Genomic DNA, 57,671 nt, shown 5'->3' with positions numbered 1-57,671 from the left:
AACTTAAGGGATGGAATGCTTTCTGCGGGAGAAACTTTGATTTCTCCGATTTTTAGAAGAAATAAATAAAAACTTCGAAGAGTAGATAATTTTCTATTGATACTCCTTTTTGAAATATTATTTTCACTTAGTTCAACAATAAAATTTCTGATGACTTTTTTATCGGCTTTGGAAATATCTTCGGAACCTTCTGTTTTGAGGTAGAAATGAGAAAAATCGTCAAGGTCTTTTTTGTAGCTTGTAACGGTATGAGGCGAATACCTCTTTTCGAACTGTACGTATTCTATATATTTATCCAGCATCATGTAAGGTATAAAAACAAAAATTCACCTCTCAAATATACGAATATTTAAGAAGTGAATTATATGTGGTTAAGAAAAATCTTAAGCCTGTTCTTCCTTACTAAGGCCTCTTTGTTTGTAAGCGGCTTTCAGTCTAGATTGTCTTAAAGTTACAGAAGGCTTAATAAACGCTTGTCTAGATCTCAATTGACGAACTGTACCCGTTTTATCAAATTTTCTTTTATATTTTTTTAATGCTCTGTCGATGGATTCCCCATCTTTTACTGGAATTATTAACATATTTTACATCTCATTTTGGATTGCAAAGTTAGCATTTTTTCATTAATTCACAAATTATATTCTTTAAAAATATTTTCACCGATATTATTTTAACTCAATTGATTATTTAAACAGTATTATTTAATTGTTTTTAGTATAAAATGTTTACAATTTTAACTTAATTATCAAATTAATTTAAAATATAACCGAAATCTATTAAAATAAATTTATTTCAATAGATTTGTAATTATTAAAACTCTAAAAACCAGACTGCTATGAAACCTCAGGAAAAGAACACTCCTTTCATCCTTACTCCTTTCTTACTTATAAACCCCCACACCTCTACTACCCAAACCATTCATTCATAAGGGAATAACAATTTGTTAAAAAACTTTTTTTCTATAAATACTTCTTTCACTATGACAAGAAAACTACTCCTCTTCTTTTTATTCATTTTTTATATATCCCTTTCTGCACAGGAAGATTGTAGCTCGGCTATAACGGTGTGCGGAAACTCTAATATCAATTACACCCCTTCCGGAATTGGAAATATCAACGAAGATGTGGGAGGATGCTTATCCGGTGAACATCATTCCGTCTGGTACAAATTTACCATTGCAACAAGCGGTACACTTACTTTTAATCTTGTTCCTACAGGGCCTGTGGATTATGACTGGGCCATTTACGGACCCAATGCAACCTGCAACAACCTGGGATCACCCATCCGGTGTAACGCATCCGGCGACCTTACCAGCACAGGAATGAATATGACCAACAACAACACAACATCAGCGGGCGGAAACACTGATCCTTACTGCCGGTATATGGATGTTGTGGCGGGGCAGACTTACTATCTCTATCTGGATAACTGGTCTACAACGGTGTATACTTTTAACCTGACATGGGGAGGAACAGCGACGTTTGTTTCCCCTTTCAATAATTCTACAGCAGCCCCGAATCCGTTTATTCCACCGGGAACACCAGGCCCAAATGCCAACTCTCCACGGGAAATCGGAATTTGTGGCACCACTGCTCTTTTCAACTTCAGTACTTTATCGGCCAGCATATTAAATGGAAATCCGAATTTTACGGTAACCTATTTTAACAGCGCTAATAACGCAGCCACAGGAACCAACCCTATCATGGCACCGGTTACTGTAAATACTACGACTACCTATTATTATAACATTAATTATCACGATCCGAACAGCACAACCGGCACTATCAATGCGTGTAAACAAACGAATGCTATTGTTTTCAGAAATAAAAGCTTAACCGCAGCTATCACGCCTTCATCTACGGTTTTATGTGCGGGAGGAAATATTACCCTAACCTCAAATAATGCTACCGGGAATACATGGTCTACAGGAGCCACCACGCCAACGGTTACCATAACAGCTCCCGGAACCTATACTTTAACGAGTACGAACGGGATCTGTACAAGCAGTCCTGCCTCTGTTACTATTACCCAGGACACAGATCCTGGCGCAGACATAACCGGAAATCTGGTACTCTGCGAATCCACAGCCACGCAGCTTACGGCTTCTTCAAACGGAACCGGAAATACCTATTCTTGGTCTACGGGTGCAACAGGGAATACCATTTCAGTTTCGGCACCCGGAATTTACACGGTGACGGTAAAAACACCGGCCAATTGCCAGTACACAAAATCTGTAACGGTGACGCAAGGGACTGTTCCGGTTGTTCAAAATTCAAGTTTAAGTCAATGTTCCAATTCAACGACTGCCGTTTTTGATCTTACCTCAGCGCAGACCAACATCAGCACCACCGCCAATGTCAGTTTTGATTATTATGTCAATCAGGCGGACGCTCTTGCCGGAAACACCAATACCATTGCAACTCCGACAGCTTACAGTTCGGGAAATACTACCATATATGTACGTGTAAAATCGGGAACTTGTTTTAAAGTCGCTCAATTACACTTAAACATCACTCAATCTATCACTCCAGCCATTACAACGTCTTCTACAACGATCTGCCATGGCGGAAATGTTACTTTAACATCGAGTATTACAACGGGAAATACATGGTCAAATGGCGCAACAACACCGTCGATCACCATCACTTCTCCCGGAATGTACACTTTAACCAACACAAGCGGAACCTGCACAAGCACTCCAGCCACTGTCACGATCGCCCAGGAAAGCAATCCAAATGTAGACGTTACCGGAAATTTATTGCTTTGCGAATCAACGAGTACTCAGCTTACCGCTTCTTCAAACGGAACCGGAAATATATACACATGGTCTACGGGTGCAACTGGAAATACCGTTTCAGTTACGGCACCGGGAACGTATACCGTCACGGTAAAAACACCGGCGAATTGCGAATACACAAAATCTGTAACCGTAACACAAGGTGTTGTTCCGACTGTTCAGAATTCGAGTTTAAGTCAATGCTCTAACTCGGCAACGGCTGTTTTTGATCTTACCTTATCACAGCAGAACATCAGTACAACAGCATCGGTAAGTTTTGCTTATTATGTTAATCAGGCAGATGCTCTCGCAGGAAATCCGAACACGATTGCGAATCCCACAACTTACGCATCAGGGAACGCGACGATCTATGTCCGTGTACAATCTTCAACATGTTTTAAAGTTGCCCAATTACAGCTTTCCATCACACAATTTCCTGTACCGACTATTACTGCATCATCTACAGCGATCTGCTATGGAGGAAGCGTTACTTTAACCTCAAGCAATGCCACAGGAAATACATGGTCGACAGGTGCAACGACGCCATCCATCACGATTACCAGTCCGGGAATTTATACTTTAACCGGATCGAACGGAATATGTGCCAGCACACCGGCGTCTGTGACTATTTCATCGGAAAACAATCCCAACGTTACCATCACGGGAAATCTGACTTTCTGCCAGGGATCTTCAACAGCACTCAACGCATCTGCTCAGGGAACAGGGAATACATTTGTTTGGTCAAATGGTGTAAACGGAGCTACGAATACTATAAATACACCAGGAACTTACACCGTTACGATAACCACACCCGCCGGCTGCGTCTATCAAAAATCTGCGACAGTGGTTATGGATGCGGCGATTATTGTCAATATTGCTTCTCCGGCCCAGATCACTTGTCCCAATCCACAGGTTACCTTAAATGCTACTGCTTCGGTTTACCAACCGGGTTCTACATTTGCATGGACCACCAGCAACGGAGGCGTTATTGTTTCGGGAGCGAATACTTTAACACCAACAGTCAACAACGGTGGAACTTATACTCTTACGATCACCAGCGCAACGCCTTTAGGATGTACCAATCAGGCCTCTGTAACCGTCATAAAAAATACCACTCCGCCTGCCATAAGTATTTCTGCACCTAAATTGACGATCTGCCTGGGAGAATCAGTAACATTAACAGCAACAGGCGTTGCTACCTATACATGGACAGGACTTTCCGGCACCGGAAATACACAAATAGTGTCACCAACCACAACTACAACTTATACGGTAACAGGAACCGGAGCTAATGGATGTACAGCACAAACACCAACCACCATAACGATTAAAGTAGTTCCTGAAATCGTTTCCACATTACATGATATTGAGATCTGTAAAGGCGATAAATCCATACTGGACGCGGGAACAGGCCCCAACTATACCTATCTTTGGAGCACCGGTGCAACAACACGTACTATCAATGTAGAATTGGCAGGAACTTATTCTGTAACGATAAGCAACGGTGTTTGTTCAAAAACATTTACGGCTACCGTAAAATACATTGTTACTCCTGAAATCCTGACTATCGTATATAAAGATCCTACTTTAACTATCAATATAAAGAACAGTGGAAATCTTCCTGCGGAATATTCCATTGACGGAGGAGTGACCTGGCAGTCTTCGAATGTATTTACCCATGTTCTAAGGAATACCCAGTATTCTATCAAAGTAAGAAACAGAGGCGCATTATGTGAAACGAACGCCACTTATTACACCTTCTTTATGTCGAATGTAATCACTCCCAACAGCGACGGTAAAAATGATGTCATTAATTTCACTGAAATCAGCAAGTATGGAAATTTCGAGGGAAGCATTTTTGACAAGTATGGAAAGGTGGTTTTCAAAATCAGTACAAAAACTCCCATCTGGGATGGAAGGTACCTGGACAGACCTCTCCCTTCCGACACCTATTGGTATAGATTATTCTGGGAAGACAAGATCACTAAAAAACCGGTAGAAATCTCGGGATGGGTTCTTTTAAAAAACAGAGATTAATCAATCTTCACCAGCCGGCAGTACTTATTGCCGGCTGGTTTTATGTATAATTCCTTTAAAAACTGAGTTTATTTCAAAAGCAATGCATGACATTAAGCGTATGTAAACAAAAATCTCTATCTTTGCATTCACTTTATTCATGGGGTTGACTGGTTTCGACAGCAAGATCAATGGGTAAGTAAGCATGCAGAGAACCGTAGCGCGATCTCTTAAATCCCTTGCTACACAACTTTAACTGGCAACGAAGAGTTCGCTCTTGCAGCTTAATCCGAATAAAGTAAGATTCAAGCGCTTTCCTGAAGATAGTAAGGAAGCAAGATATCTCACAAATGCTCCGTTCTACGGCGTTTGATCCTGAGATATAGGAATGTAGAAATAAGGTTTCAGATGCTTCGGCTGAAACTCGAAAACTTTAGAAGATAAGCTGGAAGTTGGGTGTCTGCCCTCTGCCTTCAGTCGAAAACCAATGGTAGAATAAGCATGTAGAAATCTTATGTATTGCTTGTTTGGACGAGGGTTCGAATCCCTCCAACTCCACTTAAATCCCTGTAAATAAAACATTTACAGGGATTTTTATTTAACATCTCTCCATTCAGCACTGATCCGGTGTTGAATATATTCTTCAGAAGGTAAATCTCAAAAATCCTCCGTATCCTGAACTCTGATTAATTAACAGTCCCAAGCAATGTTTATCCACAGTATCATGCAATCATCAAGAGCTTCATTATTAATCAATACTGGTAGTTTCTGCTAAAAAAAATCCATTATTATCTTTTTATTATGTTTATTGCCTAGATTTAATTAATTTTAAGGGTCATTGTGTCTTAAATTAAAAACCTTCTACTTTTTAATAACATCGAAACTAAATATTATAAAATATGAGAATTAAACAATTATCTTATTTGGGGATATTTATCCTATCCATATCCTTTGGAAAAGCACAGGATTTTTTTACCCCAATCAATGAGAGATCTATTAAAGCTGATCCGAAAAACAGAACGGTACAACCCGAAAAGTCCCAGACTTATGCATTAGATGTAGCTGGAATGAAAAGCTACTTTAATTCAGTGCCTGAACTGAAAGATACTGATCTTAAAGACAAAGCACCTATCATCCTGCTCCCGATGCCTGACGGAACTAAAGCAAAATTTAGAATCTGGAAATCTTCAGTAATGGCTCCTGAATTGGCTCAGAAGTTCCCTCAATTGGTTACCTTCACGGGACAAGGAGTAGATGATCAATACGCTACTATTAAGTTGGATTTTACAGAATTAGGGTTTCATGCCCAAATAAAGTCTGTCATAACGGGTGATACTTATATTGATCCTTATGCAAAAAATAATGTTAATAATTATATTATTTACAAGAAAAGCGATTTGATTGACAAAACCCCAAGGATTTGTGGAACAAAAGACGAAGACAGCCAATCAGAAAAAAAAAATGCACAAAAAACAGTAACTCCAAGCGTAGGAACTCAAATTAGAGTTTTCAGATTTGCAGTAGCCTGTACCGGAGAATATGCACAAGCTGCAACGGGATTAGCTTCACCTACTGTTGCACAAACGCTGTCGGCCATTGTGACTTCTGTAAACAGAGTAAACGGGGTATACGAACAGGAAGTAGCTGTAAGATTGATATTAGTTCCAACTGAAACCAATGTGATCTTTACAAATCCTGCTACCGATCCTTTTAATGGTAATGATGATGCGTATACATTAATTGATGAAAGTCAAGCTCAGATTGACGCATTGATAGGAAGCGAGAATTACGATATAGGCCATACTTTCAGTACCGGAGGTGGTGGATTAGCCGGATTGGGAGTTATCTGCAGTAACGGCGACAAAGGAAGCGGAATTACCGGTTCACCTAACCCTGTTGGAGATCCTTATGATATAGATTATGTTGCTCACGAAGTGGGACATCAGTTTGGAGGTCCTCATACATTCAATTCAACAACGGGAAGTTGTGGAGGAGGCAATCGTAATGCAGCCACAGCTGTAGAACCCGGAAGCGGAATCACTATTATGGCTTATGCCGGTATCTGTGGCTCCACCAATAATCTGGCTCCAAACAGTATTCCTACCTTCCACACCCGCTCATTCCAGTCGATCACAACAACAGTTCAGTCAACTACCTGCCAGGTGACAACTCCAGTTGCCAATACAGCCCCGGTTGTTAATGCAGGAAATAACTATACCATCCCTAAAGGGACTCCATTTAAATTAACAGGCTCTGCAACCGATGCTGAAAATAATCCACTTACCTATTCCTGGGAACAAAACGATGTAGGACTAGCAAGTAACTGGAATGCTCCATCAGGAAATGCTGCTATATTCAGATCATTTGTCCCGGTAACTGCTCCCTACAGATATTTCCCAAAACTTTCAGATGTCATTAACAACACGACAACCAGAGGAGAGATCTTACCTTCATATGGCAGAACTATGGAGTTCAGATTAACAGTAAGAGATAATAACGCAGGCTGCGCAGGGGTTGCCAATGATGATGCAATCGTTACAGTTGACGGAAATTCCGGACCATTTACAGTTACAGCGCCCACTACAGCCGTAAACTGGGCAGGTAATTCTACTCAGACTCTTACATGGAATGTAGCCAATACAACTGCAGCTCCCGTGAATTGCGCCAATGTAAGCATTTTCCTTTCTACAGACGGAGGCCTTACTTATCCTACCACTATCCTGGCATCTACGCCAAATGACGGCTCAGAGACTATTACAATTCCTAATATAGCTACTACACAAGCCAGAATTATGGTTGCAGGACAAGGTAATGTCTTTTACAATATTAACCCTATTAATTTCACAATCAACCGGGTATTGGCTGTGAGTGAAGTAGCCGGAGATAAAGACGTTTTCGTGGTTTATCCTAATCCTAGTAAAGAACTTCTGAATATTAAATTTACCAATTCAAATGAGAACTACGATATCATCGTGTATGATACAAGTGGGAAATTAGTATTCAGTAAGCTGAATAATAAATTAGACGCAGGTAAAGTTGGAACCTTCAACTTAAGCCAGTTAATTACTGGAGATTATCTGGTTAAAATTAAAACCAAAACTATGGATAAAACCATTAAATGGGTAAAAGAATAAGCTTATTTAAGAATCTACAAATTTGATAAAAAAGGTTGTTTTCATTGGAAAGCAACCTTTTTCATTTATACCATTAAGTACAATAAATATTTCCCCCATAATACATTAAAAAAAACTACAAAATCACACAAAAGAAGTATTTCATATTAGAAATAAGCATGGTAAATTTGATCATCTAAAAAATACACCATCATGAAATCACCCTTATTCCCGATTGAGATTATCTCGATCTATAAAAATAAACTTGGAGATCTTCTTCCTTTACCGATGAGAATGGCCAAGTGTACAGCTGATACCTATACTGCATTAATCAACATTTCTATCGAACTTAAAGCAAAAGGCGGAAAACTGATCCTCAGCGACCTGTTCAGAAGTTATGAAATGCAGGCACAATCCCACAACGATTACATATCCGGAAAAAAGAGCGCTTTCAGTCCTGCTCCGGGCGGAAGCTTCCATGAAGCGGGAAGGGCTTTTGATCTGGATTTAAGCTCCATTAAAGTTTCATTATCTGATTTCTGGAAAATCGCCAAAAAACATGGTGTTGTACCCATCATCGATGAACCTAAAAAAAGCATCTCCGAAGCGTGGCATTTTGAATGCAGAGGAAGCCATCAGGTCGTCTATGATTATTACAACGCAAAAAAAGGCAAAAATTTCAAACCATACAAAGCAGCGGCAGCAAGTGCTATTCTTTCTATTGGAGTACATGTGGATTTCTTTGGAGACAATCAAAAACAGGCGATGATACAGGCTAATCTTATCAGACTTGGGAAAGAAATCGGCAACCTCGATGGCCAGATTGGAAAGAATACCAAAAAAGCGCTCGGTGAATTGGGATTAATTTACACAACTCATAATCTGGACGACATTTTATCTGAAACCGAAGATCTCGTTCAGGAAAAATTCACGAACGAATACAGGACTCCTATCATACTATAAAACAGTACTTTAAAATCATATTAACGAAAAATTATTTTAGTTTTTTGCCCGCCCTTATCACACTAAGAGTCTGCTGAGTAATTCCCAGATAAGATGCTATATGTCCCAGAGAAGCCCTCAAAATAAGGTCTGGAGAATCCCTCATCAGTTTCTGATACCTGTATTCAGCAGACTGAAACTGAATATCATACAAACGGTCATTCAATAGTTTAATATGATAAGCCATATTGTTACGCATGAAATAATTCAGTTTTGGAACATTATCCAGAAATGGTTCCAGTAAGCTGTAATTTGCCATTCTTATTTTACTTCTTTCCAACAGTTCACAATCACAATGATCTTCCTTATTAAGAAATATATTTTCCACCGACAGAAAAAACACCTTTTCCTTATAAAAAAAGTCGGTAATATCTTTACCGTCCTTGTGATAAAAAGAACGGGCCAATCCCTCTTCTATAAAGAAAACATCTTTTGAACGGCTTCCATTGGAACATAACATATGGTTTTTAGGCAGCTCTTTATAGGCGAATAAATTATCCAGTGCTGTGACGGCCTCTGGCATCAGGCCTATTTCATTCTGAAGGTACAATCGTAATTTCATGTCAAGTTTTATGATCCGAAAAATGTACTATCCCAGTGACAAGCAATTTTCAGAGATTTTTTTAAAATGATTAAAATTCAACCTAATCTAAGCCTTACCGGGATCATCGTAAGGTCTTCAAAAGGGTTATTTTTATACCATCATTAGCCAAACAATATTCATTAAATCAAAAAAAATCAGGTTTTCTTTCAATAGAATTCCAGAGACTTTTTTATCCAGCCAGATGTATACCCTACAAAATTAGTAGAACTTTAAATTTCACCTTATCAGGATTTTCACAAATCATTACCATATTATGATCACATCCTATTTCCACCACTTGATAAAATGCCTGAAACAGCATATTTTAAAGGATTTTTAAAATCAAAAACTATATGATGGATTTTAAGATAGATGAAATTTTTATAGAGTTTTACTATTTATATTTGACTACCGAAAAGATCTTATTATTTTATCCGAAGCCACATTTCAAAGTAAGATATAAGGTCTTTCACTTTCAATAAACTCCTTTTTTGAATAAGAAAGTATAGAATCCTGGCAATAAAAAATAATGGAAAGCACAATTTCATATACAGTACAATTGTGGGAGCTTTTTAAAAGTCTCCCAACAATTGTTTTTGCTTTACTTTTTTTCAGTACTCCTGATTGTAAGTCTTATTCACCGAATACGACCAGTCAACATTTCCTCCTATTTAATCATAAACCTGAAAACGGTAAAAATATATACTCCAGTTTTAATCACACCTCTACAACTCGCTGTCTGAAAGCCGTATTTCCGAAATCCGGACTTCAAACAGTCTTAAAGAAAAGTATATTTTCAGATTTTTCAAAAAGAGTCATTTTGCTGTGTTACTTTGCGAAAAAGATCGAAGTTCTTTCTACCCAGAGACAACTTTCTGAAAATAGATTTTCCGTTTCTTATTTTTCACGCCCGCCACCTGGCCTTTAGTTATTTTTTTTTCACAATTATCAATATTTCCGATTAGGAGCTGTACACCATAGCTTCAGGCAGCTTATTTCCTGTTCACAATAAAAAACAAATATGAAAAAAATGTATTATGTTCTTCTCTTTTCATCAGGGTTGAGTACTTATGCCCAAGTAGGCATTTCCAACAATCCGGCCGATCAGCAGCCTCATCCCAATGCAATACTCGATGTAAAATCAACCACTCCCGCCAAAGCGGTCATGCTTCCAACAGTTACACAGATAGGAAATGCAGCAGACCCCGACGGAGATGAAGCTTTTAAAGGAGCCATTATCTACAATAAAGGCAATGGCTCCATCTATGAACATGACGGGACAAACTGGCGAAGTGTTTATCAATACACCGCAGAGCTCCAACCTCAGTATCTGGCTCATTTTTCAAGACCTTCTGACCTGAATTTATCCTGCTCATCAGGTATTCTTCCTCCTTACGGATGTTCAGCAGATGGAATCATTCCACTCACCGGCACAGGTCCATCAGATTTCATAGGGAATTTAATTAAATTATCCATCGCATCGAATATCGTTACAGTCAATGAAGCCGGTACCTACAGAATCACCTATCGCTCTTACGCAGTTTTTCAGGGGCTCAATACAGATTTGATCCAGCTTCGACTTCAGAAAGCAAATTCTGCAGCACCCAATAATTTCACCACTATCGATTATAAAGAATTTACGGATACCAATGACGGATTAGACTATAATCCGGTGTTTAATGGTTCCATCGTATTACAGGCAAGCGCCGGCGATAAATTCCGACTCCAGGGTTATATGGAATCTGGTTTGTCTCCGATTATTACTTCTTCTACTGTTTTCCAAAATAGAAGCACATACGGAACGGGTGAGTTTATTTTTGAAAAAGTCATTCTATAATCGATATAAAAAGATAAAATGAAAACTAAAAAACTCGTTTACAGTCTGATTTTCACCATCATATTCGGAATCAGGGCAACTTCACAGATAATGATTTCCAATACTCCGGGAATCTTTAACCCGCATCCTAATGCTTTACTGGATATAAAGGATTCTAAAAAGGGCACTATTTTTACAAAAGCAGACAATATCAGCAGTTTTCCTTTGTACAACAACCTTGAGGAGGATTTTTTCGGTGATCTGCCATCATTGGAAGGCGCTATTATTTACAACAAAGAAGACAAACAGTACTACAAATATGACGGAACTGTCTGGATCCCGGCACTTCAGCTTGGTGCATTCTATAATCCTTTTGAAACCCGCCAAAAAGCAAATACCTCAGAACAATGGTCATGTATTGGTTTACCCGGACTTAACACTTGCAGCCTGGGCCAATTATTCGGAACCAATAACAGAAAAATTATTCCTTTATCTACTACTACTAACCGTTCTCAATTGCTGGTTAACAATTTAAATCTGGCAACAGGAGCCGACTACGTTACAATCCCTACCGCTGGGCTCTATCATGTTTCAGGGGTTGTAGGATTTAGCGGAACCAGTGTTTTAGGTTTAGGAGATAATGTTTCTTATTGGGTGAATCTGGACGTGAGCTATGATAATGGTAGCACCTGGAATACTTTAGCCCTTAGCCAAACCCTTCAGTATGGTGGTCTTTTTATAGATGTAGGTCAGGCCGGTGATAAAAGTGCCAGTGTTTCTGCAACAGTTACTTTACCGGCTAATGCAAGAATAAGGCTAGCCGCATCGGTTTCCACAGAGGCAGTAGTATCTGTGTATTCAAGCTCTACAGGTCATAAAGACACTTTTATCAATATCAAAAAATTAAAATAATCCTTCATTCCGAAACAATGAAAAAATATTTATCATTATTCAGCATAATCACCTGTACTCTTATCAACGCACAGATCATCATAGGAGGAAGCAAGCTTTCTAATCCTTACACCCAACTGGAGCTTCAAAATACGGATGGAAAAAAGGTATTAATACTTCCGGCAGCAGACAACAATACTTCTTTGCCTCAATATAATACATCCCAAACGGACGGATATAATGACGATCCTACCATGGAAGGAATGCTTATGTATGATAAAAAAGCCCAGCTCACCAAAGTTTATGATGGCTCTTCGTGGAACCAAGCTTTCATCCCTGAACATACGGCAACCACATGGACTCGTGCCAGAATAGAATCTGCTTCAGCAGCCTGTCTTTCTATTTTGTGCAGCTCCAACAACCTGCCGCTTTCTATTCCGGCTAATGATCCTCAGTTTGCAGATCATTTATCGATCCGGCATTCGGCAGACACTTTTCGTATGCGCCAGAAAGGAATTTACAGAATCAATTTCAACACTTTATTCAGAGGAATCAACGTAGGATTTACCGGAACTAAAATCAATATTGCCATATTGGTGAATGGGGAACAAAAAGCGTACATGTCTGCTAATGCAGCATTTATAAGCCTGGACAGCTATGCCGTTTCTGCAGATACGGTATTGTTTCTGGATGTGAATAATAATGTAAATTTCAGAATATCCATCGACAACAGTGCGTTCTCAATATCAAGCTATACGTTCGGAGGAACAGCGGAAAGCAACGTAAGCTTTGAAAAAATACTGTAGTTATCAATCCCGGAAATATTATTAACAAGTCTAACCTTTAAAAATAAAGTTCCTGCAGAATAAAACCTGTCATTACATTTAATAGAAATCTGTAGACCTTCAATACTCGTTTATTGAAGGTTTTTATTTTATATGGATAACCTGCTCGGTGGCAACCCATACTGTTTTTTAAAAGCAAATGAAAAATGGGAAAGATCTTCAAAGCCCAGATCCAGATAAATATCCGTCGCCTTTTTTCCTTTTTCCAAAAGGTAGCGGGCTTCCTGCAGTCTTTTTTCGAGCAGCCATTTTCTTGGCGCAGTTCCGAATATTTTTTCAAAATCCCGTTTAAAGGTTGCGAGACTTCTTCCTGTCAGATAAGCAAACCGGTCCAGCTTTACATTAAAATGATAGTTCTTCTGCATAAAACCTTCGAGATCTATTTTATGCGGATCAGAAATATCATACAGAATATTTTTTAATGACGGATCATGTCCAAATAAAAGGAACAAAGCTTCTTTCTGTTTCAACAGAGCCAGCTCGGGAGATTTGTTTTCCAACAGATCCTGGTACTGAAGCAAAGATTCCATAAAGTATTTCAAATGTTTTACTTCTGAAACATCAGTAAAAGCGGACGTTTTTGATCTTTCCGGGAGTACAAAATGTTCTTCCAAGCTCATTTCCTTCAGCAGTTCATCGTCAAACCTAATCGATAATGATTTAAATCCTACTTCTTCGCCCGGCTTTTTCAGAAATTTCAACAATTGATTTTTCCGGACAAGATAGACGTCTCCACTCCGGAATATTTTCCGGTGAACGCCATCATTAAGTTCCATTTCTCCTGAAATCACCATCGACAAAGCATTATAGGAAACGAACTGTTCCCCTTCACGAAAAACGGCGAAGTAGCAGGAATAATTGATGTAATCGATATTTTCGGACATTTCTTTTCGTAATTAAAGTCAAGCCAAAAAACTCTGACTTGACTGTTCAATATAATATTTTAACCTGAGTTTGGGATAAAAAGTTAAGATTAAAAGGTTGGAAGATGGAAGCTGGATGATGGAAGTTACTATTGGGCAGTAAGCACTTAACAATTCCTTTTAAATTTATTGAAATAGTTTTAAAAAGATGAATAAAAACAATCTGTATTTCTATCTTTGGACTTCAACAACTTCCCTCTTCAAGCTTCTGACTTCCTTACATCATAATAAAAACTGAAATATCTTCCCGAAATCAGGTATTTTTTAATGATGATTTACACCAAAATTGATTTCGGTTCCAAATATTCTTCCAGACCAAATGCTCCGAATTCCCTACCAATTCCCGATTGTTTGAATCCTCCGAACGGTGCCAGCGGATCGTGTTTAAAACCATTCACACAAACTCTTCCCGCTTCAATCTGAGAAGCTACCCTGATGGCACGACTCTCATCCGAAGAAGTCACATAAGCAGCCAATCCATAAGGAGTATCATTCGCAATTGCAATAGCTTCTTCTTCATTTTCATAAGCGATGATCGAAAGTACGGGTCCAAAAATTTCTTCCTGAGCAATACGCATATCATTTCTGACATTGGTAAAAATAGTGGCCTTAACAAAATTTCCATCTTCAAGACCTTCCGGTTTTCCGATACCACCCGCTAACAAATCTGCCCCTTCTTCCAGACCTAACTGAATATAACTTTGTACGCGTTCATACTGTTTTTCAGAAACCATCGGACCTACATTTGTATTTTCATTGGTAGGATTTCCTACGACAACCTGAAGCGCTGTTTCTTTCGCAATTTTATTAACTTCTTCCAGTCTCGACTGAGGAACCAGTAAACGGGTCGGTGCAATACAGGCCTGTCCGCTATTCATATAAGCTCCAAAGACAGCCTGGGGAATTGCCTGCGTAAAATCAGCATCATCTAAAATAATATTGGGCGATTTCCCACCAAGTTCCAGGGTTACTCTTTTCATACTGTCTACAGCGCCTTTAGCAATCATTTTTCCTGTTTGGGTAGAACCGGTAAAAGAGATTTTAGCGATATCAGGATGGCTAACAATTTCATTTCCCACGACATTTCCCAATCCGTTTACGACATTGAAAATTCCTTTTGGTAAACCTGCTTCATGAAAACATTCTACAATGATTTGGGTCTGAAGTGCGCTCATTTCACTGGGCTTTACAACGACTGTACAACCTGCAGCAACTGCTGTGGCGAATTTACTGCATATAAAACCGTTGCTGGAATTCCATGGGGTAATAATGCCGACTACTCCAATGGGAGTCATCTGTACAAGGGTTTTCCCTGCTTTCCTTTCAAATTCAAAATCACGGAGGGTTTCAATCATGTGTTCAAAAGCTCCTACCATATTTTGGAAGCCTGCCGTGCAGAACTGTCGCGTTCCGCCGTACTCCAGGATCATGGTTTCGATAAGTTCTTCTTCACGATTTTCTACAGCCTTCTTTAAGTTCTTAAGAATTTCAATACGCTCTTCAATAGTCGTTTTTGAAAATGTTTTAAAAGCTTCTTTCGCTGCTGCAATAGCTTTTTGAGTATCGGTTTCATCTCCTAAAACTACTTCCCCTATTTTTTCATGGTTGGACGGATTAATCAGATCGAATACTTCTGTTCCGTGTAATATGGCAAATTCACCGTTGATGTAAGCTTGTTCTATACGTTTCATATTGTTTATTTTAATTTTACAGGACAAAGTTCTTACAATTACGAAGGAAGTACTTTGTCCCATGGCTCAATTCAACTTTGCTAAAAAGCTCACAAAACCTATAAAATTGAACGTCTGTTTCTCCGATGAAAATTTAAAATGATCTTTTAATACTCAAATTTCACAAAAAAGAAATTAGTTTTTAATCCGCATCAGCTGATCCTTTTTCAGGCTGAAATATATTCGATCAGCCTTCTGCTACAAACCATTTACGCACTTTCTTTACCTTCCCCGACCATCCATTTTACTTATGATTTGCATAGTAAACATAAATACCTGAAAACGAAAACACTAAAACTTCTCACTATAAAATAAGTATAGTCTACCCACAAAAAAGACTAAAAAAATGTTTTATCGTGAAGAATTTTATATATTTGCACCATCTAACAATTAAAAAAATAATTTACTATGTCAGACATTGCATCAAGAGTAAAAGCTATCATCGCTGATAAGCTTGACGTTGAAGAAACAGAAGTAACTCCTGAAGCTAGCTTCACTAACGATTTAGGAGCTGATTCATTGGATACAGTTGAGTTAATCATGGAATTTGAAAAAGAATTCAACATTCAAATCCCTGATGATCAGGCTGAAAAAATTACTACTGTAGGTCACGCTATCGCTTACATCGAAGAAGTAGTAAATAAATAATATTCTTCAACAAAAAGAAAATTTTAAAAGTTTATGGAATTAAAAAGAGTAGTTGTAACCGGTTTTGGCGCAATAACACCGATTGGAAATAATGCAAAAGAATACTGGGAAAATCTTCTTAAAGGTGAGAGCGGTGCTGCTCCGATTACTCTTTTTGATGCCACAAACTTTAAAACTAAGTTCGCTTGCGAAGTAAAAGGTTTCGATCCGCTGCAGCATTTCGATAAGAAAGAAGCAAAGAAAATGGACCGAAATACTCAGCTTGGGCTAGTAGCCGCAAGAGAAGCGGTAGCACACTCCAGAATTATGGAAGACAATGTTGATAAAAACAGAGTCGGTGTAATTTGGGGTTCCGGTATCGGAGGTTTAGAGACTTTCGAAACTGAGGTTTTAGGATGGGCGAATACGGAAATCCCAAGATTCAACCCTTTCTTTATTCCTAAAATGATCGCGGATATCACTCCTGGACACATTTCAATTGAGTACGGTTTTCACGGGCCGAATTATACTACGGTATCAGCCTGTGCATCTTCAGCCAATGCCTTAATTGATTCCAAGATGATTATCCAGCTAGGAAAAGCAGACGTTATTGTGTGCGGAGGCTCTGAAGCAGCCGTTACAGCAAGTGGTGTCGGTGGATTTAATGCGATGATGGCACTTTCTACAAGAAATGATGACCCTACCACTGCTTCAAGACCTTTTGATAAAGACAGAGATGGCTTTGTTTTAGGTGAAGGTGCAGGAACGATCATTCTTGAAGAATATGAGCACGCGGTAAAACGTGGTGCTACCATTTATGCAGAATTGCTAGGTGGCGGTATGAGTGCAGATGCACACCATATGACTGCCCCACATCCTGAAGGCTTAGGCGCTTATCTGGTAATGAAAAACTGTTTGGAAGACGCAGGCTTAACTGCTGATGAAGTAGACCATATCAACATGCATGGTACCTCTACTCCATTAGGAGATATTGCAGAATCCAACGCAATTTCGAAATTATTAGGCGAGCACGCTTTTGATATTCAGATCAATTCTACAAAATCAATGACCGGTCACCTTCTGGGTGCAGCTGGAGTTATTGAAGCTATCGCTGCATTAGGAACTATTATTCATGGTATCGTTCCGCCTACCATCAACCATTTTACTGATGATGAAAACATTGACAGCAGACTGAATTTCACATTCATTAATGCTGTGAAGAAAGATGTAAAAGTAGCCATGAGCAATACTTTTGGATTTGGCGGGCACAACGCTTGCGTTCTATTTAAGAAAATCTAAATTCAATGAATGGAGTTACAGAAATACTTTTCTAAATTCCTTCTCAGACAAAGAAAAAGAAAATTAACGGAGAGAGACTATTTCCTCAGTACCGAGCTGAAAAAAATGCTGGGCGCCGAGGTTCAGAATATAGCTCTTTACCGGGAAGCTTTTTCTTTAAAAAGTTCTTCTAAAAATCAAGACAGTAATTACGAACGACTTGAATTTTTGGGAGATTCTGTTTTGGGTACAATTATTTCCTGTCATCTGTTCCAGACTTATCCTCAGGCCAACGAAGGATATCTCACACAGATGAAATCTAAAATTGTTAATAGGAAGAATCTTAATAAATTAGGTGAAGACCTGAAGCTTATCGATCTCTTGCAGAAGCAGGGATCCGCAGCCTTGGGCGAAAATATCTCCGGAAATTTATTTGAGGCACTTATTGGTGCCATTTATCTGGACTTCCAGTATGACGCCTGTAAAAGGATCATTCTGGAAAGATTACTGACGCCTTCTGAAATTAATAAGCTTGAAAATAAAATTGTAAGCTACAAAGGCCTTCTGCTTGAATGGAGCCAGAAGAAAAAAGTAAATATAAAATACGAAACCTGCGAAGAAGTTCAGGCTAACAAAGCAATCGTCTTCAGGTGTCATGTCTGGCTGGGAGAAGAAAAAATCGCCAATGCGACGGAAACTTCCAAAAAGAAGGCAGAAGAAAAGGCAGCGCAGAGAGCATTTTATATTTTAAACAAAAAAGAAAACATACTTGGAAATCCAAAAACTTTATGATCTAGACGATATAGAATTTGAAGATATTGCCATAGGATTGGTAAGATTAGCAAAAGATGTACCTGCTCATGAGTTTTTCTACAAGATTAATCAAATCAACGGCCTCGCTTTTTCCCGAAAAAAAGATGTGATCATTCACGGGGCTTATTACGACTACTTTTTTCCAAGATTTGAAGCTTACCATAAGTTTACGAAAACGTGTTTTACGTTCATTTCAAACCGGTCTTCGGAAAGTAAGCAAAAAAAACTGCAGACCGAGCTCTTCACAGAAGAAGAAAACATTAAATTTTTATTAAATAATCAGGTAGATGTGGAATATATTCTGCATACATCGGAACAAATTCCTGATTTTTCCGTAATTTTGCTCCCGGAAAATCTTGTATTTCCGATACAAGACTATACACTGAGTTCTGAAGAGGAACTTTATCAAATTATCCAATATTATGAATAAGTATTTAAAGAAGACAAAAATTATTGCAACACTAGGGCCTGCTTCATCATCGAAGGAGGTAATGTTAGGACTAATGAAAGCGGGTGTTGATATTTTCAGAATAAATTTTTCACATGCAGACTACGACTTAGTTCGAAATAATATTGAAATTATCAGAGAGCTTAATCAGGAATATGGCTATTCTATAGGGATCTTAGGAGACCTTCAGGGCCCGAAACTGAGAGTGGGCGTTGTAAAAGAAGGTTCCTACCTGAACCCTGGTGATATCCTTACCTTTACGAATGAGAAAATAGAGGGAGATTCTACTAAGGTTTACATGACCTACCAGCAGTTTCCTCAGGACGTAAAAGTTGGGGAGAAAATCCTTATTGATGACGGAAAACTGATGTTGGAAGTTATTGAAACCAACGAAATAGATACGGTAAAAGCAAAGACCATTCAAGGGGGACCTCTAAGTTCCAAGAAAGGGGTGAACCTGCCAAATACCAATGTATCTCTTCCTGCTCTTACGGAAAAAGACATTCAGGATGCCAATTTCATGCTTGACATGGAGGTTGACTGGATTGCACTTTCTTTTGTACGTCATGCTCAGGATATCATTGACCTGAAAAAATTGATTGACAGCCATCCGAACGGAAAATTCAAAACGCCGATCATTGCTAAGATTGAAAAGCCGGAAGGCGTTAAAAATATTGACGAAATTCTATTGGAATGTGACGGACTGATGGTTGCCCGTGGTGACCTTGGTGTGGAAGTTCCGATGGAAGAAGTTCCTGCTATCCAGAAAACTTTGGTAGAGAAGGCAAGATTCTATTCAAAGCCGGTGATTATCGCTACACAGATGATGGAAACTATGATCAACAGTCTTACGCCTACCAGAGCGGAAGTAAATGACGTTGCCAACTCTGTATTGGATGGTGCTGATGCCGTAATGCTTTCAGGAGAAACTTCTGTAGGAAGATATCCGATTCAGGTCGTTGAAAACATGACGAAAATTGTAAAGAATATCGAGACCACTCATTTTTACCAACATAAAAATGAGCCTATGGAAAAAGATTACAACTGCATCGACGAAAGATTTATCACGAACAGAGTATGTCTTGCAGCTGTAAGAATTGCTAAAACTACTAACGTTTCTGCAATCGTTACATTGACGCACTCAGGATATACAGCATTCCAGCTTGCCGCTCACAGACCGAATTCTCAGATCATTGTATACAGTGGAAACAGAAGAGTGATCACCATGTTGAACCTTCTTTGGGGCGTTCATGCTTACTACTATGACATGAAAAAGTCTACGGATGAGACGATCATTCAGGTGAATATGCTGACTCACAACCATGGGTATATCGAAAGCGGAGATTTTGTAATCAACATCAATGCTACTCCATCTTACGAAGGCGGAAAAACGAATACACTTAGGCTGACAACAGTTTAAGCAATAAGCAATAAGCAATAAGCAATAAGCAATAAGCAAAATTACTTTTTGACCAGCATACAAAAAATCCCGAAAATATCTATTTCCGGGATTTTTTATATTGATAACCGTAAACTTACATTATACTTTGTACATTTTACTTTTTACAATTATACTTTTTACATTGTACATTATCACTAGTTCCCCACGATCGTTCTTGCCGTCACAAACTCTTTTAAAGCCAATAAAGACAACTCCGTTCCATATCCCGAACCTTTGCTTCCACCGAATGGAAAACGCGGATCTGAGCTCGTCATTCTATTGATATTGACCGTTCCTGATTCCAGGTTTTCAATAAAAAATAACTGACGGTCTGTTTTCTTCGTCCAAACGGAATTTGAAAGTCCAAAAGGAATATCATTCGCCATTTGCAAAGCCTGTTCATCACTTTTAGCAATCATGATCATTCCCAGAGGGCCAAAAAGTTCTTCCTTTAAAATAGGATTTCCTTCCTGAACACGAATTAAACCGGGTTTAAATTCATTTTCAGAAATTCTTTCCAAAGGAATAATAATTTCAGCACCGTTTTCCAGTGCGCGGTTGAACTGAGCTTCCAACTCATCAGCGAGGTCCGGTCTTGCCATTCCCGCTAATTTAGTTTCCTTATTTAAAGGATCTCCCACTTCATACGTTTTATATTCTTCAATGAATTTCGGTAAAAATTCACCTTCAATTTTTTCATCAATAATAAATCTTTTAGCGGCAGTACAGGTTTGTCCGCAATTTTGAAGTCTGGATTTCACTCCTGCTTTTGCTGCTGCATCTAAATCTGCATCATCGAAAATAATGAAAGCATCACTTCCACCTAATTCCAATAAAGATTTTTTAATATTTAAACCGGCAATAGAAGCTACTTCTCCACCCGCTTTTCCGCTACCTGTAAGACTTACTCCTTTTACAGCATCGTGTTCAAGAATTTCTTTTACAGCCTGATGCCCCACTTCCAGATTCTGGAAAACACCTTCCGGAAAACCTGCCTCCAAAAGAACTTCTACAATAGCATTTCCACTTCCGAAACAGATGGAAGCATGTTTCAGAACTACGGTATTTCCAGCCAAAATTGCTGGTGTAGCGAATCTCAGTACCTGCCAGAAAGGAAAATTCCACGGCATTACTCCTAAAATCACACCTTTCGGAACATAATGAACTTCAGAATAAGAAAATTCAGATTCAACTTTTTCGGGTTTTAAAATATTTTCAGCATCTGCATAATAATTCATCATTAATGCACATTTTTCAACCTCAGCAATCGACTCTGAAATAGGTTTATTCATTTCTGTCGTGATGATCCTGCCAAATTTCTCCGAATTATTCTTTAAAATTTCTGCCGCTTTTGCGATCAGCTTCTGCTTTTCTTCAAACGGTACTTTTCTCCATTCTGAAAATGTCTTATCTGCTTTAATAAGCTTATTTTCAATTAACTGTTCCATAATCTAATTTCTGTTTTAAATTCAAAAATGAATTTTTTAATGCCTTTATTCTAAAAAGCACCGTGAAAGTAACAAATTTTGTTCCTTAAAGGCTAAATAAAGGAATGATTTTCTCTATCGAAATAATATAACCTTCTGTATATTTTGAAAGTAATTTTAAATATCTGATAACTAGCAGTATCTTTTTGTTTTACTTTTTTAAATGAAATGCCTTTCTTTTACCTTGTGATTATTAAACGCAAAGAAAGACAAAATTGATTCTGATTTCTTTACACTAAGATAAACAAGAGCGTTTCACTTATTTCCGAAATACGAGAATTCAAAATGCTCTATGGGTTTATAATTTCTATCTAGATCATAAACCATTCATTCACAAGACACGCAGCAAGCCTCGCCGTTCTTTCCTGAATATCAAGGGAAGGATTGACTTCTGCTGCATCCAGTGCTATGAGTTTTTTGCTTTTTAAAATATGCCTGTACAAATGCATAAAAGGCGTATCTGCAAAGATACCATTATATGCGGAAGCGGAAACCCCTGGAGCGATTGATGCATTGAAAACATCCATACAGATGGTAAGATAAATAAAATCTACACTTTCCGTAAGTTCATCGATGCGCTGATAAATCGAAGGAAGATTCTCAAAAAAGAGTTCGTCTGCAAGGATGTATTTCATTCCGTACTGATGGGCTGTATCAAAGAGTTTCAGGGTATTTGAATTTCTCTGAATTCCGATATGCAGTGAGTTGATCTGTCCTTCCTGTGCGATCTGCCAGAATCCGGTTCCTGAGCTTGGTCCGACTCCTTCTTCAGGCTGTCTGTTGTCAAAATGAGCATCGATATTAATTATCCCTATTTTCTGTTCCGGAAAAGCTGTTTTTACGCCTAAATAATGGGCATACGTTACTTCATGACCGCCACCTAAAACAATTGATTTTCCACCTTTCAGCAATACTTTGGATACATTTTTAGCAAGGCTGTTCTGGGTGCTTTCGAGATCGCCATCTTCACAGGTTACATTTCCGAAATCCAAAAGAGAAAAATCAGGACGGATCACCGGGAAATTAGACATATTTTTCCGGATCACATCCGGAGCATCTTTTGCCCCCTGACGTCCTTTATTTCTTCTTACTCCTTCGTCTACCGCAAAACCATGCAGGACAAAATCATCTGCAGCAATATGGTCGTAATTATGTTCTTCTTTAACTCTCTGAAATATTCTGTGGAAAAGAAGTTCTTCTCCGTCTAATCTGCCTTGCCAAGTGTCCTGAAACATAGAATTTAAATTAAATTTTTAATGACATCGTTTTATCCGGTAAATCTAAATAATATTGTTTACATATTAAAACGCACCTGTATTCAATTTCAACGGTGTTCCATGACATCCGTCATTCCAAAAAATGTGCTTTTTCAGGTTATTCTTTCCCCTGATTGGCATTACTGCTGATGAACATTTCATTGCGCTCTTCCGAAACAATTTCCAGGAACCGCTCATAATGCTTGAGGACATCAGAAATGAGTTCATTCTTTGTAAAATACTGAACGTCATAGCCTTCTCTTCCATCTCCAAAATAGGATCTTGGATAGTGGGTTTTCTTATCATCCAGATCGGGAAGATTTTCTTCATTGATCATGTATTCGGAAACGGTTTTCACCTTATTTTCAACGCCATAGATAAAATTATTGACGACTCCCTGGTGGATTTCTATTTCTGTTCTGACAGGATTTTCGTAATGGTTTATTTGCGCTTCAATTCCATTAGCTGCAAATTCTTGCTGCAGATCTGTAAAGGCTTCTTTTGTTTTAACCTGAATAAAATGATCTACTGACGAATTATCTTTAAAGGAGACAATATTTTTTAAACGCTCTTTCCAAAATTCTCCTGACCAGGGAACGGTTGAAGCAGAAAAATTAGTATCATAATATTTCTGGTCAATGATCAGTCCCTTCATCAGACTTACTATAAATAAAAGGACAATGATTGAAAAGGGCAATGCCGTAATTAAAGTCATGCTTTGGAGTGCTTTTAATCCTCCAGCATTTAACAGTAAAAGGGAAAGCACGGCGAGTAAAATACCCCAGAATACGATCTGCCATTTCGGAGATTTAGTGGAATTTTTAGTAGCGATGCTGTTCATGACAAATATTCCCGAATCGGCGGAGGTCACAAAGAAAATAATAATGATGGCAATAACAAAAAATCCGGTCAGGGTTGACAAAGGCATATATTCTAAAAACCGGAACATCAATGCATCAGGATCGGACGCCAGCTGACTTAGTTTTCCATTAGCTACATTTAAATCGAACCAGATGGCACTGTTTCCAAATACAGACATCCAGATAAAATTGAACAATGTAGGGAGAACTAAAACTGCGAGAATAAATTCCCTGATGGTACGTCCTTTTGAAATTCGTGCGATAAACAATCCTACATAAGGCGACCATGAAATCCACCACGCCCAGTATAAAATAGTCCAGTCATAAAACCATGGCAATGCATTTTTCTCGTAAACATGGGTATTGAAAGTAAGATTGAAAAAATTATTGATATAGTTTCCCAATCCATCCGTAAAACTTCCTATCAGATAGACCGTCGGTCCTAATATCAGGACAAAAAGTAAGAGTACAATGACACTCATTACATTAATGTTGCTTAAAATTTTCACCCCTTTATCTACTCCGCTAATCGCTGAAAAAACAGAAAGAGCAATAAGACTGATCACAATAATCACCTGATTGGTAAAACTGTTTTCTGCGGTGATATGAAGTATATTTAATCCTGAACTGATCTGCACTACTCCAAATCCTAAAGTCGTGGTCAATCCGAAGAAAGTACAGCATAGTGCAAATACATCAATGGCATTTCCCCATTTACCATTAATTTTATCTTTCAGCAATGGATAAAAACAGCTTCGTAAGGAAAGCGGCAGTCTGTAACGATAAGCAAAGTATGATAAAGAAAGTCCTACGACTCCATAAATAGCCCAGGCATGAACTCCCCAGTGAAAAAACGTATATAATTGTGCCTGCTTGGCTCTGCTTACGTAATGATTATCGGCAAAAACTTCGGAAGAATAGTGCTGCATAGGTTCTGCTACACTAAAATAAATCAGCCCGATTCCCATTCCTGCGGCAAACAGCATTGAAATCCAGGAAAAAAAGGAGTATTCCGGCTTACTGTCGTTGGCTCCCAACTTTATATTCGCATATTTACTGAAGAGCAGGTAAACCAAGAAGACCACAAACAAAGTGACCGCCCAGACATACACCCAATTCAGATTAACAAATATAAACTGCTTAATCCCGTTTAAAATATTTTCCGTGGGTTTAGGATAAAGAGCCGAAAGAAAACATGTTCCGATAATAAAAATGAGACTTGGAATAGTAACACCTTTGTTGAAAGTAGACTTTAGATTTTTAAATTTCATCACCTTTATTTTTTCGTATTTTAATATTGACAGACACCTGGCATAGCCCTGGCTGAAGTACTCAAAGAATAATATGACTGCTTTATTTTCCTTATCAAGGAGTGTACTTAAGAACTATAGAAAGTTACTGTTTTCTTCAAAGATTGAACAGTAACGGGGGCACAATATAAGGAAACTTATATAAAAAAATAAAAATCAAGGCTGGGATTCGGTCTCATTCGCCTGTCCCAGCCCACATAAAATCTGCTTTAATTGACGTTATAGTGTTCAAAACTTTGCCAGTATTTATCTTTATAAATTTCGAGTGAAATTTTATACTGAGGGTTGTCTTTTATGATCTGGTCAAAGACTTTTGAGGGTTGTCTGAAGTCTTTGCTGGCAAAATAAATACTTTTACAGCTGTCTGCCGTTTCTCTCCCGATGTACAGATGGCCATTGTCAGGAGTCAGAACTTCTGCTGCATAATCTTCGATGATGTTCATCGTATTGTAATCTTTTTCTTCCGGGAAACCATCATTCCTGTTTCCGTCGTAAGAAATCTTCAGCACCGAGATCCATGGATACGAAGCTTTTGCATTGTATTTCAGTAAAGAAGCATTCACAGTAGCCATAAGCGGCATCCCGTTTTCCAAAGTGGCTTCAAGAAGGGAAAACTGATCTTCACCTTCCAACATCTTCATATCTTTATACTTTTCCGTGAACTCCCTTTCTCTCCAGAGAAGAAATTCTTTTAACTTTTCTATCGGAATAAGTTCCTGTTCAGCTTCATTTTTACCAATTACACTGAAAGTATCAATCTGAGTGGCGAAATTCAATTCACCTAAGAAATTATCCAGGAAAATACAGATTCCTGTTGTGGCTGAACCTCTGTTTTCCTCATTCAGATCATTATAGACGAATGCCAAATCTATCTCATCCGGATATCCGTCTATTTCATTGGAGTAAAAGAAGATATTATCTTTTGTGAACTCGCAGTCATTCATCCGGATTCCTACGTTTTCAATATCTGTTTCTGGCTTAAGGGAAGTTATTTTCCAGCGTTCCATCTTTGGAGCAGCGGCAACAAGTTCCTCCGCAAAAATCATTTTTTTAATCTCGCCTTCTACCGTAATGATAAGCTCTGCCGTTTGGTCATCAGACATTCCCGAGAGGAAATAATACCCCTCATGTATTTTGGAAAGCTCCGGAGCCATAACATCAAAAAACTGTCCTTCAATATGTTCTCTGTTTTTAACCACTTCAAAAAATGTTTTCTCTTTGGTCAAAAACCAATCCCAAAACTCTTTATAGGTTCTGGTTTCTTTTTCCGGCTGTTTTTTACCCAGAATCTTATCAAAAATCCCCATACTCTAATGAATTTGAGTTCCACCGATATACACATGCTCTGCATTCAGACTTCCCTGATTGTACAGAACGTTCTGGAAATTATCGGTTTTAAAAGTTACAAAATCTGCCTTTTTACCGGTTTCCAGCTTTCCTATGTCTTCAAGACCTAATGCATAGGCAGCACGGAAAGTCATTCCGGCCAATACCTCAGCGGTCGTTAATTTTTCAAATGTGGCTAAAATGGAAGCCTGGGTAATTAAATTTCCCATCGGTGCAGAACCCGGATTCCAGTCACTGGCGATGGCTACAATCGCTCCGGCATCCAGTAATTTTCTGGCTGGAGTAAACTTTTCGCCTAATCCTAAGCTTGCTCCCGGAAGTGCTGTAGCCACAGTATCTGATTGTGCTAAAAACTCAATATCTTCGTCAATAGTTGCTTCCAGATGGTCTGCAGACTTCGCTCCTACTTCCACGGCAATTCTTGAACTTCCCGGTGTAAACTGGTCTGCATGAACGGTAATATCAAAACCTAAATCTTTAGTTTTAAGAAGAAAATCTTTACTTTCTTCCGGCTGGAACGCAGATTTTTCGATAAAGATATCTACACGCTGAGCCAATCCTTCTTCTTTTACTTTGGGTAAAATTTCGGTAAGGATGTAGTTGAGATATTCTGTATTGCTTCCTTCAAAATCTCTTGGCTTCAGGTGTGCGGAAAGACACGTAGGAACCAATTTAGCTTTCGTCTGATCCTGTGCTTTCTTTATAATTCTAAGCATTTTCAGCTCGTTTTCCACGTCTAATCCATAACCGCTTTTTATTTCAATCGTCGTAATTCCCAATGATAAAAGAAACGCGATCCTTTCTAATAAAGTTCTAAGCAGTTCTTCTTCTGAGGCATTTCTTGTATGCTGTACGGAACTCCAGATTCCACCGCCACTTTCTGCAATTTCAAGATAGGTTTTCCCTGCATTACGCATCGCGAAATCATTGGCCCGGTTTCCTCCAAAACAGATATGGGTATGGGCATCTACAAACCCGGGAAGAACAATCTGCTCTCCTTCAATGGTTTCAATCTCTACATTCTGATTTTCAGATTTCAATGCCTCGAAGTTTCCGATTTTCTGAATTTTGCCGTCATTCACTACAATTCCTCCGTCCGTAATAACTTGTAATTGTTCATCAGATAATTTCCCTCTCAGTGGAAGGTCTGCTAAGGTTACAATCTGTTTAAAGGGTCCTATTAATTTCATTGATAAAGTTTAGGTTAAGGTTAAGGCTAAGGTTGAGTTTAGATTAAGTTAAGACTGATTATTATTTTTGAGATAGTTCGTAATTTTATTTAAATCGAATATCACTTCATCAATCAATTTTTGTATTTCTAAACAATCGTTTTCTGAAAAATATTTTACTCTGTTTCCGTATATCAGGTGGCTTTTCGTTTCAAATGCTGACCCTCTGGAAATATCGTAGAATCTGCTTTTATCATTGGCACTTCTTCTCCCAAAACCTTCAGCAATATTGGCAGGAATACTTTGCGCAGATCTTCTCAGTTGCGAAGTGAGTGCATAATCTTCCTTTTTAGGTAAGTCAGCAGATATAAGGAAACACCGCTCGGCAATATCCATTGCTTTTTGCCAAACCGGCATTTCGGTAAAATCTTTTATCAAATCGTCATTTATAATTTTTCCTCTCAAAAATACTTAAAATATATTAATCCTCTAAATCCAAGTTAGCCTTTACCTCAGCCTCTATCTCAGCCTTTTTTCTATCCCTGAAATTTCTCAGTCTAAACCTTAACCTTAGTCTAAATTTGTTATCTTTGAGGTAAATGAAATGAATTAATGCCAGATTTTTTACATCCAGATAAGGAAAACTACTCGCATGAAGAGCTTATGCAGGAGGAGCAGATCCGTCCCCAGAGTTTTAAGGACTTTGCGGGGCAGAGAAAAACTTTGGAAAACCTTGAAGTTTTTGTAAGTGCTGCCAAAAGACGTGGTGGTGCCCTTGATCATGTTCTTTTGCATGGTCCGCCGGGTCTGGGTAAAACCACTTTAGCCAATATTATCGCGAATGAACTTGGTGTAGGTTGTAAGATCACTTCCGGTCCTGTTCTTGACAAACCGGGAAGTTTAGCCGGCTTACTGACGAATCTGGAGGAAAATGACGTTCTTTTTATTGATGAGATCCACCGTCTGTCTCCTATCGTAGAGGAATATCTGTATTCTGCCATGGAGGATTATAAAATAGATATTATGCTCGAAAGCGGACCTAATGCAAGAAGTGTTCAAATCGGGCTGAATCCTTTTACTCTGGTGGGAGCTACCACAAGAAGCGGAATGCTAACAAAGCCGATGCTGGCCAGATTCGGTATTCAAAGCAGACTTGAATATTATTCTGTTGAGCTTTTATCGATGATCATTCAGAGAAGTTCGAGGGTTTTAGGCATTAAAATTTATGAAGATGCAGCCATAGAAATTGCAAGAAGAAGCCGTGGAACGCCGAGAATCGCGAATGCTTTGTTAAGAAGAGTCCGTGATTTTGCTGAGATCAAAGGGAACGGAGAAATTGAAATCAACATTACAAAATATGCATTGAATTCTCTTAACGTGGATGAATTCGGTTTAGATGAAATGGATAATAAAATCATGCGTGTCATGATTGAAAATTTCAAAGGAAAACCGGTAGGAATTTCCGCGCTGGCGACTTCAATTGCTGAAAATCCTGAAACGCTGGAAGAGGTTTATGAGCCGTTTCTGATTCAGGAAGGATTCATTATCAGAACGCCAAGAGGAAGAGAAGTAACTGACAAAGCTTATCAGCATTTAAACATAACCAGACCAAGAAGTCCCGGAGAATTATTTTAATAACATATGTTTATTCCCAAATTATACAGAAGCGAAGATCATGATCTGATGAAAGAAATCATCAGGGAAAATGCCTTTGCCTTACTTATTTCTTCGGTTGAAAAAATAAGGGCGACTCATGCTATGATGATGCTCAATGAAGATGATCCTGAGAATATGTATGTGGAAACTCATATTTCCAGAGCCAATCCTCAGGCAAAGACCATAAAGGACGGAGATGAAGTGCTGTGTGATTTCCTGGGAGCTCATGCCTATATTTCGAGCAGCTGGTATGATCATATCAATGTTTCGACATGGAATTATGAAGCGGTGCAGATTCATGGAAAAGTGCAACTCATGAATAACGAAGAACTGTATAGTCATCTGGAAAAATTAACTTCCAAATATGAAAATTTCCAGAAATGTCCGATGATGGTAAAAGATATGGGACGCGAATTTGTGGAAAAGGAAATGAAAGGTGCTTTCGGAATGAAAATATTTCCGACAGAAATATCCATCAAGCAGAAACTTTCTCAGAACAGAAAGGATCATGATTTTCAAAATATCATTTCGGAACTGGAAAATTCGGATGAGAACGGAAGGAAGATCGCTGAAAAGATGAAATTAATAAAGAAATAATAATCAAAATATATATGAAGCTATATCCAATACAATGTGGAAAATTTAAACTGGATGGCGGTGCCATGTTTGGAGTCGTCCCAAAGAGTTTGTGGGAAAAAACGAATCCTGCAGACGAAAAAAACCTGATTGAACTGGGAACAAGATCCCTGCTTATAGAAGACGGCAAGAAACTGATCCTTGTGGACTGTGGTCTCGGCAATAAACAAGATGATAAATTCTTCGGGCATTATTCGCTTTGGGGAGATGACAATCTTGATAAAAATTTAAAGAAATTCGGTTTCATAAGAGAAGATATTACGGATGTATTCTTTACGCACCTTCACTTTGACCATTGTGGTGGCGCTATCGAATGGAATGACGACAGAACCGGTTACAGACCGGCTTTTAAAAACGCACAGTTCTGGACTAATGAAAACCACTGGAAATGGGCTACAGAACCGAATCCAAGAGAAAAAGCAAGTTTCCTGAAGGAAAATATTCTTCCGATCCAGGAAAGCGGACAGTTGAACTTCCTGCCTCTTCCTACAACAGGAAATTACGGTTTTGCTCCTGATCTGAAAATGGATGTAATCTTTGTAGACGGACACACGGAAAAACAAATGCTTCCGGTGATCCAGTACCAGGAAAAAACGATTGTTTTCGCAGCAGACCTTATTCCTACTGCAGGACACATCAACCAGGTCTATGTGATGGGATACGATACAAGACCTCTTCTTACCGTGGAAGAGAAAGGGAAATTCCTGAAACAGTGCGTAGATAATGAATATTTACTGTTCTTTGAGCACGATGCCCATAATGAACTAGCCAGTCTTAAGATGACTGAAAAGGGAGTAAGATTGGACGAAATTCACAGTTTTAATGATGTTTTTGGATATTAATTTTTGATTATGGAAGAATTACATTCAGAGACCCAGAAAGCAGAACCGGAACCGTCACCCAAGATCATCGGGCTTACCGGTGGTATAGGTTCAGGAAAGACGACCGTAGCCCATTTCATTGAAGAGTTTGGATTCCCGGTTTATTATTCCGATGACAGAGCAAAAATGATCGTGAATGAAAGTGAAGACTTAAAGATCAGGATCAAAGAACTCCTTGGTGAGGAAGCTTATGACGCCAACGGCCTTTATGACAGAAAATTTGTCGCAGAAAAGGTTTTCAACAACAAGGAACAGCTGCACGAATTAAATGAAATCATACACCCTGCTGTAAAGATCGATTTTGAAGAATGGCTGAAAATACAGACGAAATATCTAGTCTTTAAAGAAACAGCATTGTTGTTTGAATTAAAGCTGAACAGACAGTGTTATAAGTCTCTTCTGGTGACTGCCGAAGATAATATCAGAGCAAAAAGAGTAATGGACAGAGACGGAAAAACCTACCGGGAAGTAGAATCCGTCATGGAAAAACAGATGTCTGAAAAGGATAAAATCAAACTGGCAGACTGCATTATTCACAACAATACCAATCTGGAGGATCTTAAGGAACAGACCGAACGGATCATCTTCAGTATTGAATAAAAGAAACCTCGTTAGAATAGCTCTAGCGAGGTTTTTTTATTTCCGGGGTTGACACGGAAAATGCATTTTATCAATATTCTTTTTGTCCTTTTGTCTTGAAACAAAAGAACGAAAAGTTCAAGACTGGAACCTTTCGCTAAAAATTAAAAATTAATCCTAAAATTCAATATTTCCCACCTTATTACCCATTATTCATTACCTGTTGCCCATCAAAAAAGCCCCCATTTCTGAGGGCTTCCTGTATTTAAAATTTACATATTATTCTTTGATGAATTTCTTCTGTACGGATTTACCGTTGTCTTCGATATCTATCACATAAACTCCGTTGATCAGTTTACTTACATTGATCTGGTTGTTTAGTAAGATCCCTTCAGCAATGATCTGCGCGGCTGCATTGTAGATCTTATATTTCGCTTTTTTGCTGATATTCTTCACATACAATACTGAGCTTACCGGGTTAGGATAAATCATAATATCCGTCTGGTTTACCGGATTCGCTACTGCAGGTTTAGAGATTCTTACTGAGTAATCTTCTACTTCCCCATTCGCAAATCTCATACAGTTTACCGGAACTCCATCTCTCATTAAAGCGATTCTCATCACTACATATTTATACGTTGTCATGCTTACAAAGGCATCAGCAGGTACGCTGAATGTTCCTGTAACAGGACTTGTAGTATTCGGAGGTGATGTGAATACTCTTTCATCGATATCAAAATATCCGTTTCTGTTGAAATCTATCCAAACGGCAATTCCTTCATCATGATTCGTTCCGTTCCATTTTTTCTCAATCGTGATCTGATTTCCTGTAGATCCCTGAACCATCTCTATAAATGTGGCAGGTACTCCGGTGTAATCTGTATAGTTTGAAGGTCCTGAAGCGTTTTCCATTTTAGGTCTTCCGTTCGGTGTTACCGTAACTTTGGCTATATGTTCATTCACAGAATTCTGAGAAGACATTTGACAATAGATCACGGTAGGTGTCGTGAAATAATACGGAGGAGTATAAGTTCCTGGTGTACCGTTACAGATATTGACTACCTGCATTTCGTATTTGGTATCTTCCAGCAATCCTGTTATCGTGTGAGCGTTAGTTGCTACCGGAATATTAGTCCAGCTCGGAATACCCACTTTTCTATATCTCAGGATATACGTAGCTCCCGGGAATCCATCCCATATCACTTCAGCTGTCGTAGGGGTAATCTGATTAATGGTTAATCCCGGAGGAGGCAATTCACATGTTCTCAGTGTAGTAAACACTACAGGATTTGAATATGGATTAGGTGTGCTTTCTCCCGTACACTGATTGGCTACCTGTACTTCATATTTCGTATACGGATCTAAACTATTTAATGCATAAGTATTACTAGGTGGAGCTGGCAGGTTAACGAGATTCCATACCGTTGCACCAACTTTTCTCCATCTCATCACATAGGTAGAACCTGTAACCAATGGGGTCCATGTAACCAACGCAGAGTTAGTCGTGATATTGGTCACTGAAACACTAGGAGGCGTAGGATCACATTTTGTATTAAATGCTCTGATCGGCGTAAAGGTACCTGTTGAAGTTCCACAGTTTGCAGCAATTTGTACTTCATAGGTCGTAAAAGGAACCAGGTTGGTCAACGTATATGGAACAGCGGTAACATATACTGATGTCCATGCAGTAGTTCCTAATATTCTGTATTGAAGCAGATAAGTAAGGTTATTCGTTGCAGCTGTCCAGTTAATAACAGCTGAATTATGAGTTACTGCTGTAAACGTAGGATTGGTTGGTGTATCTGTACTGCATGGTTTTAGCTTTACTACGTAGTCTTCCACTTCCCCGTTTACTGCATTCTGACACATTATAGGAGCACTTGAACGTTTCAATACGACTCTCATTGTTGTGGTCAGCGGTCCGTTATAAGCTCCGGCAGGAACCCCGAAATTAGCTGTAACAGGAGTTATAGTACTTGCTGCTGAGTTCAGGATCTGTTCTGATGTTTCAAAAACTCCGTTTCTGTTAAAGTCGATCCAGGCACTCACTGCATCACTGGCGGTTGCTGCTGTCCATCCTTTTGCCACAGAGATTTTATTACCAACAGAACCTATTTCCAAGGTAATAAGGGTAGCCGGTGTATTATAGCTCGTGTAGTTATTTTGTACAGAAGTATTATTCATTACTGCAAGCGCAGGATTTATGGAGGTCACGGTTACATTTGAAATGTGGTCGTTCGTTCCGGTGCCTGTCATAGGACAATACGTAATAGGCGGCGTTGTAAATTGTGTAGAAGGTGAAAAAGCACCCTGGCTACCATTACATTTTGTCGCCACCTGTACTTCATATTGAGTTTGTTCTGTTAAGTTCAGAATTGTATAGGTATTTCCTGGAGCCGGTACAGGATCTACGGTTGTCCAAACGGTAGTTCCCACTTTTCTGTATCGCAATACATACGTTGCACCTGTTGTTGCCAGCCATGAAACATCAGCTGTAACAGGAGTAAGGTTGGTCATGGTAATATTGGTTGGCGGAGCCGTAGTACAACCAGCTTGATCTATTAGTTTTACTGCATAATCCTCCACTTCACCATTGGTAAAGTTACCACATGCGGCAGGATTAGCAGAATCTCTAAGGACAACACGCATACGGGTTGTAAGCGGTCCTAAATAAGCTGCAGCAGGTACTGGAAATGTTGCAGTGACCGGAGTTGTTGTATTATTCGCCGCATTTAAAACCCTTTCAATGGTCTCAAAAGTACCGTTCTTATTAAAATCTATCCAGACACTTACTGCTTTGCTTGATATCGCAGCCGGCCATGATTTGGAAATTGAAACACTATTATTGGCTGATCCGCGAACCAGTGTTATCAGTTTTGTAATGTCAGATGAATAATCTGTATAATTAGCTGCTGCTGAATTATTACTCATCGTATATGAGTTCGTAGCACCAACTGTGACATTGGAAATATATCCATTATCCGTATTGGTAGAGGCTGCAGCACAGTACAGGGTTACAAAAATTGAAACCGGTGAAAAGGCTCCCTGTATTCCTGCACACACATTGGCGATCTGGAATTCATAATGGGTTCCCGCTGTAAGAGCGGAAAGGGTCACTGTATTGGTAATAGGCGCAGGAGTAACTGTTGTCCAGGCTGTAGTTCCTGCAACACGATATTGGAAAACATAGGTTGCATTAAATGATGCATTCCAGGTCACTGTCGCCTGCGTCTGTGTAATCGCTGAAACTACAATTCCTCCCGGTGCTGCAGTAGTACAGATAGGAAGCGTTTCAATGGTCGCAGTTCCTATCGCGTAGAATACATTATTGATGGCGCTCACCCTGATTTTGGCGGTACCTCCTACTGTTAAAGGAAAGGCACTAAAATCCAAAGCCTGAGTTCCGTCATTCGGTGTTGACGCAGCTACGACATTCCACGTAACTCCGTTATCTGTTGTAAAATCTATTTTTACATTGGGAGCATTGTAAGGAGCCGCGTTGGTATTCACAACATCCCAGGTAACAGTCGTAGGTCCGTTGTTATATATTACTGTTGGGTTTACTTTAAAAGGACCATTATTGCCTACAATAATAGTCTGTGTTGCTGATTGCGTCTGCTGCTGATTGGCAGCCGGATTATTATCTCTTGCAGTAACCGTAAACTTGGTGGTTCTTGCCACTGTAGATACAGCTTCCCAAAGATTATTGGCATTATTTAAAACACCTGCAAGCACTGAAGAAAATCTCGGGAAATAACGGGTAGGACTTACTGTTGGAGCAACAGATCTAAAAGACGGACCATTCGGTGTATCTCCTAAGTTAGCATTATTGATCACTACATTGGCAATATCTACCTCCTCCCAGTTAAAAGTCATAGGATCATTCTCAGCATCTGTAGCAGAGGCTGTAAGAACAAACGCTGTTCCTTTTGGAATATTATAGGTAGGAAGCGCCGCGATTACCGGAGGTGTATTGGTAATCACTGTTTCTATATCACATGTTTTACTGATCAGATTCGCCTGAATCTGGGTGATATTGGTAATATTAAAATAAGGATCTGAATGTGGCTGTACATCAGTAGTGGGTCCGGTAATCCCGGCATAGCCCATAATACTTGATCCTGAGCCCGGCTCTACACTGGTGGAAGAACCTAACTGAGGAGCAGAATATGAAAAGCTGTGAACGCCCCCCAACTGGTGACCTATTTCATGAGCTACATAGTCAATGTCAAAATTATCTCCGACAGGAGGGCCGCCGCCAGGAGATGTCCATCCTGATCCTTTATCATTAGCCGTAGGCGTTAAATTATCCCTGCATATACATCCGATACATCCAGCGTTTCCACCGGCTCCCGGAGGAGAAAATAGATGTCCTACATCATAGTTTGCATTCCCTACCCCAGCTGTAATTACATTCTGCACCTGAGAGTTCCAGCCAGCAATACCATTGACAGTTCCTCCTTCAGTTGCTGAATAAGGATCTGTATCAGGATTGGTATAAATTAAATTTGGATAATTCTGTAAATTCATATGGAGTGCAAAATCTTTTTCATAGACTCCATTGATTCTTGTGATCGTGGCATTCATCGCAGCCAGTGCTCCGGCCACGGTACCTCCATGGTATTGCGTATATTCTCCGCATACTGAAAGGGCAAGTCTTAAAGTTCTGTACTTCTTGTCTGAGTTTTTTGCAAAGTCGGCAGGCTGATTAAAAAAAGCTTTCCCCTGCTGGCGAAGCTCATCAATATCATGTCTCGCGCCTTCAGTTTCTTCTGACGAACATACAAATCCTTTTTTGTCTTTTCCTGTTTTCTGATGAACCCTGTAGATTGTCTTTGCCGGATTGGCAGGTTCTATAAATTCATAATTTCCATCCTGAATGATCATGGATTGAAAATCATTAGGTGCTAAACTGAACCTCAAATATCTGGAGGGGTCATCCATCCCTACTCCAACATAAGAGCCTAGCTGATACTGATCTGCAAGTTCTTTTGCTACAACCGGAAAGCTGTAGACTGCAAATTTTTCAATCTTCCCATTCATGGTCGGGAGAGATATGATTACTGGTTTTGCATTTTTACCAGTTTCCTCTGCTTTGGCAAGCTGTAATTTCAGCTGTGAAATGTCCAAAGAGAAATAGCTGTCTGATTTTGAGCCATCATTAGCTCCTTTTCCATTATATACTGCAGGTGCCCATTGTGCATGGATCATTGCAAACAAACAAAGGAAAAAGAAAGAAATAGAAATTTTCCTCATAACTTTTTCAATATTTTGTAATAATCTGACAAATCTAGCATATTTTTTAATAAAAAAAAATACATACCATTAATTTATTGACAAATGAATAATAAAGCATCAAAAAGATTAAAAAAATAACTATAAAACTTTAATTATAAGTAAAAAATTCAACTGTTATTGAATTATTAATTAAAAAACTTTTAATCCGGTTCGAAGGAACCTTATAAAAATAAAAAAAAGCCCTCATTTCTGAGGGCTTCCTATATTTGAAATTTACATATTATTCTTTAATAAATTTCTTTTGAACTGTTATACCGTTGTCTTCGATATCAATCACATAAATTCCGTTGATCAGTTTGCTTACATTGATCTGGTTGTTTAGTAAGATACCGTCACCGATAACCTGTCCTGCAGAATTGTAGATCTTATATTTCGCTTTTTTGCTGATATTCTTCACATACAATACTGAGCTTACCGGGTTAGGGTAAATCAGGATTTCAGTCTGGTTCACAGAGTTTGGTATTCCCGGTTTAGAGATTCTTACTGAGTAATCCTCTACTTCCCCGTTGGCAAAATTAGCACAGTTCACCGGAACTCCGTCTCTCATCATTGCTACTCTCATGACAACATACTTATAGTTTGTCATACTGATATAAGCATCTACCGGTACACTGAATGTTCCTGTCACAGGACTTGTCGTGTTCGGAGGTGATGTGAATACTCTTTCGTCAAGATCGAAATATCCGTTTCTGTTGAAATCAATCCATACAGCGATCCCTTCATCATGATTCGTTCCGTTCCATTTTTTCTCAATCGTGATCTGATTCCCTGTAGATCCCTGAACCATTTCTATAAATGTTGCAGGTACTCCTGTGTAGTTGGTATAGCTTGATGGTCCTGAAGCGTTTTCCATTTTAGGTCTTCCGTTCGGTACCACTGTAACTTTAGCGATATGCTCGTTCACAGAATTTTGAGCACCCATCTGGCAATAAATTACTGTAGGTGTCGTGAAATAGTATGGAGGCGTAGGTGTACCCGGCGTACCGTTACAAATATTCATTACCTGCATTTCATATTTCGTTTCTTCCAATAATCCTGTAATGGTATAAGTATTCGTGATAAGAGGAACATTCGTCCAGCTAGGAATACCTACTTTTCTATATCTCAGTACATACGTTGCACCAGGGAAACCATCCCATGTCACTTCAGCCGATGTAGGAGTAAGCTGTAAAATTGTTAATCCCGGAGGAGGAAGCTCACATGTTCTTTCCGTAGTAAATACTTTCGGATTTGAGTACGGGTTAAGAGTAAGTTCTCCAACACACTTGTTAGCCACTCTTACTTCATATTTTGTATACGGGTCTAAACCTGTTAACAAATAAGTATTGGTAGGAGGAGCAATGTTTGGCACCTGAGTCCATGCAGGCGCTCCTACTTTTCTCCACTCCAGGGTATACGTAGAGCTCGCTGCAAGCGGTGCCCATGTAATCAGTGCAGAGTTGGTAGTAATATTACTTACCGTAACATTCGGAGGCGTAGGGTCGCATCTTGTCACAAATGGTTTGATAGCCGTAAATGTACCTACAACATCTCCACAAACTGCAGCAACCTGAACTTCATAATTGGTAGCAGGCGTTAAACCTGTTATCACCAATGGAATGTTGTTTAGCAATGCTGAAGCATATATTTCCGTCCAGGCTCCCGGAGGAGGTCCCTGAAGTCTGTATCTTACCAGATAAGTAGTAGTGTTCGCAACTCCTGAAAGGGTAAGCGTCGCAGAGTTATGTGTTGCCGTGATTCCCGGTTGGTTCGGTGTACCGTTAGCACATGGTCTGATTTTTACTGCGTAATCTTCCACTTCTCCGTTCACAGGATCCACACATAATACCGGAGCACTTGTACGTTTAAGCACTACTCTCATAGTCGTTGTAAGCGGACCTGTATAAGCTGTTGCAGGAACTGCGAAGTTAAGATTCGTTACAGGAGTTGCAGTACTCGGTGCCGAGTTCAGAATCTGTTCTGATGTTTCAAAAACTCCGTTTCTGTTGTAATCGATCCAGGCTGAAACTGCCACATTGCTCGTTGCCCCTGTCCATCCTTTTGATACTGAGATCTTATTATTTGAAGAACCTGCATCAAGAGTGATCAGTGTCTGAGGTGTGATGTAGCTTGTATAGTTAGTCTGAACCGTTGTATTATTCATTACCGGCACTCCAGGGTTAGAAGAAGTAACAGTTACATTTGAAATGTGATCGTTAGTTCCTGTTCCTGTCATAGGGCAGTATGAAAGTGGTGGTGTCGTAAATTGTACCGCTGTAGAGTATGGTCCTGTAGAACCTCCACATGTAGTAGAAATCTGTACATCATACTTAGTCTGCTCAGTAAGTCCTGGAATGGTATACGTATTCACACCAGGTGCTAAAACAACCGGTGGAATGGTATAAGTACCTGCTGTAGCTAGTTTCCATCTGATGGTATAAGTAGCATTGGCAGCACCGAACCAATATACTGTAGCCGTAGTTGCTGTAAGGTTAGTTACTGTAATGTTTGTAGGTGGCGCTGTAGTACAAGGCGGCTGATCAATAAGTTTTACCGCATAATCTTCTACTTCACCCCAGGTGAAAGTTCCACAAGCAGCAGCAGCAGCACTTTCTCTCAATGCTACACGCATACGGGTCGTAAGGTTTCCTGTGTAAACACCGCCACCAGTACCAGGAACAGCAAAAATAGCTGTAACCGGACTCGTTGTGTTGCTCGGTGAATTCAATACCTGCTCACTGGCTTCAAAAACTCCGTTTCTGTTAAAGTCAATCCAAACTCCTGTTCCGAAAGACCATTGAGTTCCAGGCCATGATTTATTAACAGTCACTGTATTACTTCCAAGACCTCTTACCAAAGTAACCAGTCTCGCAGGATCTGTACTGTAATCTGTATAGTTACTGAAACCCGAAGCACTGTTCATTGGTATTGCAGAATTCGGAGTTACGGCAACATTGCTGATAAAGCCGTCAATCGTAGTACTTGTAGAAGCAGATGTACAATATGTAATAGCCGGAGTGGTGAAAGGAGTCGCTGTAGAGAATGGTCCCTGAGTTCCTCCACAAACCGTAGCTATCTGGAATTCATACTGAGTCTGTTCCGTAAGGTTCGTAATGGTGTAAGTACTCGAAAGTGGCGCCGTAATACTCACCGGTATCCATGCTCCTCCAGGCAGCGATCTGTACTGAAGCACATATGTAGCTCCATTTGAAGGCAACCAGTTTATCTGAGCGGTAGTAGGCGTAAGGTTTGAAACGGTAATATTTCCCGGAGGCGCTGTAGTACAAGGCTGTAAAGCGATCACATTTAATGTAAAGTCTACAAAATTACCATACGGCGCAGGTCCACATGAAGCATTAGTTCCAATAAACGATGTTGACGTTCTTACTCTGTAATTCCCAGGAGCCTGTGTTCCAGGTATATTAATCGTTGCTGTTGCAGAAGTCACATAACCAGGAGTTGCCAGAATGGTTTCACCCGGATCGTTAAAGCTCATATTGTTATTCCAGTCGATCCAAACATAATAATTGTATGTACTGGTTCCACTGTTCAAATTCATGGTTATCGTATTGGTAGGTAACCCTGAGAAAACAGTAGCTGAGTTATTCACATAAGCTGTATAGGAATTCGCTGTATAGTTTAAGTTTGTAATTCCTCCTGTTGTATTAATCGTCTTCAGGTAATATGAAGTTGAGCTGCTACCTCCAGTTGGTGCACAGTATCCTGTAAGCACTGTCATAGGTCCTGTCCATGTACTTTGATCTGTTGCAGTACATCTCGATCTCACCCATACATAATAAGTAGTATTGGCTACCAATGGAGAAAGTGTTGCTGTGGTTCCAGTCACGGTTTGTGAAGGCACTGTTGCAGCTGTTGGAGCTGTAGCGGATGTACTGTAGTATACTTCATATCCTCCCGCAGGCGGAATTGAAGGAGCTGTCCAGCTGATATTGGCGCTTGTAGGTATAACCGCTCCAACAGTTAATGCTGTAGGGGCCATACATGAAGGAGGTGTAGTCAAAGTTAACTGTCCTATCCAAGTACTCTGGTCAGTCGCACTACATTTTGATCTTATCCAAATATAGTATGTTGTATTAGGTACCAATGGGGAAAGGGTTACTCCTGTTCCGGTAGTAACCGTTTGTGAAGGTACCGTTGCAGCCGTTGGGGCTGTAGCTGTTGTGCTGTAATATACGTCATATCCTCCTGCGGGTGCAGAAGAAGGTGCAGTCCAGCTGATCGCTGCTGTCGTGGCTGTTGTTGCTCCTGAAGTTAATCCTATAGGAGGCAAACAAGTTGGTGCCGGGCCAAAAATTAATCTAATATTTGGTCTGTTGCCATCAATTGTCCCGGTAGTGGTAGGTGGCGTGTTGTCACCCTCGATATATTGGTGCTTTGATGCATTACTGGAATACGTAAAGGCATTTCCACCTAATGTTCCGGTTCCGGTTCCTCCGTAGTTGGTTTCCACCAATACCACAAGGTTTTCCACCCCGTTATAATAATAAGGGTTTGGAAGCGCGATTGTATTCCATCCTGTAGGTATACTGGCTATGTTTCCGTCGTACACCAGAGTAGCCCCCGTAGTGGAGGTAGCCCAGTTTTGTGAAGGAAGGGTAGTCGTAGCGGCAGGAACGGTTTTTAAATAAATTTTAACCGGAGTAGTGATCGTCGTAGCTACTGTAGCATTCCATCCTACCGACAGAACACTTCCGCCTGCAGGAAGATTTATTTCAGCTGCAGTATAAAGTGAAGCATCTCTCTGGTGCCCGTAATAGGGACCCAAAGGATATCTCTGAGTACTGGTTCCTGTACCAATAGTGATTGTTTGTGCCTGTGACAACAGTCCGAAGACCATACACAGCAATGTGATGAGCACCCTAAAGGGCCTGCCCACTTTACAGAGTAAAAATCCACTCATATTTGTTTAGTTTAGTAGTGATAACAATAGTAAGTAAGTATAGTGTTTCCTATTTTTCGGTGTTCAAATGTTTTTCTTTGAAACATCCATTTTTTTACAGATATTCTGTATTAAAAAGAATAATTTTTTAATTCATACGCTAACAATTTTATAATTACACAAATCTAATAATTTTTTCACTATTAATGCATTCATTCAAATATTTTTTTGTTAAAATTCCACAATAAAAGTATTTTTTATACATTAAAATACAAAATCCCCAGAATAGCCTGAGGATTTTATATTGGTATTAATTCTTATTATTTTTTGATAAACTTAGATCTGAATTGCTCTTTGCCCTTTTCATCTATTGTGATGACGTATCCGCCTTTCACCAGAGATGAAACATTGATTTTTCCACTGTTGATATTTCCATCACCCACAAGCTGACCTGCGGTATTGTAAATTTTATACGCTGCCTTATCTGAAACTTTGGTTACATTCAGAATATCGGTTACCGGATTTGGATAGATCTGGATTCCGTTGTTATTGGCACCATTCACTTCATTTGTTCCTAATGACAATTGGATCTGAACCGGATAATCTTCGATTTCACCATAGGCAAAAGGGTTACATCCGTTTTCAGGTTGATTTTCGTAAGACATAGCGACTCTCATAATCACCTTGCTGTCTGTATATGCATTGGCAGGCACAGAGAATGTTCCGGAAACCGGGGTCACCATATTCGAAGCACTGGTAAAGATCTTTTCAGAATCTGAAAAATTCCCATCTCTGTTGAAATCTATCCACGCGGATACACCTTCGTTGTATGATTGCCCCGTCCATGCTTTTGTCACACTGATTGCATTGCCTGAACTTCCTTGTCTAAGGGTAATTACTTTTGAAGGATCCGCTGTATAATCGGTATAAGAAGAGCCTGAACTGGCATTTGAAACAACACTCATTCCCACCGGCGTTACAGAAACATTTGAGATAAACTCATCGTCGAAATTTCCGGAACTGTTGGTACACAATGCATAAGCCAATGTGTTGAAATTCGTACTTGCAGAATAATCACCGGTAGTGCTTCCGCAAATATTAGCCACCTGTACTTCATACTGAGTGGTGTCTGCAAGACCTGCAATATAATAAGAGTTCGTAGGAACATTTACAGTAACCCACGTTGTAGATCCTGTTTTTCTGTATCGTAGAGAATAAGTTGCTCCCTGAACCGGTGCCCAGCTGATATTTCCGGAAGAAATTGTCAGTCCTGAAGCAGCAACTCCTGTCGTAGCTGTAGAAGAACATGTTGCCATTGATGCTGCTACTGTGGCATTTCCAATAGCATAGAAAACATTTCCAACAGCACTTACTCTGATTTTTATAGCTGCTCCTGTTGCAAGAGAAGAAAATGTAAATGCTTCAGCTCCGTCATTCGGAGTGGATGGCGTAAGCACAACCCATGTAACTCCGTTATCTGCGGTATAATCTATTTTAACATTCGGAGCATTGTAAATCCCGGAATTGGTATTGACTACATTCCAGGTTACAGCACCGGCTGCATTATTATATACTGTAGCAGAAGTCACTTGAAAAGGTCCTTCATTTCCTACATTGATTTTCTGAAGTGCAGAATTGGTCTGCTGCTCTGCCGCAATCGGGCTGTTATCTCTGGCCGTAAATACAAAATTGGTAGATCTTGCTCTGCTTGATACGGTTTCCCAATCTGCCGCAGAAGAAAGATTTCCGCCCAATACGGTATTTAGTTTAGGAAAATATCTTGTAAGTGAAGTAGACGGAAGGATCGATCTGAATAGCGGCCCCACTCCGGTATTTCCATTAACAGAAGTTACTGTCGCAGCGGCATTATCAAACTGCTCCCACGTATAGGTCATAGGATTTCCTTCAGGATCGATAGCATTCCCTGTAAGTGCAAATGCTGTCCCTTTTGGAATCGCATAGTCATTTAATGCAGAGATTACCGGTGGATTGTTGGTCACTGAAGTTTCAACATCACAAGTTTTAGCCACCATATTATTCTGCATCTGAATAATACTTACTACATGGAAGTAAGGATCGGAGTTCATCTGAACATTGGCACCTGTAATACCTGCGTACCCCATAATCGTAGATCCTGAACCGGGTTCCATATTTACTCCCGAAGATTCCAGTGCATGGGAGAATGTGTGGTTTGCTCCCAGCTGGTGTCCCATTTCGTGAGCTACATAGTCAATATCAAATGTATCTCCCTGTGGAATGGCATTCGCTGGTGAAGTAAATCCTGAACCTTTTGCTTTGGTAGTGGGAGTGGCAGGATTTACACAGATACATCCGATACATCCAGCATTTCCACCGCCTCCGCTTCTTCCGAACAAGTGGCCGATATCATAATTTTCGTTTCCTACCACACTGGTAAGGGTCTGCTGAAGCTGAACATTCCAGTTGTTCATCTGAGCGGCAGGAGAATAAGGGTCAGTAGCTGCATCCATATAAACCAATGCAGGATAATTTACCATATTCATATGCAATCCCATATCTTTTTCAAAAACGCCATTCACTCTTGAAAGCGTTGCATTCATAGCTACAAGCGCTCCAGCCTGGGTACCTCCAAAGTAAGCTGTATATTCTGCAGTTACTGAAAGTGCCAGTCTTAGTGTTCTGTATTTTTTATCTGAAGATTTAGAAAAATCTGATGGATTGTTGGTAAATGATTTATTGGTATTGTACAGTTTTGCGATCTCACTTTTAGAAAGAATATCTTCATCCATAGAACACAGGAAGCCTTGTGATCCTGCGTCCGTGGTTTTGGCATGTACACCGTAAACCGTTTTAGAAGCATTCTGTGGTTCAATAAACTGATACACTCCGTCTTTAATGATCATAGACTGAAAGTCATTCGGAGCAAGTGAAAATCTTAAATATTTGGAAGGGTCATCTATTCCTACTCCCACGTATGATCCAAGCTGATACTGATCCGCAAGGGCTTTATCCACAACCGGAAAGCTGTACACGTTGAATCTTTCAATTTTGCCATCTAAAGTAGGAAGTGCAACTGCAATAGGTTTTGCATTTTTACCCATTTCCTGAGCTCCCGAAAGCTGTGTTCTTAGTAAAGAAATATCTAAATTGTAGTATCCTTTAATATCGGACCGCTGTATCACCTCTCCGGACCGTCCAGTTGACGGCGTCCACTGGGCCGTAGCAGCAGCGAACATACAAAGAGAAAATACTGAAGTAAAAATTTTCTTCATAATTTCTTGAAATATTAGATTAATGTCACAAATATAATATTTCTATTAAAATAAAATCATTAAATTTTAACTTTTAATGAATAATAACCATAATACTTACTTTATGATTAACCGATACTCATGAAAAAATCCCCGGATGGGGACCCGGGGATTCATTATTCATGATGCATTGCTTTATGCTTATGATAAAGACTGCTCTTATTTTTTAACAGTAAGAATCTGTTTATTTTCTTTTTAAAATTTGTACGCGATATTCCATGCGAAGCCCATATTGAATTTGGCTGAACTTCTGCCGAATCCGGGTACGATCATGGGTGTGATATCATCTTGTTTTGAGGTATAAACTAAATATTTCGGCTGAAGATTGACATCAATATAAAAATTGGATTCAAACAACTGCACTCTTCCTCCTAAGGTTCCTTCCAGCCATGCAGAGGTTTGTGATGATGACGGAAATGCTACAGAAGAAGCACTCCCTCCGAATCCGCGGACCGGAACTGCCATATACTCCTGATTGTAGAAAGCTCCACCTATCTTCCCTCCGGCATAGAAACCGTTGAATTCATTTTCAAGGTCCTTGGCCAGCATATAGAATGCACCCAGCTTTACAAATGGACCGCTTGCTTTTGCATCATACCCGTTCTTCTGATATACATTTTTCTCAAAACCGGCTTCGGCAATGGCATGAACATTTCCTTTCACCTTGGATGAAATAAACCCCTGGTAAAGCACTCTGTCTGAGAAAAAGGAAACCCCGGCATTAAGAACGTCAAGACCCACCATAAAGTTAGGCTTGTATTTCTCCTGAACTTTTTTGGCTTCTTTGGCTTCTTTTTTTTCCTGGGCCATTCCCAGCATTCCTACGATGCTAAAAAAGAAGGTAAAGATTAATCTTGTCTTCATTCTCTATTTGGTTTTGTCCTGCTTCTACTTTCTGTACAGGATTGGATTGTTTTAATTCTGAGTTTAAATTTTCGTACGTTTTTTTGATCCCACATCCCGGAGAAACATAGGCAGTCTTCGTGGTATAATTGATTCGTACGTGAGATTCAGGAGCTTTATTTTCTAACCTGAAATAAACGTCTGTATATGGTGAGTCGTCTACTCTTAACGGGATCAGTCTTGAATTTATTTTCTGAAGCTTACCCAGCTGCACTTTTCCGGAACCGTAATCTACGGCTACATATACAGAGTCCAAAGTAACCTCTTTACCTGACGCCAAAGACTTGAACGCCACTTTCATTCGGGGGGTGCCTTCCCCACTCTCACAGATATCATCGTCTCCGCCACAGGATGAGATCATGAAGATACCGCATATCAATATAAGGTATGTAAAATATTTCATATTTTTTATTTTGGATCTAAGGCTTTTTCAATTCGGAAAGCAAGATCTTCATAGTGGTATTGATTCACCGTATTGGTATCTGCTTTTGCCGAAAGTTCTTTTTTAATCATGATCAGATTTCCTCTCACAATGGATGAAACATCAGATTTATCAGGATTTTTTGCATCAACAAGTTTAATCAGGTTATCCACATAATTTCGCTGAAGGTTTCTACCGTATACATCAGGATTTGCTTTTTTAACAATGGAATTATTCAGGTCTGAAAACAGATCAACCAAGGTATAGGTATTCTGATCAACAGCTTCCATCTGATACATATTCTGTAAAACGATCGGACTCAAAATTCTTGAAAGAACTCCATTCTGAATTTCTTCAATGGTTTTCACCGGCGTTTTTCCTGTCTTCTCAAAAACTTCTTTTTTGATCAGCCATTGTGGTGTAGTGAAAACATTTTCTTCAAGAAATCTCATCGCTTCCTGCTGATCTTTTTTAGCTACAGCTTCATACACCGGACCTAACTGCTCAGCGGTTTTAGGAGTTTCCATCTGTCCGCCGATATATTTTGAAACATGACCGGTATATCTTCTGAACTGCCCGGTTACCTGATCATACATCATTCCAAGATTTTCATAATCTTCATTCGGACTTGCCGTCCACTTTTCCAGATTATCTATAATTCTCTTCAGGTTTTTTATTCCGTAGGCACTTGCAATCATGGCATTGTCTCCTACCTGCTCACTCTGAGATCTCGGATCAAGAGGATTGGATTCTGTACCGAACCAAAGTCTTTCGTTTTTTAAATTTTTAATGACCCATTTGTTCATATATTCTTTTTCTGAATCCGGGTTGTTGTACTGATACAATCTTTTGTAGCCCCACTCAATGGCCCAGTCATCATAATCTCCAATTCTAGGCATAATTCCTGAATCTCCGATATTATCTTCCGGTTGTGCCACATAATTGAATCGTGCATAATCCATGATCGATGGGGTGTGGCCATTCTTTTCAAGCCATTTTTTATCTCTCAGCTTTTCAACAGGTACGGTAGAACTTGAACCAAAATTATGTCTTAATCCCAAAGTATGTCCTACTTCATGAGAAGAAACAAAACGGATCAGTTCGCCCATCAGTTTATCATCAAACTTAATTTTTCGTGCTCTTTCATCATTGGGCGCAGCCTGTACAAAATACCAGTTTCTCAGTAGCATCATGACATTATGATACCAGTTGATATGGCTTTCCAGAATTTCTCCCGTTCTCGGATCTGAGATCGATGGTCCGGAAGCATTCGGCACATCTGAAGGTTTATAAACAATGGCAGAGAATCTCGCATCTTCAAGGCTCCATTCCGTATCCACTTTTGAATCCGGGACTTTTGCATAAATGGCATTTTTGAAACCTGCTTTTTCAAAGGCTTTTTTCCAGTCGTCTACTCCCTGAATCAGGTAAGGAACCCATTTTTTTGGTGTGGCCGGATCAATATAAAATACAATCGGTTTTGCAGGTTCTACCAACTCTCCATTTTTATATTTTTCAAGGTCCTGAGGTTTTGGCTCCAGTCTCCATCTTTTAACCAGAGAAATCTTTTTTACACCCTGAGGATCGAGATCAAAATCTGTATAGCCTACTGTAAAATAACCTACTCTCGGATCAAAGTATCTGGCCTGCATTTTATTTTCCGGAAGGAGAACAAATGAGGCGTTGATCTCTACCGTATAATTTCCGCTTATTTTCGGGGTGTTGGCAGGAGTAGCTCCCGGCAATGGTCTTCCCAAAGTACGTGCGAAAGTTTTGGTGGTATTGATCTCGATATTATTCGGGAACGATTTTACAAAGTTTACGAATGACATATCTTTCTGGAAAGCTCCAACTTTAAAGGCATCTTTGTAATTTACAGAGAAAGAAACCGTTTCATTATCAGAGTTCAGAAGATCCGTGACATCAATGACTGAAGACTTTTTATCGTCTCCGTACGTTTTTACATCAAAGGATTTGATGATAGGCTGTACATTATTTCTGATGACAGAATTGTACATATCTGAGGTGGAATCTTTTGCATAATCTACAAAAGAAATAGCTCTCAGAAGGATTTTGTCTTTAGGACCTTTTTCAAAAGCTACTACCTGCTGGCCGATCTGATCTCCCGCATATCCGGTATTTCCGGAACGCATGCCGGCAGCAGCTTTTGTAAGTCTTGTTACTAAAAGAAATTCCTTTTTCAGCATTCTGTCAGGAATCTCGAAGTAATATTTATCTTCTAATTTATGAACTGTGAAAACCCCCTGATCCGAAACCGCCTTATCCGTAATCACCTCTTTGTAAGGTTTTATCACCGGCTTTTTCTTAAGATCATCTTTTTTTACTTTGGCGGTATCTGTTTTTACCGCTGTAGAATCTTTTTCCTGCCCTTTCAGTCCGGTCTGACTCAACATCAAAACCAATACAATGAATGCAGCACCCAGGTTTTTCACTCTTTTCATTTAAATTATCAGATTAATATATTCAAATTTAAGTAATTATTTTTTGATTAGTAATGCAATATTCTCAACGTGGTGCGTTTGCGGGAACATATCTACCGGTAATATTTTCACAAGGGTGTAATGTTCTTTCATCAAAGCCAGATCTCTTGCCTGCGTCGCTGAGTTACAGCTTACATACACTACTTTTTCCGGTGCCAGTTTCAGGATCTGCTCCACTACTTTCTGGTGCATCCCGTCTCTTGGTGGGTCGGTAATTAAGACATCTGCTTTCGGGTGGTTTTCCAGGAATTCATCGTTAAAGACATTTTTCATATCTCCACAATAGAATGTAGTGTTGATAAGACCATTTAATTCAGCATGTTCAATGGCAGCGTCTATGGCTTCCTGAACAGATTCTATCCCAATGACATGCTTTGCATTTCTGGCTACATATTGAGCAATAGTTCCTGTTCCTGTGTAAAGGTCATAAACTACTTCATCGCCTTTTAAATCAGCAAACTCAAGGGTTTTTCTATAAAGCTCCAATGCCTGCTTGTAATTGGTCTGAAAGAATGATTTCGGTCCGATTTTAAACTTCAGTCCGTCCATTTCTTCCATCAGAAATCCTTCTCCGAAATAAATTTTAACATCTAAATCATAAATGGAATCATTCTGCTTTGGATTGATGGCGTACACTAATGTTTTGATCTGCGGGAATTTTTCAAGTAAAAACTGGAAAAGCTTTTCTCTATTTTCTTTTTCTTCTCTGTACAGCTGGAATAAGACCATCCACTCGCCTTTAGAGTTTTGTCTCATCATAAGAGTTCTCAGGAATCCTTCCTGATTTTTAACATCAAAGAAATCCAATCCGTTATCTACACCGAATTTTTTTACGGCCAGACGGATTGCATTGGATGGTTCTTCCTGAAGGAAACATTCTTTAAGATCTAAAATCTTGCTCCACATTCCCGGAATATGAAAACCAAGAGCGTCTTTGCTTCCAAAATTCTCTTCAGAGCTTATTTCGTATTGAGTCAGCCATCTCGCGTTTGAGAAAGAAAACTCCATTTTATTTCTGTAGAAATACTGTTCTTCGGCACCTAAAATCGGAACGGTTTCAAAGTCTTCAATCCCACCGATTCTTTTAATATTATTGTATACTTCTTCCTGTTTGAAATCAAGCTGTTTTTCATAGCTCATATTCTGCCATTTGCATCCTCCGCAAGTTCCGAAATGAATACATTTAGCTTGTACTCTGTATGGAGAAGACTCCACTACTTCCACGGTTTCCGCTTCGTAGTACTTGGACTTGGATTTCTTTACTCTGGCATTCACTACATCTCCGGGAACGGCTCCCGAGATCAGTACTGTTTTTCCTTCTTCTGTTCTTCCTATTGCAATGCCTTTCGCCCCTGCCCCGAACACCTTAATATTTTCAAGAATAATATCTTTCTTCTTTCTCATCCGTAAACTCAATTTCTTTAACGTACGAACGAAACTCTCCAGTCTCATCCGCTAATTCTATTTCTATTTTTTCTAATATGTCCCAGAAAACCATCCGGTTTCAATTTGCAAAAATACAATAAAAAAAAACCTTATCCGAAGATAAGGTTTCCATCTATATTAAAGTTTATTATTTTGTAGGTGCGGGCTGTGGATTTACAGGCTGTCCTGAAGGATCCACCATCATTCCCGGCTGCATCTGCATAGGCTGTTGTTGCTCTACTTTCGGGGCAGAAAGACCTGTAAGTTTATCAAGAACCGTTACTACCTCCTGCTCCCCTAAGTTCACAAAAGATCTGCTCGCGATCTTACCGTCTTTATCCACTACGATGAAGCAAGGTAATTTAAATCCGTACACACCATATTTTTTAGCGATATCAGATTCCAATCCTTTTTCTCCATATACATTTGTTCCAGGAATTCCTTTTAACAATGCACTGCTTGTTTTTACGAACTGATCTTTCGTATCATCTACGTTGACAAAAACAAAGTTCATTTTAGATTTGTAGAAATTCACTACTTCTTTTAATACCGGTACAGTAGCTTCGCTGATGTAAGGGTTCCAGGATGCGTAGAAGAACAACATGTATGGTTTTCCTTTGTTTTCTGAAAGCTGGTAAGATTTACCGTCTGCTTTTACCAGTGAACCTTCAGGAGCAACTTCTCCTACTTTAAGTCCATTGATAGCGATCTGCATTTTACCCAAGTCAGCTTTGATTCCAGCGTCTGTAATATCTGTATCGATGATTTTTTTGATCTTTTCCGTATTTTTTGCAGGAGCACCCGGATGAATATCCTGAGCTACTACGAATGCCAGAAGATAATCTTTAGCAGTCTGCGATACTTCTTTTCTGTCTTTCAGGAACTGTGCAAAAACTTCAGAAGTTATAACATCTGTTTTTCCTTTCGTTTTAGCTTCAGCAAATTTCTGGAAGTCCGGACTCATTTTCACAAGAAGGTATTGTCTGTATAATGGAATTGTTTTTACCATTAAATCTTTGTTCTCTTCTAATTTAGTCTCATAATCCTGGAAAGCTTTTGACACTTTGAATGAAGGATTTCCTGACATCTGACGCTGTGCCATTTCATAATTGGCCAAAAGATTCAGAATAGTCACTTTCACGTCATTCTTTTTCCACTCCAGCATTCCTTTACCAGGGTTGTTTTTCTTAGCAAGCTCATCCACATTCTTGTTGATGTCAGCTTCGATTTTCTGCGCTCCTTTTAAGAACGTTTTTTCGTCACCTGACATTAACTGCTGGATGTTGATTTTACTTCCGTACTCCCCTAAAAATTTTTGGCTCGCCTGAAGGAAATCATTATTTTTCTTAGCGTCTCCTGTAACTACGAATTCATTTGGAAAGGTCATTGAGTTTCCAGAAATATTTAATTTCTGTCCGCCTTCAAGATAAATCAGATTCTGTCTTCCTGCATAGTTGATCACATACATTCCGTCTTTAGGAGCATCAAAGCTTCCTGTAAAGTTTCCATTTTTATCTAAACCTATATTAGCAAGTGGAAGTGTTGCTACACCAGAAGCTTCAACAAATTCAATTCTTTCGAGTGGTGAACTTCCGGCAATTTTTCCTTTTACTTCAACTTTTTTTGAACAAGACATCACAAATACTGTGATGATAAACAATAAAAGATATTTTTTCATTTCAATTTTAATATTACACAAAAATACGTTTTTTACGGCTTGTTGATTAACACTATTTATTTTTTTTGAAAATTTTATGAAATCCTATGGAGAGGGCCGTTGAGACCATTTTATCCGCTTAGATTTTCACTTGTAGACAAAAATCTATGGATGAGAATTCTTTCTCTTTTCTTAAATAGTGTTCACCAAATATAGACTTATTAAATAAAGAATGTCTTATCTGCTCAACAACTTAACAAATTTTAACAACTAAAAGCATAGTATAACATGTATTCGGGTTAAAACGTTTTTTTAGGTGACAGGTCTTAGGTGGCAGATGTTAGGTAGCAGGTGGCAGGTTGTAGGTTGTAGGGATTGTACCGAAGGTTGAAATTATGGTCTTTGATTTTAGTTAAGAGCTAAGTCGTATCTCGTATCCCGAAACTTATAACTTATAACTCAACTCAGGTTAATACAAAAAAAATCGTCTCCATAATGAAGACGATTTTTATATATATATTTTGAATAGATTCTATCCTTTGTCTACCATAGCAGCCATATATTCTCTGTTCATTCTGGCGATGTTTTCAAGAGAAATTCCTTTCGGACATTCAATTTCACAAGCACCTGTATTTGAACAGTTTCCGAATCCTTCTTCGTCCATAGCTTTCACCATGTTCAGAACTCTTCTGCTCGCTTCTACTCTACCCTGAGGTAAAAGAGCATACTGAGAAACTTTTGCTCCAACGAATAACATGGCAGAACCGTTTTTACAAGTCGCTACACAAGCTCCACATCCGATACAAGCCGCAGCATCCATAGCTTTGTCTGCATCTTCTTTAGGAACCGGAATTGCATTAGCGTCCAAAGTATTACCAGAAGTGTTCACCGAAATGAAACCACCTGCAGCCATTACTCTGTCGAATGCGCTTCTGTCTACCATTAAGTCTTTAATAACCGGGAAAGCAGCACTTCTCCATGGTTCGATAACGATGGTTTCACCGTCTTTGAACATTCTCATGTGAAGCTGACAGGTCGTGATACCAGTATCCGGACCGTGAGCTCTACCATTGATGTAAAGAGAACACATACCGCAGATTCCTTCACGACAGTCGTGGTCGAAAGCGATAGGTTCTTTTCCCTCGTTAATAATATTTTCGTTCAGAATATCAAGCATTTCCAAGAAAGAAGAATCTGTAGAAACATCTGATATTTTGTAGGTCTCAAACTGACCTTTAGTTTTGCTATTTTTTTGTCTCCAAATTTTTAGGGTAAGATGAAGGCCTTTTTTTGCACTCATAATTATTTATTTATAGGTTGGAGATTATTTATAACTTCTTGCTTTAACTTCAATGTTTTCGTACACCAGATCTTCTTTGTGCAGAACTTCAGTTGTGATATCATCTGTTTGATATTCCCAGGCTCCAACATATTTGAAGTTAACATCATCTCTTTCTGCTTCCCCTTCTGAAGTAGCGTGATCTTCTCTGAAGTGTCCTCCACAAGATTCGTTTCTGTGTAGAGCATCAATAGCCATCAATTGTCCAAGCTCGATAAAATCTGCCACTCTGAAAGCTTTTTCAAGTTCAGTATTCATTCCCTCAGCATCACCAGGAACTTTCACGTCTGCCCAGAATTCTTTTTTCACTTGAGCGATTTCAGCAATAGCTTCTTTCAAACCTTCAGGAGTTCTTCCCATTCCCACCTTATTCCACATGATGTGTCCTAATTTTTTGTGGAAATGATCTACTGAATGAGTTCCTTTATTATTTAAGAAGAAATCTACTTTATCTTTAATTTCTTTTTCAGCCTGATCAAAATCTGCAGAGTTTGTAGGAATTGCACCTGTTCTGATGTCTGCAGAAAGATAATCTGCTATCGTGTAAGGAAGTACGAAATATCCGTCTGCCAAACCTTGCATCAAAGCAGAAGCTCCCAGTCTGTTGGCACCGTGATCTGAGAAGTTAGCCTCCCCGACTACGAAACATCCTGGGATTGTAGACTGTAAGTTATAATCAACCCAAACACCACCCATTGTGTAGTGAACGGCAGGATAAATCTTCATTGGAGTTTTGTAAGGATCATCAGCTGTAATTTTCTCGTACATTACGAATAAGTTACCGTATTTCTCCTCAATCCAAGCTTTTCCTAAATCATAGATCTGCTGATCTGTAGGATTGTGAACATGTTTTTCGATAGCGGACTCTTTACCTTTTTTGATGATCTCTGTAGAGAAATCTAAGTAAACACCTTCTTTAGTATCATTATTCTCGATTCCGAAACCAGCATCACATCTTTCTTTACCAGCTCTGGACGCAACGTCACGAGGAACTAAGTTTCCGAATGCAGGATATCTTCTTTCTAAATAATAATCTCTATCTTCTTCTTTTATATTTTCAGGTCTTAATTTACCTTCTCTGATAGCTACAGAATCTTCGATTTTCTTAGGAACCCAGATTCTTCCTGAGTTTCTAAGAGATTCAGACATCAAAGTCAGTTTAGACTGCTGTGTTCCGTGAACCGGAATACAAGTCGGGTGAATCTGTACATAACAAGGGTTTGCGAAGTACGCTCCTTTTTTGTGAATCTTCCATGCTGCAGAAACGTTGGATCCCATAGCATTGGTAGAAAGGAAATATACGTTTCCGTAACCTCCGGAAGCAATAACTACTGCGTGAGCAGAATGTCTTTCGATCTCACCTGTTACCAGGTTTCTAGCGATGATACCTCTTGCTTTTCCGTCTACAATAACCAGGTCAAGCATTTCATGACGGTTGTACATCTTGATTCTTCCTTTACCGATCTGACGGCTCATTGAAGAATATGCACCTAACAATAACTGCTGTCCTGTCTGTCCTTTTGCGTAGAATGTTCTTTTTACCTGAACTCCTCCAAATGAACGGTTATCCAACTGACCACCGTAATCTCTTCCGAAAGGTACTCCCTGAGAAACACACTGGTCGATGATATTAGCAGAAACTTCAGCCAGTCTGTAAACGTTAGCCTCTCTTGCTCTGTAGTCACCACCTTTGATGGTGTCATAGAATAATCTATAAGTAGAGTCACCGTCACCCTGATAGTTTTTAGCAGCGTTGATACCTCCCTGTGCAGCAATCGAGTGTGCTCTTCTTGGAGAATCCTGGTAGCAGAATGCTTTTACGTTATATCCCTGCTCCGCTAATGTAGCTGCAGCAGAACCTCCTGCCAAACCTGTACCTACAACAATAATATCAATCTTATCTCTGTTGTTTGGTGCAACAAGGTTCATATGGTCTTTATGATGCTTCCATTTATCCTTTAAAGGACCAGCCGGAATTTTTGAATCTAATTTACTCATATTGGTATATTGATATTATTGAGTTACGAAGTGAAAAATTGCAATAAAAATAAAACCTGCAGGAATAAGGATTGAATACCATTTTCCAAAAGCTTTAATTACCGGCGTATATTTCGGATGTCTAGCCCCAACAGACTGGAACGAAGATTGGAAACCGTGAGCCAAATGCAGTCCAAGCAAAACAAAAGAGATCACGTATAGTGCAACTCTCCAAAGGTCTGCAAACTTCTCATGTAACTCCGGCCAGAAACGTTCCGCATCAGGAGCAAGTCCTTCCACATACTTGTAGTTGATCTCATGAAGCCAGAAATCATATAAGTGAAGCGCTAGGAAAGCTAAAACAACTGCTCCTGAAATAATCATATTTCTGGACATCCATGAAGAGTTCACAGAAGGGTTGTTTGAAGCGTACTTTACCGGACGCGCTTTATTGTTCTTAATTTCCAGTACAAATCCCATGATGAAATGGAAAAGAACTGCAAAACCAAGAACAGGCTGCATTAAGAACTGCACAAAAGGATTATAGCCCATAAAATCTGATGCTGTATTGAATGCATCGCGATTCAGGACTGATAACAAATTGGTCGTCAAATGCAGTATAAGAAAGATCAGCAAAAACATAGCTGATAATGCCATCGCATATTTTCTACCTATCGTAGAACTCGTTAAACCTGCCATATAAGTTTAAATTTGAATTTCCCACAAAATTAAGAAATGTTAACAATATCGGGAAGTGAGAAATCTCACAATTAGCCAGTTTGTAATCTTTCTAAATAAGAATCTATAGCATTGTGTGAGGATAAAATGCAAAATACCAATTATTATTTTAAATCATATATTTTGCCATTAAAAACCACTTTTCGGGCTGCTTTTGGAAAAGTCTTAATTTCCATGTTATGAAGGCGTCTTGAAGCGCAATAAGGACCTGTTATAAAACTCATTAACTTCTTTTCGTCTGAATTTTCAACCGTCCAGAAACAGACTTTGTTCCCAGTCTTTACGGACACTACTTTAGTTTTGTTAAAATCATGAATCAGGACTTCATTCTTCCTGTTTTCAAAGATCGTAAAGGTGGTTCTGATCATAAAAAAAAGGAAAACAATTTTTACAAGTTTCATTGAGTTTTTAAAATTAATTTGTAAAAGCAATGGTCTCATCCAATAAACTAAGACGAATAAGGTCAAAACCTCAACAATATTCATCGGGATATTGGAAAAAAAGAGCAGATCCGTTTCCGCAAACCAGTGGATCAATTTCAGCAAAATCTGAATTGAACCGTCGTAAATAGTATTGATTAAACTAAAATCCATCTGCAGACCAATAAGAATCGTCATCAGAAATGAAAAGACAATAATCAGCTCCGAAAACGGGACAATCAGGATATTGGCAGGAATAGAAACCAAAGAAAACTGATGAAAGTAATACAGAACCAGCGGAAGCGTCGCCAATTGTGCAGAAAGTGATATCGTCACCGCATTAAAGAAGAGTTTTTTTAAGTACCCATCCTGCTTGGGAAAATATTTCAAAAGAGGCTGATTCAGCCAGTAGATTCCTAAAACGGCAAGAAAACTAAGCTGAAAACCAACATCAAAAATTTGCTGTGTATCTGCAACCAGAATAATCATTGCTGATAATGACATTGAGTGAAGTAAATCCGGTTTTCTCTGAAGAATAACATAGATAAAATAGACCGTCAGCATAATACAGGAGCGCATTACAGAGTTTCCAAACCCAATAAATGCAGCAAAAAACCAGATCAAAGAAATGCTGGAAATGATCGCGTATTTTCTGAACCTTAGCGGACTGAATCTGGTTAAAAGAAAATAAAATATTCCAAAAATCACCACAATATGCGTTCCTGAAATTGCAAGTAAGTGAACCATCCCTGATCTGTTAAAATCCTGCACTGTTTCGGGATCTGTCTCCGTTCTGTCGGCCAGGATGATTCCTTTTAAAAACTCTCTCGTTCTGGATGACATTTCCGTGTGGTCGATCTTTTGTACTATTTTAAGCCTGTGCTGCTGAATCCTTTCATTGAAAGTCAGATCATCTCTTTTCGCTGAAGAAATTCCTTTTGAAAGATAACATTGGTATTCAATTTTCTTCCTTTTTAAATAACGGGCATAATCAAACTGAAAATCATACTGGGGCAACCTTGGCCTTGAAAGATAGGCATCTGCTTTATAATAATGGTCAAAATCCAGTTCTTTTTCATTTTGGGGGAGATACAGGACCGCATTAAAATTTTCTATTCCTGTAGAAACAAAAGCTTCATATTTTTTATATTTCTCTGTCGAATTTAATTTCTTTGAGATCTTAAAAGTGATCATCTCATTTTTAGAAACTGAAAGATCATCAGATGAAAAGCTGCTGAAAAAATGAAGAATAATTCCTGCGCCGAAAAACATCAGTCCCAAAAGAAAAGCTCTTGTTTTGTGCAGAAAGTAAGAATGAAAAAAAAACAAAAGGAGAATCAG

Annotated in this window: 38 protein-coding genes and 1 other RNA gene (2 of these 39 only partly in view); 16 read left to right on the top strand and 23 right to left on the bottom strand. The window is 39.1% G+C overall.

Annotated elements, in window-relative coordinates; genetic code table 11:
- Both N0B48_RS11015 and rpsU read right to left on the bottom strand, forming a co-directional pair.
- Positions 1–302: the 5' portion of a tyrosine-type recombinase/integrase gene (locus N0B48_RS11015; RefSeq protein ID WP_259839235.1), read on the bottom strand. It extends 586 nt beyond the left edge of the window; 302 of the gene's 888 nt are visible here — the first part of the coding sequence; its start codon is at positions 300–302; its stop codon lies off the left edge, out of view.
- A gap of 81 nt (positions 303–383) precedes the next feature.
- Positions 384–581 (bottom strand): 30S ribosomal protein S21, encoded by a 198-nt coding sequence (gene rpsU / locus N0B48_RS11010; RefSeq protein WP_034723363.1) that lies wholly within the window; start codon positions 579–581, stop codon positions 384–386.
- Between the two features lie 398 nt (positions 582–979).
- On the opposite strand from rpsU, the gene N0B48_RS11005 reads away from it, so the two are divergent.
- The 4 genes from N0B48_RS11005 to N0B48_RS10990 all read left to right on the top strand — a co-directional run bounded on the left by N0B48_RS11005 (position 980) and on the right by N0B48_RS10990 (position 8,868).
- Positions 980–4,813, top strand: a complete 3,834-nt coding sequence (locus N0B48_RS11005) for an FIDD domain-containing protein (protein ID WP_259838853.1) — start codon at positions 980–982, stop codon at positions 4,811–4,813.
- A 141-nt stretch (positions 4,814–4,954) separates the two neighbouring features.
- Positions 4,955–5,353: a transfer-messenger RNA gene (gene ssrA / locus N0B48_RS11000) on the top strand.
- A gap of 338 nt (positions 5,354–5,691) precedes the next feature.
- Positions 5,692–7,926, top strand: a complete 2,235-nt coding sequence (locus N0B48_RS10995) for a reprolysin-like metallopeptidase (protein WP_259838852.1) — start codon at positions 5,692–5,694, stop codon at positions 7,924–7,926.
- Between the two features lie 192 nt (positions 7,927–8,118).
- On the top strand, positions 8,119–8,868 hold the full coding sequence (locus N0B48_RS10990; RefSeq protein WP_259838851.1) for a M15 family metallopeptidase domain-containing protein: 750 nt from the start codon (positions 8,119–8,121) through the stop codon (positions 8,866–8,868).
- A 31-nt stretch (positions 8,869–8,899) separates the two neighbouring features.
- On the opposite strand, the gene N0B48_RS10985 is transcribed toward N0B48_RS10990, so the two are convergent.
- Entirely contained in the window at positions 8,900–9,469 is a 570-nt protein-coding gene (locus N0B48_RS10985) for a Crp/Fnr family transcriptional regulator (protein ID WP_259838850.1), read from the bottom strand.
- A gap of 1,042 nt (positions 9,470–10,511) precedes the next feature.
- On the opposite strand from N0B48_RS10985, the gene N0B48_RS10980 reads away from it, so the two are divergent.
- The 3 genes from N0B48_RS10980 to N0B48_RS10970 are packed head-to-tail and all read left to right on the top strand — an operon-like array spanning position 10,512 to position 13,003.
- Positions 10,512–11,327, top strand: coding sequence for a phage tail-like protein (locus tag N0B48_RS10980; RefSeq protein WP_259838849.1), 816 nt, complete (start codon positions 10,512–10,514; stop codon positions 11,325–11,327).
- A gap of 18 nt (positions 11,328–11,345) precedes the next feature.
- Positions 11,346–12,218, top strand: coding sequence for a phage tail-like protein (locus N0B48_RS10975; protein WP_259838848.1), 873 nt, complete (start codon positions 11,346–11,348; stop codon positions 12,216–12,218).
- A 17-nt stretch (positions 12,219–12,235) separates the two neighbouring features.
- Positions 12,236–13,003: a hypothetical protein gene (locus tag N0B48_RS10970; RefSeq protein ID WP_259838847.1), complete on the top strand. Its 768-nt coding sequence runs from the start codon at positions 12,236–12,238 to the stop codon at positions 13,001–13,003.
- Positions 13,004–13,131: 128 nt separating this feature from the next.
- On the opposite strand, the gene N0B48_RS10965 is transcribed toward N0B48_RS10970, so the two are convergent.
- Positions 13,132–13,926 carry a helix-turn-helix domain-containing protein gene (locus tag N0B48_RS10965; protein ID WP_259838846.1) on the bottom strand — a complete coding sequence of 265 codons (795 nt, stop codon included), beginning with the start codon at positions 13,924–13,926 and terminating at the stop codon, positions 13,132–13,134.
- 314 nt (positions 13,927–14,240) lie between these two features.
- Complete coding sequence (locus tag N0B48_RS10960) at positions 14,241–15,656, bottom strand: aldehyde dehydrogenase family protein (RefSeq protein WP_259838845.1); 1,416 nt, start codon at positions 15,654–15,656, stop codon at positions 14,241–14,243.
- Positions 15,657–16,103: 447 nt separating this feature from the next.
- On the opposite strand from N0B48_RS10960, the gene N0B48_RS10955 reads away from it, so the two are divergent.
- The 5 genes from N0B48_RS10955 to pyk are packed head-to-tail and all read left to right on the top strand — an operon-like array spanning position 16,104 to position 20,281.
- Entirely contained in the window at positions 16,104–16,343 is a 240-nt protein-coding gene (locus N0B48_RS10955) for an acyl carrier protein (RefSeq protein ID WP_002976354.1), read from the top strand.
- A 33-nt stretch (positions 16,344–16,376) separates the two neighbouring features.
- Entirely contained in the window at positions 16,377–17,621 is a 1,245-nt protein-coding gene (fabF, locus tag N0B48_RS10950; RefSeq protein WP_259838844.1) for a beta-ketoacyl-ACP synthase II, read from the top strand.
- A gap of 9 nt (positions 17,622–17,630) precedes the next feature.
- Positions 17,631–18,392, top strand: a complete 762-nt coding sequence (gene rnc / locus N0B48_RS10945; protein ID WP_259838843.1) for a ribonuclease III — start codon at positions 17,631–17,633, stop codon at positions 18,390–18,392.
- Entirely contained in the window at positions 18,370–18,843 is a 474-nt protein-coding gene (locus tag N0B48_RS10940; protein ID WP_259838842.1) for an IPExxxVDY family protein, read from the top strand. The genes rnc and N0B48_RS10940 overlap by 23 nt, the downstream gene beginning before the upstream one ends.
- The gene (gene pyk / locus N0B48_RS10935) at positions 18,836–20,281 is read left to right on the top strand and encodes a pyruvate kinase (protein ID WP_259838841.1); all 1,446 of its coding nucleotides are present in this window, start codon (positions 18,836–18,838) and stop codon (positions 20,279–20,281) included. The genes N0B48_RS10940 and pyk overlap by 8 nt, the downstream gene beginning before the upstream one ends.
- Before the next feature lie 176 nt (positions 20,282–20,457).
- Here pyk and N0B48_RS10930 read toward each other — a convergent pair whose 3' ends face one another.
- From N0B48_RS10930 to N0B48_RS10905, 6 genes are all read right to left on the bottom strand, one after another.
- Positions 20,458–21,750: an aldehyde dehydrogenase family protein gene (locus tag N0B48_RS10930; protein WP_259838840.1), complete on the bottom strand. Its 1,293-nt coding sequence runs from the start codon at positions 21,748–21,750 to the stop codon at positions 20,458–20,460.
- A gap of 350 nt (positions 21,751–22,100) precedes the next feature.
- Complete coding sequence (gene hutG, locus N0B48_RS10925; RefSeq protein WP_259838839.1) at positions 22,101–23,024, bottom strand: formimidoylglutamase; 924 nt, start codon at positions 23,022–23,024, stop codon at positions 22,101–22,103.
- Positions 23,025–23,163: 139 nt separating this feature from the next.
- The gene (locus N0B48_RS10920; RefSeq protein ID WP_259838838.1) at positions 23,164–25,176 is read right to left on the bottom strand and encodes a BCCT family transporter; all 2,013 of its coding nucleotides are present in this window, start codon (positions 25,174–25,176) and stop codon (positions 23,164–23,166) included.
- A 248-nt stretch (positions 25,177–25,424) separates the two neighbouring features.
- A complete protein-coding gene (locus N0B48_RS10915) occupies positions 25,425–26,522 on the bottom strand; it encodes a DUF695 domain-containing protein (RefSeq protein ID WP_259838837.1) in 1,098 nt (365 codons plus the stop codon).
- A 3-nt stretch (positions 26,523–26,525) separates the two neighbouring features.
- Positions 26,526–27,752 carry an imidazolonepropionase gene (hutI, locus tag N0B48_RS10910; protein WP_259838836.1) on the bottom strand — a complete coding sequence of 409 codons (1,227 nt, stop codon included), beginning with the start codon at positions 27,750–27,752 and terminating at the stop codon, positions 26,526–26,528.
- 48 nt (positions 27,753–27,800) lie between these two features.
- Positions 27,801–28,169, bottom strand: a complete 369-nt coding sequence (locus N0B48_RS10905) for a four helix bundle protein (protein ID WP_259838835.1) — start codon at positions 28,167–28,169, stop codon at positions 27,801–27,803.
- A 174-nt stretch (positions 28,170–28,343) separates the two neighbouring features.
- Here N0B48_RS10905 and ruvB point away from each other — a divergent pair, with 174 nt between their 5' ends.
- The 4 genes from ruvB to coaE are packed head-to-tail and all read left to right on the top strand — an operon-like array spanning position 28,344 to position 31,504.
- A complete protein-coding gene (gene ruvB, locus N0B48_RS10900) occupies positions 28,344–29,366 on the top strand; it encodes a Holliday junction branch migration DNA helicase RuvB (protein WP_259838834.1) in 1,023 nt (340 codons plus the stop codon).
- Positions 29,367–29,372: 6 nt separating this feature from the next.
- Positions 29,373–29,984: an FMN-binding negative transcriptional regulator gene (locus N0B48_RS10895; RefSeq protein ID WP_259838833.1), complete on the top strand. Its 612-nt coding sequence runs from the start codon at positions 29,373–29,375 to the stop codon at positions 29,982–29,984.
- Between the two features lie 14 nt (positions 29,985–29,998).
- Positions 29,999–30,865, top strand: a complete 867-nt coding sequence (locus N0B48_RS10890; RefSeq protein ID WP_259838832.1) for an MBL fold metallo-hydrolase — start codon at positions 29,999–30,001, stop codon at positions 30,863–30,865.
- A 9-nt stretch (positions 30,866–30,874) separates the two neighbouring features.
- Complete coding sequence (gene coaE, locus N0B48_RS10885) at positions 30,875–31,504, top strand: dephospho-CoA kinase (RefSeq protein ID WP_259838831.1); 630 nt, start codon at positions 30,875–30,877, stop codon at positions 31,502–31,504.
- A gap of 258 nt (positions 31,505–31,762) precedes the next feature.
- Here coaE and N0B48_RS10880 read toward each other — a convergent pair whose 3' ends face one another.
- The 12 genes from N0B48_RS10880 to N0B48_RS10825 all read right to left on the bottom strand — a co-directional run.
- Entirely contained in the window at positions 31,763–36,739 is a 4,977-nt protein-coding gene (locus N0B48_RS10880) for a GEVED domain-containing protein (RefSeq protein ID WP_259838830.1), read from the bottom strand.
- Positions 36,740–37,001: 262 nt separating this feature from the next.
- On the bottom strand, positions 37,002–41,681 hold the full coding sequence (locus N0B48_RS10875) for a GEVED domain-containing protein (RefSeq protein ID WP_259838829.1): 4,680 nt from the start codon (positions 41,679–41,681) through the stop codon (positions 37,002–37,004).
- 299 nt (positions 41,682–41,980) lie between these two features.
- Positions 41,981–44,911 (bottom strand): reprolysin-like metallopeptidase, encoded by a 2,931-nt coding sequence (locus N0B48_RS10870; protein WP_259838828.1) that lies wholly within the window; start codon positions 44,909–44,911, stop codon positions 41,981–41,983.
- A 234-nt stretch (positions 44,912–45,145) separates the two neighbouring features.
- Complete coding sequence (locus N0B48_RS10865; protein WP_259838827.1) at positions 45,146–45,814, bottom strand: DUF6048 family protein; 669 nt, start codon at positions 45,812–45,814, stop codon at positions 45,146–45,148.
- Positions 45,780–46,256: a DUF6452 family protein gene (locus tag N0B48_RS10860; RefSeq protein ID WP_259838826.1), complete on the bottom strand. Its 477-nt coding sequence runs from the start codon at positions 46,254–46,256 to the stop codon at positions 45,780–45,782. Before N0B48_RS10860 ends, N0B48_RS10865 begins: the two co-directional genes overlap by 35 nt.
- 5 nt (positions 46,257–46,261) lie before the next feature.
- The gene (locus N0B48_RS10855; protein WP_259838825.1) at positions 46,262–48,736 is read right to left on the bottom strand and encodes a zinc-dependent metalloprotease; all 2,475 of its coding nucleotides are present in this window, start codon (positions 48,734–48,736) and stop codon (positions 46,262–46,264) included.
- A 36-nt stretch (positions 48,737–48,772) separates the two neighbouring features.
- Entirely contained in the window at positions 48,773–50,179 is a 1,407-nt protein-coding gene (gene rlmD, locus N0B48_RS10850; RefSeq protein WP_259838824.1) for a 23S rRNA (uracil(1939)-C(5))-methyltransferase RlmD, read from the bottom strand.
- Positions 50,180–50,348: 169 nt separating this feature from the next.
- Positions 50,349–51,878, bottom strand: a complete 1,530-nt coding sequence (locus N0B48_RS10845) for a TlpA family protein disulfide reductase (protein ID WP_259838823.1) — start codon at positions 51,876–51,878, stop codon at positions 50,349–50,351.
- A 511-nt stretch (positions 51,879–52,389) separates the two neighbouring features.
- Positions 52,390–53,157, bottom strand: a complete 768-nt coding sequence (locus N0B48_RS10840; RefSeq protein ID WP_259838822.1) for a succinate dehydrogenase/fumarate reductase iron-sulfur subunit — start codon at positions 53,155–53,157, stop codon at positions 52,390–52,392.
- A gap of 24 nt (positions 53,158–53,181) precedes the next feature.
- Positions 53,182–55,194 carry a fumarate reductase/succinate dehydrogenase flavoprotein subunit gene (locus tag N0B48_RS10835; RefSeq protein WP_259838821.1) on the bottom strand — a complete coding sequence of 671 codons (2,013 nt, stop codon included), beginning with the start codon at positions 55,192–55,194 and terminating at the stop codon, positions 53,182–53,184.
- Between the two features lie 15 nt (positions 55,195–55,209).
- Complete coding sequence (locus tag N0B48_RS10830; RefSeq protein WP_259838819.1) at positions 55,210–55,872, bottom strand: succinate dehydrogenase cytochrome b subunit; 663 nt, start codon at positions 55,870–55,872, stop codon at positions 55,210–55,212.
- Positions 55,873–56,015: 143 nt separating this feature from the next.
- Positions 56,016–57,671, bottom strand: partial view of a ComEC/Rec2 family competence protein gene (locus tag N0B48_RS10825; protein ID WP_259838818.1) — the 3' portion only. Its footprint extends 114 nt past the window's final position; 1,656 of the gene's 1,770 nt are visible here — the last part of the coding sequence; its start codon lies off the right edge, out of view; its stop codon occupies positions 56,016–56,018.

Source organism: Chryseobacterium herbae (assembly GCF_025154075.1).
Lineage (GTDB): Bacteria > Bacteroidota > Bacteroidia > Flavobacteriales > Weeksellaceae > Chryseobacterium > Chryseobacterium herbae.
This window is presented reverse-complemented; position numbering and strand designations above follow the sequence as displayed.

Bases quoted from the DNA above. Each gene is read 5' to 3' on its own strand.
- N0B48_RS10890 (WP_259838832.1), top strand. From the start codon at position 29,999: ATGAAGCTATATCCAATACAATGTGGAAAATTTAAACTGGATGGCGGT.
- N0B48_RS10870 (WP_259838828.1), bottom strand. From the start codon at position 44,911: ATGAAGAAAATTTTTACTTCAGTATTTTCTCTTTGTATGTTCGCTGCT.
- N0B48_RS10980 (WP_259838849.1), top strand. From the start codon at position 10,512: ATGAAAAAAATGTATTATGTTCTTCTCTTTTCATCAGGGTTGAGTACT.
- N0B48_RS10835 (WP_259838821.1), bottom strand. From the start codon at position 55,194: ATGAGTAAATTAGATTCAAAAATTCCGGCTGGTCCTTTAAAGGATAAA.
- N0B48_RS11005 (WP_259838853.1), top strand. From the start codon at position 980: ATGACAAGAAAACTACTCCTCTTCTTTTTATTCATTTTTTATATATCC.
- ruvB (WP_259838834.1), top strand. From the start codon at position 28,344: ATGCCAGATTTTTTACATCCAGATAAGGAAAACTACTCGCATGAAGAG.
- N0B48_RS10860 (WP_259838826.1), bottom strand. From the start codon at position 46,256: ATGAAATATTTTACATACCTTATATTGATATGCGGTATCTTCATGATC.
- N0B48_RS10920 (WP_259838838.1), bottom strand. From the start codon at position 25,176: ATGAAATTTAAAAATCTAAAGTCTACTTTCAACAAAGGTGTTACTATT.
- rlmD (WP_259838824.1), bottom strand. From the start codon at position 50,179: ATGAGAAAGAAGAAAGATATTATTCTTGAAAATATTAAGGTGTTCGGG.
- N0B48_RS10995 (WP_259838852.1), top strand. From the start codon at position 5,692: ATGAGAATTAAACAATTATCTTATTTGGGGATATTTATCCTATCCATA.
- hutI (WP_259838836.1), bottom strand. From the start codon at position 27,752: ATGAAATTAATAGGACCCTTTAAACAGATTGTAACCTTAGCAGACCTT.
- N0B48_RS10830 (WP_259838819.1), bottom strand. From the start codon at position 55,872: ATGGCAGGTTTAACGAGTTCTACGATAGGTAGAAAATATGCGATGGCA.
- N0B48_RS10845 (WP_259838823.1), bottom strand. From the start codon at position 51,878: ATGAAAAAATATCTTTTATTGTTTATCATCACAGTATTTGTGATGTCT.
- N0B48_RS10970 (WP_259838847.1), top strand. From the start codon at position 12,236: ATGAAAAAATATTTATCATTATTCAGCATAATCACCTGTACTCTTATC.
- N0B48_RS10975 (WP_259838848.1), top strand. From the start codon at position 11,346: ATGAAAACTAAAAAACTCGTTTACAGTCTGATTTTCACCATCATATTC.
- N0B48_RS10895 (WP_259838833.1), top strand. From the start codon at position 29,373: ATGTTTATTCCCAAATTATACAGAAGCGAAGATCATGATCTGATGAAA.
- N0B48_RS10985 (WP_259838850.1), bottom strand. From the start codon at position 9,469: ATGAAATTACGATTGTACCTTCAGAATGAAATAGGCCTGATGCCAGAG.
- N0B48_RS10990 (WP_259838851.1), top strand. From the start codon at position 8,119: ATGAAATCACCCTTATTCCCGATTGAGATTATCTCGATCTATAAAAAT.
- N0B48_RS10840 (WP_259838822.1), bottom strand. From the start codon at position 53,157: ATGAGTGCAAAAAAAGGCCTTCATCTTACCCTAAAAATTTGGAGACAA.
- N0B48_RS10955 (WP_002976354.1), top strand. From the start codon at position 16,104: ATGTCAGACATTGCATCAAGAGTAAAAGCTATCATCGCTGATAAGCTT.
- hutG (WP_259838839.1), bottom strand. From the start codon at position 23,024: ATGTTTCAGGACACTTGGCAAGGCAGATTAGACGGAGAAGAACTTCTT.
- coaE (WP_259838831.1), top strand. From the start codon at position 30,875: ATGGAAGAATTACATTCAGAGACCCAGAAAGCAGAACCGGAACCGTCA.
- N0B48_RS10865 (WP_259838827.1), bottom strand. From the start codon at position 45,814: ATGAAGACAAGATTAATCTTTACCTTCTTTTTTAGCATCGTAGGAATG.
- rpsU (WP_034723363.1), bottom strand. From the start codon at position 581: ATGTTAATAATTCCAGTAAAAGATGGGGAATCCATCGACAGAGCATTA.
- pyk (WP_259838841.1), top strand. From the start codon at position 18,836: ATGAATAAGTATTTAAAGAAGACAAAAATTATTGCAACACTAGGGCCT.
- N0B48_RS10960 (WP_259838845.1), bottom strand. From the start codon at position 15,656: ATGAAACGTATAGAACAAGCTTACATCAACGGTGAATTTGCCATATTA.
- N0B48_RS10930 (WP_259838840.1), bottom strand. From the start codon at position 21,750: ATGGAACAGTTAATTGAAAATAAGCTTATTAAAGCAGATAAGACATTT.
- N0B48_RS10965 (WP_259838846.1), bottom strand. From the start codon at position 13,926: ATGTCCGAAAATATCGATTACATCAATTATTCCTGCTACTTCGCCGTT.
- N0B48_RS10915 (WP_259838837.1), bottom strand. From the start codon at position 26,522: ATGGGGATTTTTGATAAGATTCTGGGTAAAAAACAGCCGGAAAAAGAA.
- N0B48_RS10875 (WP_259838829.1), bottom strand. From the start codon at position 41,681: ATGAGTGGATTTTTACTCTGTAAAGTGGGCAGGCCCTTTAGGGTGCTC.
- fabF (WP_259838844.1), top strand. From the start codon at position 16,377: ATGGAATTAAAAAGAGTAGTTGTAACCGGTTTTGGCGCAATAACACCG.
- N0B48_RS10855 (WP_259838825.1), bottom strand. From the start codon at position 48,736: ATGAAAAGAGTGAAAAACCTGGGTGCTGCATTCATTGTATTGGTTTTG.
- N0B48_RS10880 (WP_259838830.1), bottom strand. From the start codon at position 36,739: ATGAGGAAAATTTCTATTTCTTTCTTTTTCCTTTGTTTGTTTGCAATG.
- rnc (WP_259838843.1), top strand. From the start codon at position 17,631: ATGGAGTTACAGAAATACTTTTCTAAATTCCTTCTCAGACAAAGAAAA.